General features: G+C 61.4%; 39 protein-coding genes (1 of these 39 only partly in view). 17 read left to right on the forward strand and 22 right to left on the reverse strand.

What is annotated here, in order from left to right; genetic code table 11:
* Positions 1-696, reverse strand: partial view of an IclR family transcriptional regulator gene (locus K5E37_RS18995; RefSeq protein ID WP_221534822.1) — the 5' portion only. 81 nt of this gene lie to the left of the window's left edge; the window shows 696 of its 777 coding nt (coding positions 1-696); the start codon lies at positions 694-696; its stop codon lies off the left edge, out of view.
* A 177-nt stretch (positions 697-873) separates the two neighbouring features.
* Here K5E37_RS18995 and K5E37_RS19000 point away from each other — a divergent pair, with 177 nt between their 5' ends.
* The 4 genes from K5E37_RS19000 to K5E37_RS19015 all read left to right on the forward strand — a co-directional run bounded on the left by K5E37_RS19000 (position 874) and on the right by K5E37_RS19015 (position 5459).
* Complete coding sequence (locus tag K5E37_RS19000; RefSeq protein ID WP_221534823.1) at positions 874-2610, forward strand: FAD-dependent oxidoreductase; 1737 nt, start codon at positions 874-876, stop codon at positions 2608-2610.
* Positions 2594-3427 carry an aldo/keto reductase gene (locus K5E37_RS19005; RefSeq protein ID WP_221534824.1) on the forward strand — a complete coding sequence of 278 codons (834 nt, stop codon included), beginning with the start codon at positions 2594-2596 and terminating at the stop codon, positions 3425-3427. Before K5E37_RS19000 ends, K5E37_RS19005 begins: the two co-directional genes overlap by 17 nt.
* Before the next feature lie 190 nt (positions 3428-3617).
* The gene (locus K5E37_RS19010) at positions 3618-4505 is read left to right on the forward strand and encodes a neutral zinc metallopeptidase (protein ID WP_039771788.1); all 888 of its coding nucleotides are present in this window, start codon (positions 3618-3620) and stop codon (positions 4503-4505) included.
* Positions 4506-5459: an alpha/beta fold hydrolase gene (locus K5E37_RS19015; protein ID WP_221534825.1), complete on the forward strand. Its 954-nt coding sequence runs from the start codon at positions 4506-4508 to the stop codon at positions 5457-5459.
* Positions 5460-5589: 130 nt separating this feature from the next.
* On the opposite strand, the gene K5E37_RS19020 is transcribed toward K5E37_RS19015, so the two are convergent.
* From K5E37_RS19020 to K5E37_RS19030, 3 genes are all read right to left on the reverse strand, one after another.
* Positions 5590-6183, reverse strand: coding sequence for an HAD family hydrolase (locus tag K5E37_RS19020; protein WP_221534826.1), 594 nt, complete (start codon positions 6181-6183; stop codon positions 5590-5592).
* Positions 6180-7049 (reverse strand): acyl-CoA thioesterase II, encoded by an 870-nt coding sequence (gene tesB / locus K5E37_RS19025; RefSeq protein ID WP_085608733.1) that lies wholly within the window; start codon positions 7047-7049, stop codon positions 6180-6182. Before tesB ends, K5E37_RS19020 begins: the two co-directional genes overlap by 4 nt.
* Before the next feature lie 108 nt (positions 7050-7157).
* Positions 7158-7727 carry a GNAT family N-acetyltransferase gene (locus tag K5E37_RS19030; RefSeq protein WP_085608734.1) on the reverse strand — a complete coding sequence of 190 codons (570 nt, stop codon included), beginning with the start codon at positions 7725-7727 and terminating at the stop codon, positions 7158-7160.
* Positions 7728-7809: 82 nt separating this feature from the next.
* Here K5E37_RS19030 and K5E37_RS19035 point away from each other — a divergent pair, with 82 nt between their 5' ends.
* Both K5E37_RS19035 and K5E37_RS19040 read left to right on the forward strand, forming a co-directional pair.
* A complete protein-coding gene (locus K5E37_RS19035) occupies positions 7810-8730 on the forward strand; it encodes a histone deacetylase (RefSeq protein WP_221534827.1) in 921 nt (306 codons plus the stop codon).
* 294 nt (positions 8731-9024) lie between these two features.
* Positions 9025-10260 carry a TIGR03862 family flavoprotein gene (locus K5E37_RS19040; RefSeq protein ID WP_221534828.1) on the forward strand — a complete coding sequence of 412 codons (1236 nt, stop codon included), beginning with the start codon at positions 9025-9027 and terminating at the stop codon, positions 10258-10260.
* Between the two features lie 247 nt (positions 10261-10507).
* Here the strand turns inward: K5E37_RS19040 and K5E37_RS19045 are convergent, their stop codons facing one another.
* On the reverse strand, positions 10508-11848 hold the full coding sequence (locus K5E37_RS19045; protein ID WP_007958742.1) for a DEAD/DEAH box helicase: 1341 nt from the start codon (positions 11846-11848) through the stop codon (positions 10508-10510).
* A gap of 53 nt (positions 11849-11901) precedes the next feature.
* Entirely contained in the window at positions 11902-12840 is a 939-nt protein-coding gene (gene yedA / locus K5E37_RS19050; protein WP_221534829.1) for a drug/metabolite exporter YedA, read from the reverse strand.
* 163 nt (positions 12841-13003) lie between these two features.
* Here yedA and K5E37_RS19055 point away from each other — a divergent pair, with 163 nt between their 5' ends.
* A complete protein-coding gene (locus K5E37_RS19055; protein ID WP_221534830.1) occupies positions 13004-13456 on the forward strand; it encodes an Lrp/AsnC family transcriptional regulator in 453 nt (150 codons plus the stop codon).
* Between the two features lie 104 nt (positions 13457-13560).
* Here the strand turns inward: K5E37_RS19055 and K5E37_RS19060 are convergent, their stop codons facing one another.
* Entirely contained in the window at positions 13561-14073 is a 513-nt protein-coding gene (locus K5E37_RS19060; RefSeq protein ID WP_221534831.1) for a Bro-N domain-containing protein, read from the reverse strand.
* Between the two features lie 506 nt (positions 14074-14579).
* On the opposite strand from K5E37_RS19060, the gene K5E37_RS19065 reads away from it, so the two are divergent.
* The gene (locus tag K5E37_RS19065) at positions 14580-15704 is read left to right on the forward strand and encodes a TIGR02391 family protein (protein ID WP_221534832.1); all 1125 of its coding nucleotides are present in this window, start codon (positions 14580-14582) and stop codon (positions 15702-15704) included.
* Positions 15705-15801: 97 nt separating this feature from the next.
* Here the strand turns inward: K5E37_RS19065 and K5E37_RS19070 are convergent, their stop codons facing one another.
* The 3 genes from K5E37_RS19070 to K5E37_RS19080 form a co-directional block, all read right to left on the reverse strand.
* Entirely contained in the window at positions 15802-16407 is a 606-nt protein-coding gene (locus K5E37_RS19070; RefSeq protein ID WP_085655028.1) for a PolC-type DNA polymerase III, read from the reverse strand.
* 40 nt (positions 16408-16447) lie between these two features.
* Entirely contained in the window at positions 16448-16927 is a 480-nt protein-coding gene (locus K5E37_RS19075) for an NYN domain-containing protein (protein ID WP_007958730.1), read from the reverse strand.
* Between the two features lie 137 nt (positions 16928-17064).
* On the reverse strand, positions 17065-17823 hold the full coding sequence (locus tag K5E37_RS19080; RefSeq protein ID WP_221534833.1) for a DUF2076 domain-containing protein: 759 nt from the start codon (positions 17821-17823) through the stop codon (positions 17065-17067).
* Positions 17824-18001: 178 nt separating this feature from the next.
* On the opposite strand from K5E37_RS19080, the gene K5E37_RS19085 reads away from it, so the two are divergent.
* Positions 18002-18676 carry a YciC family protein gene (locus tag K5E37_RS19085; protein ID WP_218189661.1) on the forward strand — a complete coding sequence of 225 codons (675 nt, stop codon included), beginning with the start codon at positions 18002-18004 and terminating at the stop codon, positions 18674-18676.
* A 74-nt stretch (positions 18677-18750) separates the two neighbouring features.
* Complete coding sequence (locus K5E37_RS19090; RefSeq protein ID WP_221534834.1) at positions 18751-19827, forward strand: endonuclease/exonuclease/phosphatase family protein; 1077 nt, start codon at positions 18751-18753, stop codon at positions 19825-19827.
* 2 nt (positions 19828-19829) lie between these two features.
* Here K5E37_RS19090 and K5E37_RS19095 read toward each other — a convergent pair whose 3' ends face one another.
* From K5E37_RS19095 to K5E37_RS19115, 5 genes are all read right to left on the reverse strand, one after another.
* Entirely contained in the window at positions 19830-20666 is an 837-nt protein-coding gene (locus tag K5E37_RS19095; protein WP_179693642.1) for an ABC transporter ATP-binding protein, read from the reverse strand.
* Positions 20654-21457: an ABC transporter permease gene (locus tag K5E37_RS19100; RefSeq protein WP_007958721.1), complete on the reverse strand. Its 804-nt coding sequence runs from the start codon at positions 21455-21457 to the stop codon at positions 20654-20656. The genes K5E37_RS19095 and K5E37_RS19100 overlap by 13 nt, the downstream gene beginning before the upstream one ends.
* A 10-nt stretch (positions 21458-21467) precedes the next feature.
* Positions 21468-22445 carry an ABC transporter substrate-binding protein gene (locus K5E37_RS19105; RefSeq protein ID WP_221534835.1) on the reverse strand — a complete coding sequence of 326 codons (978 nt, stop codon included), beginning with the start codon at positions 22443-22445 and terminating at the stop codon, positions 21468-21470.
* A gap of 389 nt (positions 22446-22834) precedes the next feature.
* Positions 22835-24205 (reverse strand): aspartate aminotransferase family protein, encoded by a 1371-nt coding sequence (locus tag K5E37_RS19110; RefSeq protein ID WP_221534836.1) that lies wholly within the window; start codon positions 24203-24205, stop codon positions 22835-22837.
* Positions 24206-24237: 32 nt separating this feature from the next.
* Positions 24238-25731, reverse strand: coding sequence for an aldehyde dehydrogenase (locus K5E37_RS19115; protein WP_221534837.1), 1494 nt, complete (start codon positions 25729-25731; stop codon positions 24238-24240).
* Between the two features lie 238 nt (positions 25732-25969).
* On the opposite strand from K5E37_RS19115, the gene K5E37_RS19120 reads away from it, so the two are divergent.
* Positions 25970-26884, forward strand: coding sequence for a LysR family transcriptional regulator (locus tag K5E37_RS19120; protein WP_007958716.1), 915 nt, complete (start codon positions 25970-25972; stop codon positions 26882-26884).
* Positions 26885-26975: 91 nt separating this feature from the next.
* On the opposite strand, the gene K5E37_RS19125 is transcribed toward K5E37_RS19120, so the two are convergent.
* Both K5E37_RS19125 and hrpB read right to left on the reverse strand, forming a co-directional pair.
* Positions 26976-28124, reverse strand: a complete 1149-nt coding sequence (locus tag K5E37_RS19125) for a hypothetical protein (protein ID WP_221534838.1) — start codon at positions 28122-28124, stop codon at positions 26976-26978.
* 92 nt (positions 28125-28216) lie between these two features.
* Positions 28217-30736, reverse strand: coding sequence for an ATP-dependent helicase HrpB (hrpB, locus tag K5E37_RS19130; RefSeq protein WP_221534839.1), 2520 nt, complete (start codon positions 30734-30736; stop codon positions 28217-28219).
* Positions 30737-30844: 108 nt separating this feature from the next.
* Here hrpB and K5E37_RS19135 point away from each other — a divergent pair, with 108 nt between their 5' ends.
* The gene (locus tag K5E37_RS19135) at positions 30845-31264 is read left to right on the forward strand and encodes a hypothetical protein (protein WP_007958714.1); all 420 of its coding nucleotides are present in this window, start codon (positions 30845-30847) and stop codon (positions 31262-31264) included.
* Between the two features lie 15 nt (positions 31265-31279).
* The gene (locus tag K5E37_RS19140) at positions 31280-32176 is read left to right on the forward strand and encodes a cation diffusion facilitator family transporter (RefSeq protein ID WP_085608748.1); all 897 of its coding nucleotides are present in this window, start codon (positions 31280-31282) and stop codon (positions 32174-32176) included.
* Here the strand turns inward: K5E37_RS19140 and K5E37_RS19145 are convergent.
* The gene (locus tag K5E37_RS19145; protein ID WP_221534840.1) at positions 32170-33219 is read right to left on the reverse strand and encodes a DUF6515 family protein; all 1050 of its coding nucleotides are present in this window, start codon (positions 33217-33219) and stop codon (positions 32170-32172) included. The genes K5E37_RS19140 and K5E37_RS19145 overlap by 7 nt on opposite strands.
* 454 nt (positions 33220-33673) lie before the next feature.
* On the opposite strand from K5E37_RS19145, the gene K5E37_RS19150 reads away from it, so the two are divergent.
* Positions 33674-34153 carry an Lrp/AsnC family transcriptional regulator gene (locus tag K5E37_RS19150; protein WP_007909658.1) on the forward strand — a complete coding sequence of 160 codons (480 nt, stop codon included), beginning with the start codon at positions 33674-33676 and terminating at the stop codon, positions 34151-34153.
* A gap of 106 nt (positions 34154-34259) precedes the next feature.
* Entirely contained in the window at positions 34260-34469 is a 210-nt protein-coding gene (locus K5E37_RS19155) for a DUF2788 domain-containing protein (protein WP_221534841.1), read from the forward strand.
* Here K5E37_RS19155 and K5E37_RS19160 read toward each other — a convergent pair.
* From K5E37_RS19160 to K5E37_RS19175, 4 genes are all read right to left on the reverse strand, one after another.
* Positions 34464-35099, reverse strand: a complete 636-nt coding sequence (locus K5E37_RS19160; protein ID WP_085608750.1) for a pseudouridine synthase — start codon at positions 35097-35099, stop codon at positions 34464-34466. The two genes, K5E37_RS19155 and K5E37_RS19160, sit on opposite strands and share 6 nt — an antisense overlap.
* 72 nt (positions 35100-35171) lie before the next feature.
* Positions 35172-36671 (reverse strand): AMP nucleosidase, encoded by a 1500-nt coding sequence (amn, locus tag K5E37_RS19165; RefSeq protein WP_162130486.1) that lies wholly within the window; start codon positions 36669-36671, stop codon positions 35172-35174.
* 110 nt (positions 36672-36781) lie between these two features.
* Positions 36782-38431 carry an acyl-CoA dehydrogenase family protein gene (locus K5E37_RS19170; protein ID WP_221534842.1) on the reverse strand — a complete coding sequence of 550 codons (1650 nt, stop codon included), beginning with the start codon at positions 38429-38431 and terminating at the stop codon, positions 36782-36784.
* Between the two features lie 95 nt (positions 38432-38526).
* Entirely contained in the window at positions 38527-40875 is a 2349-nt protein-coding gene (locus K5E37_RS19175; RefSeq protein ID WP_221534843.1) for a hybrid sensor histidine kinase/response regulator, read from the reverse strand.
* A 304-nt stretch (positions 40876-41179) separates the two neighbouring features.
* Between K5E37_RS19175 and K5E37_RS19180 the strand changes: the two genes are divergently transcribed.
* Together K5E37_RS19180 and thiE are read left to right on the forward strand one after the other, a co-directional pair.
* Positions 41180-41977: a hydroxymethylpyrimidine/phosphomethylpyrimidine kinase gene (locus K5E37_RS19180; RefSeq protein WP_007958699.1), complete on the forward strand. Its 798-nt coding sequence runs from the start codon at positions 41180-41182 to the stop codon at positions 41975-41977.
* A 24-nt stretch (positions 41978-42001) separates the two neighbouring features.
* The coding region (gene thiE / locus K5E37_RS19185) for a thiamine phosphate synthase (protein ID WP_221534844.1) at positions 42002-42415 on the forward strand (414 nt) is incomplete at its 3' end.

Here is a 42415-nt window from a genome sequence, read left to right on the forward strand (position 1 = left end):
TCGCGCCCCCGGCATCCGTGCGCTTGGCCCGGCGATGCTGAGCACGCCGATCACCCGGCCATCGGCGGGATGTTTCACCACCGCAGCAATCGCCGAAGTGCCGACCGCCGAGCTTTCTTCCACACAGGCATAGCCCTGTTCGCGGGCCACGCGCAGGCGTTCGAGCAGTTCAATATTGGAGCGCGGCGCGTTGGGCCCGATATCCACCGGCACCTCCGCGCCCTGGCGTTCGACCAGCGACAAAGCCTCGGCGTCGCTCATGCACGCCAGCCACGCATGCCCCGACGCGGTGTAGAACAGCGGCGCATCGCGGCCCATGTCCGGGTCGTAACGCAGACCGGTGCGGGCGCCCTGGGCCTTGGCAATCCAGGTCTGGCGCTCGCCGTCGATCACCCCCAGACGCACCAGCTCACCGGTTTCCTGGGCCAGCCGATCGAGCACTGGCTGCACGATGTCGGCACCGCTGCTCGACAGATACTGAAAGCCCATCGCAACCAGTTTGGTCGACAGGTGATAACGCAACGTCTCCGGGTTCTGCCGCACGTATCCCAGGCGGATCAGCTCGGCGAGCAGGCGGTGCGTCGCGCTCTTCGGAATGTCCAGTTGCTCGGCCAGGGTCTGCATCGGCAGCCCGCGCGGATCACTGGTGAGGCTTTCCAGCACGCTGAAAACCCGTTCGATTTGACTGCCGGCCATGGTGCGCTCTCGGTGAAATTTCGCCGATTCTAGAAGACATCCCGAGGAATGCGAAATCTGGAATCCGACGTCCGATAACCGCCCACTTTGCGCGTCAGTCGGTTGATCTGCTTCGCCCGCACTGGTTATTTTCTGGAACATGATTCTAAAAACAACTGATTGCTGGAGCCCTTGCTGATGTCTGCCCTTCCCGATATCGACTGCGACGTTCTGGTGGTCGGCTCCGGCGCCGCCGGTTTGTCGGCCGCCGTCACCGCCGCCTGGCATGGCTTGAAGGTCATCGTGGTGGAAAAGGATCCGGTGTTCGGCGGCGCCACCGCCTGGTCCGGCGGCTGGGCGTGGGTGCCGTGCAATCCGCTGGCCCGGCGCGCCGGGATCGTGGAAGACGTGGAATTGCCGCGCACCTATCTGCGCCACGAACTCGGCGAGCACTACGACCCGGCCATGATCGACGCCTTCCTTGAAGCCGGCCCGCGCATGGTGGCGTTTTTCGAGCAGCACACCGCCCTGCAATTTGCCGACGGCAACGCCATCGCCGACATCCACGGCGAAACACCGGGCGCCGGCACCGGCGGACGCTCGGTGATTGCCGCTCCCTACGACGGACGAAAGGTCGGGCGCCTGCTAAAGCGTCTTCGTACAACGATGCGCGAAACATCGTTCATGGGCATGCCGATCATGGCGGGTGCGGACCTGTCGGCGTTTCTCAATCTGACTCGCTCGTTGTCGGCGGCCTGGCACGTGACCCGGCGTTTCACTCGCCACCTGCTGGACCTGGCGCTGTACGGTCGGGCGATGCAACTGGTCAACGGTGTGGCGCTGGTGGCGAGGCTGGCGAAATCCGCCGAAGACCTCGGCGTACTGCTGTGGGAATCGGCGCCAGTGACCGAACTGCTGCGCGACGAATCACGCATCACCGGCGCTCGCGTGAACACCACAAAAGGCCCGGTTATTGTCCATGCCCGCAAAGCCGTGGTGCTCGCCGCTGGCGGATTTGCCAACGACATCGAGCGGCGCAAGGCCTTGTTCCCTCGCACGCCCACCGGTCATGAACATTGGGCGCTGCCACCCTTGGGTGTTAATGGCGACGGCCTGCGACTGGGAGAAACCGTCGGGGGCCGGGTCAACACCGATGTGGCCTCGCCTGTGGCGTGGGCGCCGGTCTCGCAAGTGCCGCATTCCGACGGCAGCATCGGCCATTTCCCACACATCATCGAACGCGGCAAACCGGGCGTCATCGGCGTGCTGCGCAACGGCCAGCGCTTCGTCAACGAAGCCAACGGCTATTACGACTATGTCAGCGCCATGGTCGCTGCAGCTCCCGAAGGCGAAGAGGTTGCGTCCTGGCTGATCTGCACCCGCGCGTTCCAGCGGCGTTATGGGCTCGGCATGTCTCGGCCGTTTCCGGTGCCGGTGTCAGGTTTTATCCGCAGCGGCTATCTGAAATCCGGCAATACCCTTGAGGAATTGGCCACCGCATGCGGCATCGATCCGAACGGCTTACGCGCCACTCTCCATGAATACAACGACCATGCCCGGCACGGCGAAGACCCGCTGTTCGGTCGCGGCTCGACCCCGTACAACCGCAAACAGGGCGATCCCGCGCAACAACCCAACCCGTGCGTGGCGCCTATCGAACAAGGCCCGTTCTACGCGGTGAAGGTGCAGCCGGGCTGTTTCGGCACCTTCGCCGGGCTCAAGGTCAATCCGCACGCGCAAGTGCTCGACGCCGAAGACCGGCCCATCACCGGGCTCTACGCCGCCGGTGGCGACATGGCCAGCATCATGGGCGGGCATTATCCGGCGGGCGGGATCAACCTCGGCCCGGCGTTGACTTTCGGTTACATCGCAGCCCGGCACATGGCGGGCGTCACGGCTTTCGAACAGGAGATCGACCATGCAGCACATCGTTAACAGACAAGGACTGAACCTGCCAAAACTCGGCCTCGGCACCTGGCCGATGCTCGGCGACGAGTGCACCCGCGCCGTGGAGCAAGCCCTGGAACTCGGTTACCGACACATCGACACGGCGGCGGCCTACAACAACGAAGACGCAGTCGGACAGGCGCTGGCGAATACGCCGACACCCCGCGAGCAGATCCACGTCACCACCAAGGTCTGGTGGGACCAGTTGCAACCGGATGCCATGCGTCACTCGCTGGAGCGCAGCCTCAAGGCGTTGCGCAGCGAGTACGTCGACCTGTTCATGATCCATTGGCCGACCACCGACTGGGATTTGCCGCGCACCCTCGAAACCCTCGCGTCGTTCAAGGAACAGGGGCTGGCTCGCAACATCGGCGTGGCGAATTTTCCGCTGCCGCTGCTGCGCAAAGTCGTCGAGGAATACGGAATTCCTCTGTCAGCGATTCAGGTCGAGTACCACGTCCTGCTCGGACAAAACGCCCTGCTCGACTACGCCCGTCAACACGATCTGGCGCTGACGGCCTACACGCCGCTGGCACGCAACAAGGTCTCGGAGGTTCCTCAGATTCAGCAGATCGCTGAAAAACACGGCGTGCTGCCGACTCAAGTGGCGCTGAAGTGGCTGCTGGATCAGGACAACGTCGCGGCGATTCCCAAGGCCAGCAGCAAGACCAATCAACTGGCCAACCTGGCCTCGCTGAATGTCAAACTGGATGACGACGACCGGGCGCTGATCGCTGCGTTGTCCAAGCGCGAACGTCAGGTCAGCCCGGACTTCGCGCCGGTATGGGATGCCTTCGACCGCTAAAATCTGACCCGGCGAAAGAAAACCGCCGGCGGATTGAATTCCCGGCGCTCGCGCTCGTCAATAACAGGCCCGACCTCGTCACCCCGAGGCCGGGCCTTTGTGCGTGTGTACGAATAGACGGACGACCGGACTGGCGCCACACTCACACACCAGCAACACTCATCACCACGATCAGACAGAGGATTCCCACATGCTATGGAAAAAAGGCCGACGCAGTGACAACGTCGTCGACGCCCGTGGCGATGACATGGGCGGTGGTGGGGGCATGCGCTTCGGCGGAGGCAAGGGCCTGAGCCTCGGGGCGATCCTGCTGATCGTCGGCATCGGCTGGATCACCGGGCAGGACCCGCTGCAGATCCTCGGCCAGCTCACCGGGCAGATGACCGAACAATCGGCTCCTACTTCGCAAACCCGTCAGGCACCGCCGGCCAACGATGAACAGGCCGAATTCGTGCGCTCGATCCTCGGCGACACCGAAGACACCTGGGGCGCAATCTTCCAGCAGGCCGGCCGGCAATATAAAGATCCGACCCTGGTACTGTTCAGCAACCGGGTCAATTCCGCCTGCGGTCTGGCGACCTCGGCCACCGGCCCGTTCTATTGCCCGGCGGACCAGAAAGTCTATCTGGACATGGCGTTCTTCCAGGAAATGGCCCAGCGCTTCAAGGCCGCCGGCGACTTCGCCCAGGCCTACGTGATCGCTCACGAAGTCGGACACCATGTGCAGACGCTTCTCGGCGTCTCGGCGAAAATTCAGACAGCCCGCCAGCAAGGCCGGCAGATGGAAGGCGACGGTGGTCTGCTGGTGCGTCAGGAACTGCAAGCCGATTGTCTGGCCGGGGTCTGGGCCTACAACGCGCAGAAACGCCTGAACTGGCTGGAACCGGGTGACATCGAAGAAGCCTTGAACGCAGCGAACGCCATCGGTGATGATCGCCTGCAACAACAGGGTCAGGGCCGTGTGGTGCCGGACTCGTTTACTCACGGTACGTCGGCGCAAAGGGTGCGCTGGTTCAAAACCGGATTCGCCCAGGGCCAGGTCGGCCAGTGCGATACCTTTGCGGCGAAAAACCTGTAAATGCATAAATGGCTGTTGGCTTTACTGTTCATCGGCGGCACCGCCCAAGCGGCCGGCGTCGACGCAATCAGTCCCGGGCGCCTGCAATTGCAGGCCGGCGAAATGGCGGTGGGCATCGGCCCGGCGCCGGCGAAAATCGAGCGCGTGCTGATCGTCATTCATGGCCGTCTGCGCAACGCCGAGACCTATCGCAAAAGCGGCGAAGTCGCGGCGGAACTGGCCGGGCAAACCGCCAACACCTTGGTGATCGCCCCGCAGTTTCTCAACGAAAGCGACGTGTCGCTCTACTCGTTACCCGCCAGCGTGCTGCGCTGGCAAGGCAACGACTGGATGGGCGGCGGGTTATCCACAGGGCCGAATCCGCTGAGTTCCTACGCCGCACTGGACGAAATCGTCGCGCGGCTGAGCGATCGCAAGCAGTTTCCGGACGTGAAGCAGATCGTGATCTTCGGCCACTCCGGCGGCGCCCAGGTGGTGCAGCGTTATGCGCTGCTGGCTCAGGAACAACCGGCGCTCAAGACCGAAGGCATTCGCTTGCGTTATGTAGTCGCCAACCCGTCGTCCTACGCGTACTTCAATGAGCAACGTCCGGTGGCCTTCGATCATGCCAAGTGCCCCGGTTTCAATCGCTGGAAGTACGGTCTGGTGGACCCGCCGATCTACTCGGGTGGGCAAACGCCCGCGCAGCTTGAAGGCCGTTACGTCAAACGCGAGGTGATTTATCTGCTGGGCCAGCAGGACACCGACCCGCAACACCCGGCGCTGGACAAGAGCTGCGCCGCCAAAGCGCAGGGGGCTTATCGACTGGAACGCGGGAAGCTGTTTTTCAGTTACTTGCTGCGTCGTCACCCTGAAGGGGTCAATCAGCGCCTGATCGAAGTGCCCGGCGTCGGGCATAACGGCGACGGCATGCTGACCTCGCCGGAAGGCCAGAAAGCACTATTCGAGCAATAAGTTGTTGGGTGGATGGTCTGGCCTCTTCGCGAGCAAGTCGAGTCGTCGCACCGCCGCTCCCACATTTGGAATGCGTTTCCCTGTGGGAGCGGGCTTGCTCGCGAAGGCATCCGTGCAGACAATGCAGGCCTCAGGCGAACAACATTCGCCGCAACTCCACACAATCCTTCGCATGCCAGTCGGTCAGCTCCGGCCACGGATTGTCCGGCAGGTTCACCAGCACCGTGTGCGTGCCCGCTGCCCGACCGCAATCAAGATCAAACCGGTAATCACCGACCATCACCATCTCGCTCACCGGCACTTGCCAGGCCTCGGCCAGTTTCAGCAGGCCACCGGGATGCGGTTTTGGCTGTGCTTCATCGCGACCCAGCACATCCTCCACCGCAAAACAGTCGGCCAGGCCGATGGCCTCCAGCGTCACATGGGCCAGCTCCCGCGCATTGCGGGTCAGGATGCCCAGGCGGTAACCCCGCGCGTGCAGATTACGCACCAGCTCTACCGCGCCGACCGCCGGGGTCGAGCCGAGCGCCAGATCGCGCTCATGCTCCAGCAGCCACGCATGTTTCGCCGCTGCTTCCTCGGCGGGCAATGCCGCGAGATGGGTGAGGATGTCGTCCTCCGGCGGGATCGACAGCGCCACGCGGATCGCCGCGAAGTCGTGCACGGCGACGGTCAGGGTGCCGTCCATGTCGAACACCCAGTGCCGCACATCCGCCAGACTCATGCCCAGTCCTTGCGATGACGGATCAGGCCTTCCTGGGTCACCGACGCCACCAGTTGCCCGGCGCGGTTGAACACGCTGCCCCGGGAGAACCCGCGCGAGTTGCCGGCCCACGGACTGTCCATGGCGTAGAGCAACCAGTCATCGGCGCGCAGGTCATTGTGGAACCACAACGCGTGGTCGAGGCTGGCGACCTGCATGTCTTTCTGCCAGACCGATTTGCCGTGCGGCAGCATCGAGGTGGTCAGCAGGCCGAAGTCCGAGGCGTAGGCCAGCAGGTATTTGTGCAGCGCCGGGATATCGGCCAAAGCGCCGTCGGCACGGAACCACACGTACTTGACCGGATCCGCCGGTTGCGGGTTGTACGGGTCTTTTTCAGTGACCGGGCGCACTTCGATCGGCTTCGGGCACAGCAGCTTTTCGCGCATATGTTCCGGGATCAGGTGCGCGCGTTGCTGGGTCAGTTCCAGCTCCGACGGCAGGTTTTCCGGGCCGACAACCTGGGGCATCTGGCTCTGGTGTTCGAAGCCTTCCTCGTCGTACTGGAACGAAGCGCTGCAAGTGAAAATCGGGTGGCCCTTCTGGATCGCGGTCACGCGGCGGGTGCTGAAACTGCCGCCGTCCCGCACGCGATCAACCGAGTAGACCACCGGCAACTTGGCATCGCCCGGACGCAGGAAATAACCGTGCATCGAATGCACATGACGCGTTTCTTCAACGGTCTGACTGGCCGCCGACAGCGACTGGCCGAGCACCTGGCCGCCGAACAACTGGCGAAACCCCAGATCCTGGCTGCGACCACGGAACAGGTTTTCCTCGATCGGTTCGAGGGTCAGCAGATCCACCAGATCTTCCAACACTTGGCTCATTCAGACTCTCCTCACACAAAGCAATGCCGCGCAGTCTTGGCTGCGGCGGGGGATTCAGGTTCTGGCCGGCGCCCCAGGGTGCCGGCCATTGTAAACGTCCGCGCCTGCTTATCCATGCAAGGTTTCCAGCCACTGCTCCCTCGTGATGCGGTACAACACATGTCGCCGTAACGGGTGACCGTCCGCGAGACGCGGGTGGTCGAAATCATCCTGCGGGGCGTGGTGCATGCCGATCGCCTGCATGACTTTCTGCGACGGCAGATTGGTCTCGCTGGTGAACGACACCACTTCATTCAGCGCCACCCGGTCAAAGCCGCAACGCAACGCGGTCCACGCCGCTTCGCTGGCATAACCAAGGCCCCAGTGTTCCTTGGCCAGCCGCCAGCCGATTTCCACCGCTGGGGTGAACGGCGCATCGAAGCCGACCACGCCGAGCCCGGTAAAACCGATGAACTCGCCGCTGTCCTTGCGCTCCAGCGCCCACAGGCCGTAACCGTGCTCGGCAAAATGCCCGCGCACCCGGCCGATCAGCGCGGCGCTTTCCAGCCGGCTCAAGGGCGCGGGGAAGTAGCGCATCACCTGCGGGTCGGCGCACATGGCCGCGAACGCCGGCAAATCCTCGTCCTGCCATTGGCGCATCAGCAGCCTTGCGCTTTCCAGCTCCAGTATCGGTTCCATCCCGCCCCTCCGCTTGATGCCGTCAGTCTACATCGCTGTTAGGCTTTGCACTCTTTCCTGCAGCCTTTATGAATAGTCCACCATGCCGTTGCCGCTGATCTACCACGCAGACTACAGCCCGGAATTTCCGGCGGATCACCGCTTTCCCATGGACAAGTTCCGCCTGCTGCGCGATCACCTGGTGGACAGCGGCCTGACCCGCGACGAAGACCTGTTGCGCCCTGAACTGTGCCCTGCCGACATTCTCGCCCTTGCCCATGACCGCGGTTATATCGAACGCTACATGAGCGGCGAGTTGTCCCGCGAAGACCAGCGGCGCCTCGGTCTGCCGTGGAATGAAGCCCTGGCTAGACGCACCGTGCGGGCGGTCGGCGGATCGATTCTGGCAGCGGAGAAAGCGCTGGAACATGGCCTGGCCTGCCACCTCGCCGGTGGCACCCATCACGCCCATTACGACTACCCCGCCGGCTTCTGCATCTTCAACGACCTGGCGATCATCAGTCACTACCTGCTGCAAAGCGGCCGGGTGAACCGGGTGCTGATCTTCGACTGCGACGTGCATCAGGGTGACGGGACTGCACGGATTCTGCACAACACCCCGGAAGCGATCACCGTTTCCCTGCACTGCGAAAAGAACTTTCCTGCACGCAAGGCCAAAAGCGACTGGGACATTCCGCTGCCCAACGGCATGGGCGACGCCGATTACCTGAAAGTTGTCGATGACGCGCTCAACTATCTGCTGCCGCTGTATCAGCCGGATCTGGTGCTCTACGACGCCGGCGTCGACGTGCACAAGGACGACGCCCTCGGTTATCTGCAACTGACCGACGAAGGCGTCGCCGCCCGCGACGAAAGCGTGATGCGCCACTGCCTGGGTCGCGACATCCCGGTGGTCGGGGTGATCGGCGGTGGTTACAGCAAGGATCGCCACGCCCTCGCCCGCCGCCACGGGATCCTGCATCACAGTGCGCAGCGCGTCTGGCAGTCATCGGGTTGTCATTGAGTTGTGCTGCGTTACCCACAATGGCTGTGGAACGGCCTGTGGATAACCTGAGCGAAAGGGACTACAGCCCACGCTGAACATGGCTTGCAGCGCGCTGGTTGTTTTTTGATCAGACCTTTCAATCATCACAAATCCCTGTGGGAGCGAGCTTGGTCCGGGCGGCGATCCGACGATGGCGTCAGTACATTCAACATTTAACTGAATGACTCACCGCTTTCGCGAGCAAGCTCGCTCCCACCCGGTTTCTGCGCTGTTAGAATGCGCGCCATATTTCGTCAGACCGCAGCGCACGCCATGACCCAGATTCACGCCACCTCTCCCGCTCACGTCGCCATCATCGGCGGTGGCCCCGCCGGCCTGATGGCCGCCGAAGTGCTGAGCCAGGCCGGAGTCCGCGTCGATCTGTACGACGGCATGCCCTCGGTGGGCCGCAAGTTCCTGCTGGCCGGGGTTGGCGGCATGAACATCACCCATTCCGAAGCCTACCCGGCGTTCCTGTCGCGCTACGCCGAACGCGCCCCGAACATCGCCCCGCTGCTGCGCGCGTTCGACGCCGATGCGCTGTGCCGGTGGATTCACGAACTGGGCATCGAAACCTTCATCGGCAGCTCCGGCCGGGTGTTCCCCACCGACATGAAAGCCGCGCCCTTGCTGCGCGCCTGGCTCAAGCGCCTGCGCGACAGCGGCGTGGTTATCCACACCCGCCACCGCTGGCTCGGCTGGGACGAAAACGGCGCGCTGCGCATCGACAGCCCGGAGGGCGAGCAAACCCTTACCCCCGACGCCACCCTGCTCGCCCTCGGCGGCGGTAGCTGGTCGCGGCTGGGTTCCGACGGCGCGTGGATGCTGCCGCTGGAGCAACGCGGCGTAGGACTGGCGCCCTTGCAGCCAAGCAATTGCGGCTTCGAGGTGCAGGCCTGGAGCGAAGTGATGGTCAGCAAATTCGCCGGCGCGCCGCTGAAAAATATCGCCATCGGTTTGAACGACGACGTTCCGCGTCTGGGTGAATGCGTGATCACTGCGACCGGCATCGAGGGCAGCCTGATCTACGCGCTGTCAGCGCCGATTCGTGAGGCGATCAATGTGCACGGTACCGCGACTGTTCACATCGACCTGCTGCCCGGCCGGCCTGTGGATAAATTGCAGGCGGCGTTGAGCAAACCACGGGGTTCGCGCTCAATGGCCAAGCATCTGCACAGTCATGTCGGGATTGATGGAGTGAAGGCGGCGTTGCTGCGCGAACTCACTGATGCAGCGACGTTTGCTGATCCGGCGTTGCTGGCCAGGGCGATCAAGGCTTTGCCGCTGACGCTGGTGAAAACCCGTCCGCTGGATGAAGCGATCAGCAGTGCCGGGGGCGTGACGTTCGAGGCGATGGATGAGCGGATGATGCTCAAGGCGTTGCCGGGGGTGTTTTGTGCGGGGGAGATGCTGGATTGGGAAGCGCCGACTGGGGGGTATTTGCTGACGGCGTGTTTTGCCAGTGGCCGGGTGGCGGGGTTGGGGATGCTGGACTGGTTACGACGCTGAGATCGGGTCGCCCCTTTCTCCTCACCCCAGCCCTCTCCCCCAGGAGAGGGAGCCGACCGAGGTGTCTGGCGTCATAAATCGACCTGAAAGACCGAGTCGATTATGGATTTATAGATCAAGTGCTTTTCATAACCTGAGTTCGACTCGACATTTCAGGTCGGCGTAACTCGCAAAATCAACCCCGTCAGTCCCCTCTCCCCCCGGGAGAGGGTTAGGGTGAGGGGGCTTTTGATCTTTAAGGCAATCTTTAAGGCTTACGCTTACGCGGCCCGGTATTGAACACCGGCACCTTACGCACAGGCTTGATCGAAGGCTCCGGCGCCTGGGTCTCCCCGCTGTCCACCCACTTGCCCAGATTGCGCTTGCCACCGCCACCACCGGAAGCTTTCGGCTTCTTTGGCTTCTTCGGCTTCTTGATCACCTGACCACTGGCATCGGTGTCCGGCACACGGTGCTCCGGCACGAAATCCGGCTCAACCTCACGCTTCAACGTGCTGCGAGTCAGCATTTCAATCGCCGACAACATGTTCACTTCATCAGCGCACACCAGCGAAATCGCCTCACCGGTCGAACCCGCGCGGCCAGTCCGGCCGATACGGTGAATGTAATCCTCAGCGACGATCGGCAGATCAAAGTTGACCACCAGCGGCAGGTCTTCGATATCCAGACCACGGGCAGCAACATCGGTGGCCACCAGAATCTGCACTTCGCTCAGCTTGAAACGATCCAGCGCGCGCTGCCGGGTCGCTTGCGGCTTGTCGCCGTGGATGCCGTCGGCGTTCACGCCCAGGCCCTGAAGTTTCTCGACCAGCGCGTCCACACCATTACGGGTCTTGGCGAATACCAGCACCTGCTTCCACTTGTTCTTGCGCATCAGGTGCACGAACAGTTCCGGCTTGCGCTTCTTGTCCACGGTCACCACCCATTGCTTGACGGTGTTGGCGGCCACGTTGCGCGGGCTGACTTCGATGCTCTGTGGATCGTTGAGCATCTGTCCGGCCAGCAGGCGGATGTCATCGGAGAAGGTCGCGGAGAACAGCAGCGTCTGACGTTTCTTCGGCAGCGCGCGGTAAATGTTCGCCAGCTCTTCGGAAAAGCCCAGGTCGAGCATACGGTCGGCTTCGTCCAGCACCAGGGTTTGCAGCTGGTTGAACTTCAGCGCGTTCTGGCGGAACAGGTCGAGCAGACGGCCCGGGGTCGCGACCAACAGATCGACGCCGCCACGCAGCTTCATCATTTGCGGGTTGATGCTGACGCCGCCGTACACCGCGTAAGTGCGCAATGGCAGGTTTTCGGCGTACTGGCGCACAGCTTCGTGGACTTGTTCGGCCAGCTCGCGGGTCGGCACCAGAATCAGCGCACGCACCGAGTTGGCGGTGACTTTCGGCCCTTCCATCGCCAGCAGTTGCAGCAGCGGCAAGGCAAAACCGGCGGTCTTGCCGGTGCCGGTCTGGGCCGCGGCCATCAGGTCGCGACCGGCCAGCACGGCCGGAATGGCTTGCGCCTGCACCGGCGTCGGGGTCTGGTAGCCGAGCTTCTCGAGGGAGCGCAGCAAGGGTTCGATCAGGCCAAGAGTGGCGAAAGTCATGGGAGTACCGTAGGAATAAATCAGAGCAAGTGTGCGATGGCGCGCAGTTTACCCTAATTCGCACGCTGCTCCGTCGCTATGGCAGCCGGCTCGCTGACCACCGGCAGCTGCCGTGGGCGCCGCCACTGTGGCAGACCGATCAGCACCACCGCACCAATGATCACCAGCATCGCCAGCGCCTCTTCGATCCCGATGGTCTCGCCGACAAACACGATCCCCAGCAACACTGCCACCGCCGGGTTCACATAGGCATAACTGGTGGCTGCCGCCGGGCGAACGTTTTTCAACAGGTACATGTAGGCGTTGAAGGCGATGATCGAGCCGAAGAAGATCAGGTACGCCAGCGCTAGCCAGCCTTCCAGTGGCGGCATGGCTTGCAGGTGTTCACCGCTGGCCGCGCTGCCGATCAACAACACCACGCCGCCGACCAGCATTTCCACGGCACTGGCCATTGCACCCTGGGGCAACGGCAAATGTTTGCTCCACACCGAACCGAACGCCCAGCTCGCCGCCGCGAAAATCAGCAACGCCGCGCCCAGCGGGCTCGATTGCAGGTTGGAGCCCATGTTGAGCATCGCGATGCCGATAATCCCCATCGCCACCCCGGCCCATTCCAGACGGGTGTTACGCGCGCCCCAGAAATAGCCGCAGAGCAAAGTGAACAACGGCACCGTCGCCACCGCCAGCGCGGCAACACCCGACGCCACGCCACTGTGCTCGGCCAAAGTCACCGCGCCGTTGCCGAAACTGAGCAACAGAATCCCGATGATCCCCGCCGCTCTCCACTGCGCCCAGGTCGGCGCCGGTGCCCCACGCCAGCGCAGGAAGGCGTACATCAGAGTGCCGGCAATCACGAAGCGCACACCGCCGAGCATCAGCGGCGGCCAGTATTCGACGCCGATGCGGATCACCAGATAGGTCGATCCCCAAATCACGTACAACGCAAAAAACGCAGCGATCAACGGCAGGGAAAAACGGCGCAAGGCAGACATGGGCAGCTCGAAAGTCAGACTCAGAGGATTGGTTATTCTAGAAAGGCCAACCGCTAAAAATAAGTTACAAAACCTGTTTATAGCGCCGGTACACTTTTGAAAACACGGAGATCGACGGCCAAAACCGCGATTTCGAAAGTCTGGCATTTTCAGGAGTCCGACCTTGGACAAATACGACCGCATGCTGCTCGGCGCCCTGCTAGAAAACGGTCGCGCGTCCTACGCCGACCTCGCCCGCAAAGTGAACCTCTCCGCCCCCGCCGTCGCCGAACGCGTGGCCAAACTCGAGGCGGCCGGAGTCATCACCGGGTATCAGGCGAACATCGACCTGTCGAAAATCGGCTTGCCGATCCAGTGCGTGATCGAATTGCGCCTCCACCAGAACGGCAGTCAAAAGGTCTACGACGAACTGGTGAAAATTCCGCAACTGACCGAGTGCTTTCGAGTGACGGGCGATCCGTGCGTGATCATGAAGGCCGCGGTGGGTTCGATGCCGGAGCTGGAGGATTTGATCAACCGGGTGGCGAAATTCGGGTTCAGCAAGACGTCGATCGTGTTGTCGAGTGCGATAGAGAAGCGGGTGCCGCTCGGCCACATCGAAGGGAACGGCAAGTAAATACGGGTGTGCCCGAATCTGCTGAGGGAGCGAGTCGGCTCGCTCCCGCAGACAACTGACCAGATCAGCAATCAATCTCTGATCGCTGAATCAGTGGAAAGCCCTCAACAGTAGCCGCGCCCTTCCTGTGTCACCAGATACGGCATATCTCGCATGCGCACCCACGGCTCGTTTCGCCAGTGGAGGAGCTTCAGCGTTTCGCCCGCAAAACTCATCAAACGTACATGAGGGCCAGAAACTGACTTCGACTCCTGATGAAGCATTGGCACTACCTGATGCGTCAGCCAACGGCGCAGGTGACGGTTTTCCGGGCAGTAGTGATAGACCAGCATTGCGTAAACCCCGGACTCGCTCACCATCAACGTCTCTTGAGCACCGTCATTTCCGGACAGATACATCATCTGCCGCTGGTCCTCATCCAGCTTGAGCACTTGTCGCGCGTTGATTTCCATCCCCATGAGACGACCTACGTCTCGGGCGCAGAACCAGGCTTCCGCATGCTGCAGAGTGGCCCTCAATTGAATGTGATGGCGAATGAACGACTGGGGATGAATTGGCGTTTCACGGGTGATTGCTGAACCGAAACCTTCAGCGTACGTGGGGACAACCTTGACCATGACAAATCTCCTTTTGAATATCGGAGCTGCCAGCATCACTTGCAGATGATGGGTGGCAGCTGTGCACGGGTCTGCAAGACCGAGTAGGAGACCTCGGCAGACCCGAAGGTCTCCCGCACACAGCTACCATTAATCGTGGTCGCTAATCGAAGCGACGCGATTATAGGTTTGCCAGTGGTCTCCTAACAAACTATCGGCGGGCTTGCAGTCCCGGTCGCTGAATTGGCAGCGACGTCTAGAGGTTAGTGGTGTAGCAAGGGAGCAGCAAGACAGATATCCCCTATAGTTCGGTAGGATTAATCGCCAGGCCGTGGCACAACGTTAAACACAAAATCAACGTAGACGCGAAAAACCTCCATCCTTCCATGGACGGTATGAAAAACAGCGGATACGTTAAATCAACGCCAAAAGACGGAGCTTGATCAACCTTTAACATTTCAGCTGGATAGCGAAGCAGGTTCAAACCTTAGTTAATGAGGCAATTGAAGCATCTCAAGGAGAACATCTTGAATCTTGAAACCAAAATTCCAACAGACCTCTGGACATTAACAAGAACCAACTATGAAAAAAGGAACTTTACTGGTGCGATTTTAGATGCATTCCATTATCTGAGTGATCTGATCCGCAAAAAATCCGGTCTAGAAGGCGACGGAGCACCACTTATCGGAAGTGCATTTGGTGGAGCGTCGCCAAAAATTAAACTCAACAAACTCCAAACAGAGTCGGAGCGAAACATCCAAAAAGGAATGGAGCAAACACTTCGAGGAATCTATCAAACCTTTAGAAACCCTCGAAGCCATGAAAAGATTTCCGACACCGACGAAGACGCGCAGATAATAATTATATTCATCGGCTACATCGTCCGCCAACTAGATCTAGCTAAATCTCAATTCTCAAGAGAAGACTATCTCAAACGCATACTTGATCCAGACTTTGTGCCACAAGTACGATACGCGGAGTTACTAGTCGACGAAATCCCCGCAAATCAACGCCTGGAAACTTTCCTCGATGTGTACAGAGCAAAAACCGCCGGAAAAATCGAGCACCTTAAATATTTCTTTAACGCGTTAATTCCAAAGCTTTCAAGCGATCAAATAAACCAAGCCTACGAAATCATTTCAGACGAATTAAAAACTGCAGACGACGAAACAACCTTAAGAATAATAATTGGCTCCCTAGGTGGTAAATGTTGGGCACACTTACAAGAGACCGCTCGCCTACGGATCGAAAACCGCCTAATCAGATCAATCAAAGATGGAAAATACGACACAAATTTAAATCGTGTTCGAGATGGCTCACTGGGAACATGGATCGTTTCAATACTCCCGCAAATATCCCTAAAAAAAGAGGCGCTTAGAGCGATTTCCGACAGCCTACACTCCGACAACGCAGAGAAAGAAGACTACATAATTAGATACATACTATCGAGCATGATTCACTTATCCGATAGCCTCCCTTTTGGCTTCGACATACTTTTTACGGAAAAAATAAAAAATGGTGACGAGAGATTTTACGATGCTACTGATGTAATGCCTTGGAAGGACTGGAGTGAAGAACTGACAGAAGCAGTGAATAACTTTGAAGCCGTAGAACCAACGTATGAGCCATTTATCGACGACATTCCTTTCTGAACAATCTCTCGACAGGGTTCACAACTAGCCGAAGCTGCGATATGTCGCAGCTTCGGTGCACTCACCAGCCTCTACAGCATTTGCGGTGATCTTGAGATCAGCGATAGCGCTGGAGGTGTTCGCCGACTTTAGCGGCCGGCACCTTCTGCAATTTGCACAGCAGGTCGTGCGATAGCTCCCGCACCCCATGCTTGTGCCGCAGCTCATCCGCCAAATGCGCCATCAGGTTCGCCGCCATCTCCGCATCCGCCATCGCCCTGTGCGCCTGGCCGGTATGCGGCAACTGGGCAAACGTGGTGAGCGTGCCGAGCTTGTGGTTCGGCGCCGCCGGCATCAAACGGCGGGCCAGCAGCAGCGAACAGGCAAAGTTCTGCAAACGGGTGCGTTTGATCCGGCCCAGTTCGAAGTCCCAGAACTTCTGGTCGAACGCGGCGTTGTGCGCCAGCAGCGGCGTGCAGCCGACGAATTCGTTGACTTCGTTCATCACCTGTTCGGCCGACGGCGCGGTGCGCAGCATGGCGTTGCTGATGCCGGTGAGTTGTTCGATGAAGGCCGGGACGCGGACGCCGGCGTTCATCAGGCTCTGGTAACGCTCGACGATGCGGCCGTTTTCCAGCATGACCACGGCGATTTCCGTGGCCCGGCAGCTGCTGCTCGGCGAGATGCCGGTGGTTTCAAAGTCGATGACTGCAATGCGTTCCAAACCGGGAGGTACTCCGTCCAAATCAATACTTGAGCAGGGCTCAATTTTTCAACAGCAGTGCGCCTTCGATCGGCACGTAACGGCTGGCGGCGCGGATCAGCGAGTTGGCGGTCAGGCCGGGAACGCCGTAGGCCACAGCTTGCACGCCGTGTTTGTTGATGATGCGTTCGAGCAGCATGTCGAAATCACCATCACCGGAGGCCAGGACGATTTCGTCGACGTGGTCGGCGGCGTCCATGATGTCGAGGGTGATGCCCACGTCCCAGTCGCCCTTGGCCGAGCCGTCGCTGCGCTGGATGTAGGGTTTGAGTTTCACGGTGAAACCGAGGTTGCGCAGGATCTGCTGGAACTGCTGCTGTTTGCTGTCGCCCCGGTCGATCGCATAGGCGTAGGCCTCGACGATCTGCCCGTGCTGGCTGACATCCGCCCACAGCGCCGCGTAGTTGAAGTGGCAACCATAGGCCTGACGCACGGTGTAGTAGAGGTTCTGCACATCGGCGAACACTGCGATTTTTTTCACCGGAGTTCCTGTGAGCGCTGACGCGCATGAGCCGGATCAGGCACCAGGCCCGAAAAAGGCGCTCAGTATGCCAGCCCGAAGGAAGGTTCCGCGAATAATCGGCCCGGGGCGATCAGGCGCCCCGGACGAATGGTGAATCAGACGAATGAATCGTCGTCATCGAAGAACGATGAGTTGTCATCGCTGTAGTCGGTGTCGGTGAAGCCGCCCTGATCATTACCGTAGGAGTCATTGTTGGCCATGCGCTGGTCATCGCCCCAGCCGTTGTTGCTCTGGTCGTTGACCTGGGCCGGCTCTTCCTTGATGACTTCGACGATTTCTTCCGGCTGCTGGTTGTGATGGAACAGGCTGCTGATGCCTTGTGCCAGCATCACGCCACCCGCCACACCGGCCGCCGTTTTCAGGGCGCCGCCGAGGAAGCTGCTGCCGGCCGCCGGGGCCGCTTGTTGCTGGCCATAACCCGGTGGTGGCGCGCCGAAGTTCTGTTGTGGCGCCGGCGCACCGAAGTTCTGCTGAGGTGCCGGTTCACGCCAGCCGCCGGTGGAGGGCGGGGCGCTCTGGGCCGGTGCCGGGCGCGGGCTGCTGCCACCGAAGATGCTCGACAGGAAGCCACCACCGCTGGAGGCCGGCGGCGCGCTCTGGGCCTTGGCCGATTGCAGTTCGGCCTGCAATTGCTTGACCTGTTGAGTCAGTTGTTTGTTCTGTTCGTCGAGGCTCTTGAGGGCAGCCTCCTGCACCAGAATCGCCTGGGTCATGAAATAACCTGCGGCCGGCTGGCGCGTCAGGTGTTCCTTGATCCGCGCTTCAGCCAGTGCGTCGCGCGGGGCTGCCTCCGTTTCGGCCTGTTGCAGCCGGGAAAACAGTCCATCGATCAGGGTTTGTTCTTCGCTGTTCATGGCGACCTCGTAGATTGCCGGGGATAACGTTGCCCTCCTCCACGTCGGAGGAGGCGCACCTCTGTAATGGAGGCAGCAACAGAATGTTTCAATGACCTTTACCGAACGTTTACGTTTGCGCAGCGAAACGGATCATCGGTTAAAGTGGGCCACTGTTTTTGACCTGCGATACCGACTGATGAATGCCTTCGATGTGCTGCGCGACTCCCTGTATTTTTTCAAACGCAATCTTGGCCGGATCGTCCAGTTGTGCCTGCCGCTGGTGATTGTCGAAGCCGTGCTGCAACAGGTGGTCGACCATGCCAGCGACCCGGACGGTTACTCGGCCATCAGCGTGATCGTCGGCCTGCTGGTGTATCCGCTGTACACCGCCGCGCTGATTCTGTTTCTCGATGCCCGCACCCGCGGCGAATCCCCGCAAACCCGCGATCTATTGGCGATGGCCGCTCGCCTGTGGCCGCGCTTTGCCCTGCTGACTGCGCTGAACACGCTGTTGATCCTGCTCGGGCTGTCGCTGTATTTCCTGCCGGGGCTGTGGCTGATGGTCACTCTGGCCTTCGGTGAATATCTGCTGGTGCTTCGCGGTTACGGTCCGTTGCAGGCAATGAAGGAAAGCCTGCGCCTGAGCCGTGGGCATTTTCTGCGGATTCTGGTGTGCATCCTGTGTGTGATGGGGCCATTGTGGCTGCTCAAGGGCCTGACCCTGCAGGTCTATCCCGATCCGCAGAATCCGTTGATTGCGGTGCTGATCGACAGCGGTCACAGCTTCCTGCAACTGTTCACTAGCGTGGTGCTGTTCCGCCTGTTCATGCTGATTAGCGAATTGCCCGACAAACGTGACGGAATAGTCTGACTGCGCCGCGCTTGGGCTGATCGATGGGTCTCGGGTATGCTCGGGACCACTTCCGTATCGCTATAAGCCGAGCCATGACCCGTCTACTGCGCTACATCCTGTTGCCCGTACTGCTCGCCCTCGCCCTGATCGGCACGCTGATCTACAGCCTGACCTGGCGCCCCGACGCCCGGGAAACCCTGCCGGTCAGTTGCACCGGGCAACCACCGACGCTGGTCCCCGGCCAGGCCCTGAAAGTCATGACCTGGAACGTGCAATACCTAGCCGGCAAGCGCTACGTGTTCTGGAATGACCTGGCGCAAGGCGACGACGAAGCCCCGACCCCGGAAGACATGGCGTTCAGCCTCGATGAAGTGGCGCGGGTGATTCGCGACGAACAGCCCGACGTGGTGCTGTTGCAGGAACTGGATGACGGCGCCAAGGCCAGCGACTATCAGAACCAGCTCAAGCTGTTGCAGGAACGCCTGACCGACCTCTACCCGTGCAGCGCCCACGCCTTTGACTGGAAGGCCGATTTCGTCCCGGATCCGCACATCTTCGGCAGCGTCGGCCGGCAACTCGCGACCCTCAGCCGCTACCGCATCGAACACGCCGAGCGCCTGCAATTGCCGGTGCAGCCGGCGAACATCATCAGCCGTCAGTTCCAGCCGAAAAACGCCCTGCTCGCCACCACCCTTCCGCTCAGCGATGGCGGGCAACTGGTGGTGCTCAACACCCATCTGGATCGCGCCACCCAGCCGGACGACACCTTGCAGGCACAGGTGACAGCGGTGGCCAAGGTCCTCGACAAACACGAAAGCCACGGCACGCCGTGGCTGATCGGTGGTGACTTCAACCTGTTGCCGCTCGGCCAGTACCGGCGCCTGCCCACCGAGCAGCGCACGCCGTACTCCGCCGACAGTGCGCTGCATGTGCTGTGGGACAAGTACCCGATGATCCCGACCAACAACGAAGCCAGTGGCATCGACCGCGCCAAGTGGCTTACCCACTACCCCAACGATCCCGGCCTCAACGGCCCGGACCGCACGGTCGATTACCTGTTCTACAGCCCGAAGATCAAACGGGTCGAAGCCACGGTGCGGCAGGACGATACGTTGCGCATTTCCGATCATCTGCCGGTGATTGCGCGGTTCCTTCTGCCGCCCAACTGACCTCAGTGAGCTTCTTCGAGATCATCGTGCAACAGCCCGAAGATCTGCCGCTTCATGTCGATGAACGAGCGCTCCATCACCATGTCCAGCGTGCGTGGGCGCTCGATCGGCACGTCGAGAATCTGCTTGATCCGTCCCGGCCTGGCGCCCATCACATACACCCGGTCGCCGAGCAGGATCGCTTCGTCGATATCGTGGGTGACGAACAGCACGGTTTTCTTGCTGTTGCCCCACACCCGTAACAACAGCTGCTGCATTTGCAGGCGGGTCTGGCTGTCGAGGGCGCCGAAGGGTTCGTCCATCAGCAGGATCTGCGGGTCGTTGGCCAATGCCCGGGCAATCGCCACCCGCTGCATCATCCCACCGGACAACTGCTTGGCGTAGTTGTCGGCAAACCCGGACAGGCCGACTTCGTGGACATAGTGATCGACGATTTCCTTGCGCCGCGCCGCCGGCATGCCCCGACGCTTGAGGCCGAATTCAACGTTTTGCCGCACGGTCAGCCACGGAAACAGCGTGTAGCTCTGGAACACCATTCCGCGATCCGCGCCGGGGCCCTGCACTTGCTGGCCACCGACGTAGATTTCGCCGGAGGTCGGCTCGGCCAAGCCGGCGGTGAGGTACAGCAGGCTCGACTTGCCGCAGCCCGACGGCCCGACCAGCACCGCGAATTGCTGATCCGGCACTTCGAACGACACTTCTTCAAGCGCAGTGAATGTTCCGCCGCCGGGTTTGCTGTAACGCAGGCTGACCTTGTCCACCTGCAACCTTGGCGCGGCGTGTGCCGGTGCGGCGACCGGCTCGATGAAACGACGGTTGGCAGCGGTTACTGAGCCCATGCGGCAATCCTCAAACGCAAGAAGCGGAACAGTTGATCGGTGACCAGGCCGAGCAGGCCGATGATCGCGATGGCGAGAAAAATCACATCCACCTGAAAGCCGCGCATGGCCTTGAGGCTCAAGTAACCGAGGCCACTGGAAGCGGCGACCAGTTCGGCGACCACCAGATACGTCCAGGCCCAGCCCATGGTCACCCGCAAGGTGTCGAGTACGCCGGGCAACGACGCCGGGGCGATCACATGCAGCACCGCGTCACGCCGGTTGGAGCCGAGGGTGTAAGAGGCGTTGATCAAGTCCTTGGAAATGCCTTTGGAAACGTCGGCGATCATCACCAGTTGCTGGAAGAACACGCCGAAAATGATCACCGAGACACGTTGCTCCAGACCGATACCGATCCACAGGATGAACAGCGGCACGAACGAGGTCACCGGCAGGTAGCGGATGAAATTCACCAGCGGTTCGAGGAACGCCTGGACGATGCGGAAGCTGCCCATCAGCAAGCCCAGCGGCACCGCCACCAGCGACGACACAATGAAACCGACCATCACCACTTCGACACTGGCCCAGACATGCTGGCCGAGGGTGCCGTCGCGGCTCAGGCGCACGGCGGCTTCGACCACCGCGCCGGGCGTGGGCAGGAACATCCCCGGCACGATGCCGCCGTAGGACAACCCGGCCCACAGGCCGACCAGCAACACCCAGGCCAGACCGCTGGCGCTCCACACTACCGGCACCGGCAATCCGGTCTTCGGCGTGATGCAGCGGCTCAGCCATGAATTGCGCTTGAACATGACCAGTCTCCTAGAGCGGGCTGACGAAACGGTTATCCACCAGATCGTCGTTGCTGACGTTGTAGGGCTTGCCCTGCAATTCGCTGGCGGTTTCGTTGGCCAGTTTGATCAGCGGTGCGCTGTCACCCGGCTTGCCCGGCGAGCCAAGGAGTTTTTCGCTCATGGCCTGATCGTAGAAGCGCACGCCTTGCGCGGCGGCGGCCAGTTCCTTCGGATCGGACAGGTAACCGCCGACGCCCTTGGCCATGATTTCGTAGGCTTGCTGTGGATGGTCCTTGGTGAACTGCACGGCTTTGTAGAGGCCGGCGACCAGCGCCTTGACGTCCTCCGGCTGCTTCTCGATCACTGTGCAGTTGAGCGCGACCACATCGACGATCACCCCCGGCGTACTGCTGCTGTCGATCAACACCTTGCCCTGCTGCTTGTCGCGCACCATCGACAGATGCGGCTCCCAGGTTACGGCAGCCGGCACGCGACCGGCGATGAACGCGGTGGCGGCATCGTCGGCGGTCATGTTCTGCACGGTGATGTCGCTCATGCTCATGCCGTTCTTTTTCAGCAGGTACGACAGCCAGAACTGCGAGGTCGACCCTTCGTTGACGGCCACGGCCTGGCCCTTGAGTTCCTGCAGGCTCTTCACGTTTTTGCCGACCAGCACGCCGTCGCCGCCATGGCTGTCATCCAGCGCGGCCACGGCCTTGAAGCAGAACTGCGGGCGGTACTTGAGCACTTCGTCGATGGTCGACGCCGAGCCGGACAATTGCCCGGACGCCTGGGCGGCCATGTACATCGACGCTTCTTCGACCACCGGCAATTCGACGGTCAGGCCGTTTTCCTTGAAGTAGCCCAGATCCTGAGCCAGATACAGGGTGCCGTAACCGACCCACGTGGTGTGGCCGATCGACAAGGTGCCGGCCTGGGCGGCGGTGACGGAAAGGGCGGAAATCGCCAGAGGACATGCAAGACGGGTAAACAAGGACTTGTTCATGGAGCACTCCCAACGCTGTTGATTTAGTTGTCATGGGCAGTACGGCCAACCGTGGTGTCGCGATTGCACGCTGCGGTCTCTGCTGGACTCTGGCGGGCAATGCCTTGGCTGGCGAAATCGATGTTGACCCAGGCTTGGCGTCAGGAAAACGAGGAAATAGTTAGACGCGAACGATGAAAAAACTGGGTAGTGCGCACCGCGAAAGGGCGCGTCGGGCGGGGGTGCACGGAGGGGGTGCAAGACAGCAAAAACAGTGGTGAATCGACTGACGCAATCGCGAGCAGGCTCGCTCCCACGGGGACGGTATCGCTCACAAATTTTGTGTACGACGCTGGTCCACTGTGGGAGCGAGCCTGCTCGCGAAGGGGCCCTTGAGCCTTACGAATATCTCAGAGCCGGCCGTACTCCTGCGCCGTACGATCCAGCGCTTTCAACGTCTTGCCCACCAGCTCGTCAATCTCTTCACGACTGGCAATCAGCGCCGGCGCCATGATCATCCGCCCCAGCGTCGAGCGAATGATCACCCCCTCTTCAAAACCGATCGTGCGGCAGCGCCAGGCGATGTCGTTTTCATTGGCAAAGCGCTTGCGCGTAGCCTTGTCCTCGGCCAGTTGCAGCGCCGCGACCATGCCCGTGCCCTGGATATCGCCCACCAGCGGATGATTGCCGAACACCTCGCGCAGGCACTGTTGCAGGTACGGGCCGATGTCATCCTTGACCCGCGTCACCACGCCTTCATCGCGCAATGCCTTGAGGTTGGCAATCGCCACCGCTGCCGCCACCGGGTGCCCGGAATAGGTCAGGCCGTGGGCGAACACACCGCCCTGCTCCACTAGCACGTCGGCCATTTTCTTCGACAGGATCAGGCCGCCCATCGGGATATAACCGGAGGTCAGGCCCTTGGCGATGGACAGGGTGTCCGGCTCGAAACCGAAGTATTCGTGGGCGAACCATTCGCCGGTACGACCGAAGCCGCCGATCACTTCATCGGCACACAACAGCACGTCGTACTTGCGGCAGATACGCTGGATTTCCGGCCAGTAGCTTTCCGGCGGGAAGATCATTCCGCCCGCGCCCTGGAACGGTTCGGCGATGAATCCGGCGACCTTGTCCGCGCCCAGTTCGAGGATCTTCGCTTCCAGTTGCTGCGCCGCCCGCAGACCGAATTCAGCCGGGTTCAGATTGCCTTCGTGGGCGAAGAAGTACGGCTCGTCGATGTGCGCGATGTCGGGAATCATCCCGCCCATTTCGTGCATGAATTTCATGCCGCCGAGGGCCGTCGCCGCCAGAGTCGAACCGTGATAACCGTTCCAGCGGCCGATCATGATTTTCTTCTCGGGCTTGCCCAGCACCTGCCAGTAACGGCGCACGGTACGGATCAGCACCTCGTTGGCCTCGGAGCCGGAGTTGGTGTAGATCGCGTGGCTGTAGTGCCCCGGCAGCAGGCTGAACAGCAGCTCGGAAAGCTCAATCACCTGCGGGTGAGTGGTGTGGAAAAACATGTTGTAGTACGGCAACTGCTCCAGTTGCCGGCTCGCGGCGGCGTTCAGATCCTTGCGCCCGTAGCCGAGGTTGGTGCACCACAGCCCGGACATGCCGTCGAGGTAGCGCCGACCGTCGTTGTCCCACAGGTGCAGGCGGTCACCGCGCACCATCACCCGTGGGCCTTCGTCGTTGAGGGCCTTCTGGTCGACGAACGCATGAATGTGGTGCGCTGCATCGGCGGCCTGGTAGTCGCGGGTTTCACGTGAGGTGGTCATCGCCGGATCTCCTTTCTTGTTGTGAGCGGCTGTCATGAGCGCAGTTGAAACCAGGTGGTTTTCAACTGGGTGTATTTGTCGAACGAGTGCAGCGACAGATCGCGGCCGAAACCGGATTGCTTGCCGCCGCCGAACGGCACGGTCACGTCCAGCGCATCGACGCTGTTGACCGACACCGTACCGGCTCGCAATTGCCGCGCCACCCGGTGCGCGCGGTGCAGATCATCGGTCCACAGCGAGGCCGCCAGACCGTAGACGCTGTCGTTGGCCAGTTGCAAGGCGTGGGCCTCGTCATCGAACGGAATCACCGCCAGCACCGGGCCGAACACTTCTTCACGAAACAGGCTCATGTGCGGCTGCACGTCGGTGAAAATCGTGGGCTGAATGAAGTTGCCCGAACCGTTGAAACTCAGTTGCCGACCCCCGCAGACGCGGGTCGCGCCTTCACGCTCGGCCTGGTTGATGAAGCGCAGAATGCTTTCGGCCTGACGGGTGTCGACAATCGCCCCGGCCGCACTCGCCGGGTCCAGCGGATCGCCCGGCTGCCAGCGTTCGGCCTGAGTCTTCAGCCGCTCGACGAACTCGTCATGAATCGAGCGCTCCACCAGCAATCGCGAGTTGGCCGAGCAGACTTCGCCCTGATTGAAGAAGATCCCGAACGCGGCTTTCTGCGCCGCCAGATCCAGATCCTGGCAGTCGGCGAACACCAGATTGGCGCTCTTGCCGCCGCACTCCAGCCACACCTGCTTGAGGTTCGACTGCGCGGAGTACTGCATGAAATATTTGCCGACCTGCGTCGAGCCGGTGAACACCAGACAATCGACATCCGGGTGCAGGCCCAAGGCTTTACCGGTTTGTTCGCCGAGCCCCGGCAGCACGTTCAGCACACCGGCCGGCAACCCGGCTTCCAGCGCCAGCTCAGCCAAACGCAACGCGGAGAACGGCGATTGTTCGGCGGGTTTGAGAATCACCGAATTGCCCGCCGCCAGCGCCGGCGCGAGTTTCCACGCGGCCATGTCCAGCGGAAAATTCCAAGGCACCACCGCAGCGACCACGCCCAGCGCTTCGCGGGTGATGGTCGCCAGGACGTTCGAGGCGCTCGGCGCGACCTGATCGTAGAGTTTGTCGAGGCTTTCGGCGTACCAGCGGAACACCCCGGCGGCGCCCGGCACGTCGATGTTGTAAGCGTCCATCACCGGTTTGCCCATGTTCAGCGAATCGAGCAGCGCCAGTTCTTCGCGATTGGCCAGGATCAGATCCGCCAGCCGCAGCAGCACTTGCTTGCGCTCGGTCGGTGAACGCCCGGCCCAGGTGCCGGCCTCGAACACCTGCCGCGCATTTTTCACCGCCGCATCGACGTCTTCTTCACCGCACGCAGCGACGTTTGCCAGCAACTGGTCGGTGGCCGGGTTGATCGCGGCAAAGGTCTGCCCCGACTGCGCCGCACGCAGTTTGCCGTCGATCACGGCCTGGTACGGATAGCTCAATTCAGCGGCCTTGCGCTGCCAGTCTGCAAGCTCGAACACGGTGGTTGCTCCTTGGACTTTTATTCTTTTGAGAACAGTGCGCAGTGATAGTCGCTCAGGCCCGTGCGGGCTAAAACCAGTAAAAATGTCTTCGCAGACAATAAAAAAGGTAACCAGCCGATGGCCCCTTCGCGCGCGTATGGGGCTATTGTTCAGGGACAAAAAAACCGCCGACAGAACGGAGGCCGGCGGCTTACAAATTGCTTGGATGTGGAATCCGTTCGCTTTGAGGTTCACCGTGGCCGCTTACAACCTGCGTCAGTTGAAATACTTCATCACCACCGTCGAATGCGGCAGCGTCGCCGAAGCGTCGCGCAAGCTGTACATCGCGCAACCGGCGATTTCCACGGCGATCAAGGGGCTGGAAGACAGCTTCGGCGTGCAACTGCTGATCCGTCATCACGCCCAGGGCGTGTCCCTGACACCCAGCGGTGCGCGGTTCTTCCGCAAAGCCCAGGAACTGCTGCGCATGGCCAAGGAGTTCGAACAGAACGCCCTCGCCGACAACGACGTGGTAGCCGGGCAGATCGATATCGGCTGTTTCGAAACGGTCGCACCGCTGTACCTGCCGCAGCTGATTGCCGGGTTCTCGGCGCTGTATCCGGGGGTGAAGATCCGCATCCGCGACGGCGAACAACAGGAACTGGTGCAAGGCCTGACCTCAGGCACCTTCGATCTTGCAATCCTGTACAAGCACGACCTCGACGCCACCATCGAAACCGAACCGCTGATGCCGGCCCAACGACCTTACGCCCTGCTGCCGGCGGATCACCGCTTCGCCCAGCTCAAGCAGGTTTCGCTTCGAGACTTGTGCCTGGAACCGATGATCCTGCTCGACGTACAACCGAGCCGCACCTACTTCGTCAGCCTGTTCGAAGAACTCGGCCTGTCGCCACGCATCGAGTTCAGCTCGCCGTCGATCGAAATGGTGCGCGGCATGGTCGGCCAGGGTTTCGGCTTCTCGATCCTGGTCACCCGCCCGCATTCGGAATGCACCTACGACGGCAAGAAAGTCGTGTGCGTGGACATCGTCGAAGACGTCACCGGCTCAGGCCTGGTGGCCGCGTGGCTCAAACGCGGGCAACTGACCAAACCGGCGCAGTTGTTTGCCGATTATTGTCGGGAGCAGCTGACCGCGAAGGCCAGTCGATGAAAATCAAAAGATCGCAGGCTGCGATCTTTTGATGCCCAGATTTATAAATCTCAGGCTTTCGCCGGAAAGCCGATGCCAATCCCCAAAAAACCTATTGATCGTTTTCCGTGCCGAGTTGAGGGTCAATTTCAACGAAGTTCCGACGCAAGTAACCTTCCATGGCTATGTCTTCAATCGCCCACTCACCATGCCCAAGGTTGCCGACCAGGTCGCGGCGTTGCAGGCGCTTCAAGGCAGTCTGAACCGTCGCCGCGCTGGGCACGTGGCCACCGGGCATCTCGCTGCCAATCCACTCGCGTCCTTCGGTAGAAAAAATGGGAAGGCCCCTCACCAGCCCGATAAGTACGGTGAAATCCAGAGGAGCCATCTCCAGAATCAGGTTCTCGAAGTTGCCTTCGTCCGTCATGGTGCTCCAGGCTCGATGGTCTGCATCTCGCACGCTGAGCCCCTCAGTCAGACACAGCAGAAATACATCGCGAATGTACTTGGGCATGTATCCCCGGGCAGCAAAACGCTCGAAAGCGGCGTTTACCTCCCACTCCCTTCCGGTGATTTCCTGAAACCGCTGACCCAGATGCTGGACAAATTCCAGGCCAAGATTAGGAAACTGGATCTCGTGGCTGAACTGATAGAACGGTGCTTTGGTACGACGAAACATTCGATGCAGGCCATCCTGGGAGGACCCTGTAAACACTGCAAAGACTTCACCGTGCGCATGCTGCAGTAGCGAACGGAGCGTAGCAGTCAAGTCTTCGAATTCCTTCCGGCTCGCCAGATGCTGGACCTCGTCGATGATCAGCAGCGCCTTGCCGTTACCGAGTATCCGGAAGCGCTCGAAGAGCTCGATCAGGTTCAGTCCGCCTTCCTTCGCCAGCTCGGCCTTCACTGTTACGCCGTCGGTACTGGCGCCGGCCTCCACCGACTGAACCAGAGAACCCGGTCGCATGAGCTTCAGCCAGTTGCGTCGCAAAAAACCTGCACCGTGGATGGCCTCATACAACGCACCCGCGATCACCCGCTCAGGATGCGCCTTGTCAAACCACAGGTCTGCTGTTGCAACAATAAAGCCGTGCTCCTTGGCAATCGGGATCAGGTCGTTGATCAGAAAGGTGGTTTTTCCCTTGCGCCGAGGCGCGAATATCGTCGCGGCGTTTTGCAGGCGTGACTCGAAAGTGACCAGGATTCCCTCAGCCAGATGGGTGCGAGGGAAGAGTAGCGAGTCCTTGGTTTCCGGAGTCATTATGAGCCTTTATGTCAAAATACATAATTTATGAATATGAAAATAATTACGCATAATTGAAAAAGATGGAAGCCTTACCTGAATGCCTTCTGTCACGTACCGCGCGGTTTGGCTCGTGCGGTAGCTTCAGCCACCAACGGATCATCCGGCCAATAATGCTTCGGATACCGCCCCTTCAGATCCTTCTTCACTTCGGCATAGGTGCTGCGCCAGAAGTTGGCCAGATCCTGCGTCACCTGCACCGGGCGCCGCGCTGGCGACAGCAGGTGCAGCTTGACCACTTGCCGGCCGCCGGCGATGCGTGGTGTGTCGGCGAGGCCGAACAGCTCCTGCAAGCGCACGGCGAGAATCGGTGGTTGCTCGCTGTAGTCGAGGCGAATCGACGAACCTGACGGCACGCTCAGGTGATGCGGTGCCTGTTCGTCGAGCTGTTGCGGCAGTGGCCATGGCAGCAGATTGCGCACGATGCTCGACAGGTCGAGGTTGGCAAAGTGGCTGAGGCGCGAGACTTTGCCCAAGTACGGCATCAGCCAGTCTTCGAGGGTTTTCAGCAGCGTGGAGTCGCTGACATCCGGCCATTGGCTGTCGCCCTTGGCGTTTAGATCGAGCTGGCGCAGTAACGCGACTCGCGCCTGCCACTGGCGCAGCTCCGGAGTCCACGGCAGTAGCTCCAGACCTTTGCGCCGCACCAGATTGACCAGCGCCTGACTGCGGGCGTTTTCGTCGAGACCGGTCAGTGGTTCGCGGCTGAGGATCAGTTCGCCGACTTTGCGTTGACGCTCGGCGCGCAGCACGCCTTCGCGTTCGTCCCAGTCCAGTTGATCGACGTTGTGCACCTGTTCGGCCAGCACTGAGTCGAACAGCGCCGGATCGAAATCTGCCGCCAGATAAATCCGCTCTTCCCGCTGGCCTTGGCGGCTGCCGAGGTCGGCGATGACGATCCACGGTTCCTTCATCAGGCTGTCGGCTTCGGCGAACAGCGCCGCACGGCCGTTGGCCAGTCGATATTCGGCACCACCGGCACGCCGCTGCTGGGCGACGCGATCCGGGTAGGCCAGCGCCAGCAGAGCGCCGAGCCAGCGCGGGTGATCCGGGTCTGCGACCGGTTCGCTCGCCTTGCCGCGCAGGTAGCCGCGATATTGCCGCGCCAGTTGCCGGGCGCGCTGCACGCCGCCCTGGGCACCGCGCGCCGCGCGTTCTTCGCCGGACAGCAGCACCAGACGGCTGTGCAGATCCGCCCCGGCGCCGCGCAAAATATCGCGCTCACCGAGCAACGCGGCGACGTCGCACGCCATGCTCGCCAGCCCCAGCGCCTGACCGCGCAACAGCAAATGAGCGATGCGCGGATGGGCCGGCAATTCGGCCATGGCTTGACCGTGGCGATTGAGGGTTTCACCGTCCAGCGCACCGAGGCGCTGCAACAGATCCTGAGCCTGTGCATAAGCGGCTACCGGCGGCACATCCAGCCAGATCAGATCACTCGGCGCCACGCCCCAGCGTCCGAGCTGCAAGGCCAACCCGGCGAGATCAGCCGAGAGAATTTCCGCACTGCCATAAGCCGCGAGTTGTTCGTGCTGATCCTGCGACCAAAGGCGATAACACACGCCCGGTTCCAGACGCCCTGCCCGGCCCGCTCGCTGGGTGGCACTGGCTTTGGAGATACGTTGAGTGTCGAGGCGAGTCATGCCGCTGCCCGGGTCGAAACGCGGCACACGCGCCAGCCCGGCGTCGATTACCACGCGCACACCGTTGATGGTCAGGCTGGTCTCGGCGATGTTGGTGGCCAGCACCACTTTGCGCTGGCCGGCCGGAGCCGGGTCGATGGCGGCGCGTTGGGCATTCAGGTCGAGTTCGCCGTGCAGCGGGCAGAGCAAGACATCGCTGCGCTCGCCGATGGCGTCCGCCAATTGCTGATGGACACGCCGGATTTCCGCCTGCCCCGGCAGAAACACCAACAGGCTGCCGGTTTCATCGTGCAGCGCTTCGAGCACCGTTTGCGTGACGCGTTGATCGATGTATTCGCCGGGCTGGAATGGCCGGCCCCAGCGCATCGTCACCGGGAACATCCGGCCCTCGCTGCGCAGGATCGGTGCGTCGTCGAGCAAGCCGGCCAGACGTTCGCCTTCAAGGGTGGCGGACATCAGCAGAATCTTCAGCGGTTGTTCAGCTCGAAACAGCTCGCGACCGTTCAGACTGAGGGCCAGCGCCAGATCGGCGTCGAGACTGCGTTCGTGAAATTCGTCGAAGATCAGCAGACCCACGCCGTCCAGCGCCGGGTCGTCCTGCAGACGCCGGGTGAGGATGCCTTCGGTGACCACTTCGATGCGGGTATTGGGACCGACCTTGCTGTCGAGGCGAATGCGATAACCGACGGTTTCACCGACCTTCTCGCCCAACTCGCTGGCAAGCCGTTCCGCTGCTGCACGCGCAGCCAGCCGACGCGGTTCAAGCATGAGAATGGTCTGCCCGTTCAGCCACGCTTCATTGAGCAGGGCCAAGGGCACGCGGGTGGTTTTACCGGCGCCGGGCGGTGCTTCGAGCACGGCTTCGTGGCGTGTCGCGAGGGCTTCACGCAGGGCGGGTAAAACGTCATCGATCGGCAAAGAAATCATGCTGGCTCCCAAACAGAGCGGCGAGTATAACGGCGAACTGCTGAGCGTTCGTCAGGGTCTTAACTTCACACGATGACGCTTCGTTAACAGATGACTCAGGAGATTCCCATGCGCTTACCTTTTCGCCTGATCGGCGGTGTACTGGTTGCCACCCTGCTCACTCAGATCACTGCGTGCGGTTCGATTTTCTATCCCGACCGGCGCGGCCAGATCGACGGCAAGATCGACCCGGCGATTGCCGTACTCGATGCCGTGGGCCTGCTGTTCTACATCGTGCCCGGCCTGATCGCGTTTGCCGTGGACTTCGCCACCGGCGCGATCTACTTCGAACCGGGCCACACGGCGCAGGTCGATCCGGCCAAACTCAAGCAAGCCATCGGCCCGGACGGCCAGGTCGATAACTTGAAGTTGCAGGCTATTCTCGAAACGGAGCTGGGCCGCAACCTGCCTCTGGATGACCCGCGCCTGATCCAGCACAAAGGCAGCACCCAGCAACTGGCGATGTTCGGCCTGCAACCTGCCGCATAAGGAATCCATGCACCCATGACCTCCAGCCCCGAACACGCCCGCCTGCTGCGGCTGGCGACCCGCGCCTCGGTGGCGGTGGCCTGTACGCTGATCATCGCCAAAGCCATCGCCTGGTGGCTGAGCGGTTCGGTGAGTATGCTCGCCGGCCTCACCGACTCGGCCCTAGATGGCGTCACTTCGTTGCTCAATCTGCTGGCGGTGCATTACGCGCTGCGCCCGGCGGATGACGATCATCGTTATGGCCACGGCAAGGCCGAATCCCTGGCGGGCATGGCGCAGGCGCTGTTCATTGGTGGCAGTGCGGTGCTGATCGCGTTTCAGGCTTATGAGCGTATGAACAATCCTGAACCGCTCGGCGCGCCTTGGCTGAGCATCGGGGTGATCGTGTTTTCCCTGTTGCTGACGGCGGCGCTGTTGATGCTGCAGCATCGGGTGATCAAGCAGACCGGCTCCAACGCGGTGCGGGCGGATTCGCTGCATTACCGTTCGGACCTGTTGTTAAACGGCAGCATTCTGATTGCGCTGGTATTGGCCGGATTGGGTTTCGATCAGCTGGATGCGTGGTTTGGTCTGGGGATCGCGGCGTACATTCTGTGGAGCGCAATCCAGATCGCCCGGGAAAGTTTTTCGGTGCTGATGGATGAAGAGCTGCCGACGGATGTCAGTCAGCACATGCTCGAACTGGCGTGCGGCGTGCCGGGCGTGTTGGGCGCGCATGATTTGCGCACGCGGATTTCCGGCAATCACTGGTTCGTGCAATTGCACCTGGAATTGCCGGGGGAGCTGACGCTGTCAGTCGCTCACGGCATCAGCGATCAGGCGGCGGATGCGATTCACAAAGCCTACCCACGGGCCGAAGTGCTGGTGCACGCCGACCCGCAGGAAGTGGTCAAAGCCGCTCGGGCTCAATAGTTGACCTGATAACCGCGACTGCTCAGGCAATTGCCCTGGGCCTGGCGGTAGGCCTGCACCACTTCGGGCGCCGGTTGATAAGTCGCGGTGCGCGGATTGAAGCCGCTTTGCTGCACCGCGTACTGATAGCACTCGTAGCCGTCGCGCTGAACCTGCTCCGGTGACTGACCGTTGGCCGGATACGCTTCCACGTCATAACCATTGCCGGTCGGCTGCGGTGGCTGCTGCGCCGGCGGCTCGACCACCACGTAATCCTGGGTCGCTTCCTGATACGCGTAGTACGAGCCAGCAGCGAGGAACAGCAACGAACCGCCGATCCACACTTCCCGAGCGTAATCCGGCAGGTACTGGATGCGGATCCCGCGCGGCGGCTGAACCACGATGTAGCGCGGGCCTTGCGGGCGATACCAATAGCCGCCGGAGTAGAAATAGTCCTGGCCGCGATATGGCACGCGGTAATCCCGATCCGGGAAACGGTCGATCACATGGCCCGGCCGGTATTGCGGGCCAGGGCCCCAGCCGTTGCCATGCCCGTCGGGGCGACCCGGCCAGCGGTTGTCGTTGGGGCGGTTGCCGGTCTGCCAGTTCTGGTGATAGCCATTCTGCGGGCGCTCGTCGCGGTAGTAACCCTGACGCGGTTCCTGGGTCTGGCGCACGGTGTCGGGGCGCGGCTGGATCGGCAAGTCATTGGCCGGCAGTTGCGGCGGCGGTGGCGGCTGGCGCACCGGGTTGGGGTTGTAGGCCGGACGCGGCTGGTTCTGGTTCTGCCACTGGCCATTGTTCTGCTGGCCGCGGTTCTGCTGCCCGTTGTGCTCGAACTGGCGGCTGTTGTCGCCACGAATGATGTCGTTGTTCTGCCGCTGCGGATTGTCTTGGCCACGCTGCTGATTGCCACCGCCATGGCCCTGATTGTTGCCCTGGTGCTCCGGCCCGCGTCCGCCGCCGTCGGGGCCGCGATTCTGCGGCTCATCCGCCAGCGCTTGCGCACCGACACTCACACACAGCAAACCAACACTGGCCAGACGCCAGATGCGCGACTTCATGAAATTCCTCACTGCGGACTAGAGCCTGAAATTAAGAGGGCGTGTAGCTAAGACCGGGGATGGGCACACCGGGTTCTGCTACAGGTTATCAGTCACGTCATTTATTTATTGAGCGAGATGGGTCAAATCGCGGGCAAGAAAAAAGGGAGACCCGTCGGCCTCCCTTCTAGAGAACTTCGTCCTGGCTCGACGCTTTTGACGTCGGCTCACCTCACGCCGTCTTCTGGACAGTGTGCAGCTCGGGGGCCGGCACAACCCCGGTGGGGGTGGCGGCCGCGGCAGGCCGGATTGGGCGGGCCGCGTGGACTGTGTTACCGAGCAGTGATTCTGGTGATAAGAATAGGCCCGGAGCCGCGACAGATGATTGCGAAGATTGCTCAAATAAACATCACTTGCGCAATTTTTAACCCTGGATAGATAATCCGCCGCAATAGTTAAGACAAAGGATCGTTTGATGAGCAAACTCGACCGTTACGACCTCAGTATTTTGGCGGAATTGCAGCGCGACGCCCGCATCTCCAACCAGGAACTGGCCGAGCGCATCGGTCTGTCGCCCTCCCCGTGCTCGCGCCGGGTCAAGCAGCTGGAGGACGATGGCTACATCTCCCGCCAGGTCGCCCTGCTCGATCGCAAGATGCTCGGCCTGAGCCTGACCGCCTACGTGCTGATCGGCATGGACCGGCACACGCCGGAGCGTTTCGAGAACTTCGAAGCGGCGATCCGTACCTTGCCGCAGGTGCTGGAGTGCAGCCTGGTGACCGGGGTTGATGCCGACTATCAGCTGAAAGTGGTGGTGCCGGACATGGATCACTATCAGAAGCTGCTGCTGGGGCATCTGACCCGGATCGAAGGCGTGACCAGCGTGCGTTCGAGCTTTGTGTTGAATCAGGTGCTCAACAGCACTGAATTGCCGCTGACTCATCTGCGCAGCTGAAATCGACGAATGACTGCGGCACACCGACGCAGGTCAATGCTGCGTCGTTCGCCGCTGGCGTATACTCCCGGCCGCCCTTTCAGCCGCGCAGCGCCGGAGATGCCCGATGGATCCAGCAGCATTTGAAGAGTGGATGATGACCGGTCTGGTCAGCATCCTGATCATTTTCATGGGTTTCATCGTCTGGGATCTGGCGAAGAAGTCCAAGGCCGGGCGCTTCGGCTCGTTCATTCTGTTCTTCGTGCTGGGCCTGGGCGTGGCCGCATTCATCATCAAGAGCGTGGTGATCGGCCTGATCGAATCCGGCGCCTTATAAGCGCGCCGGCACTTCTTTCCACTGGCCCTGATCGAGCCCTTCGATCGACCAGTCACCAATCCTGACCCGAACCAGCCGCAATGTCGGCAGCCCGACTGCCGCCGTCATCCGCCGCACCTGGCGGTTACGTCCTTCGCGAATCACCAGTTCCAGCCAGGTTGTCGGAATCGTTGCGCGAAAGCGTACCGGCGGATTGCGCGGCCACAGCTCCGGTTCATCCAGTTGCCGCGCTTCGGCGGGCAAGGTCATGCCGTCATTCAATTCGACGCCGTCACGCAGACGCTGCAACTGCTCGTCCGTCGGCACACCTTCGACCTGCACCCAATAGGTTTTCGCCAGTTTGTGCTTCGGGTCGGCGATCCGCGCCTGTAACTGACCGTCGTTGGTCAGCAGCAGCAAACCTTCGCTGTCGCGATCCAGCCGTCCGGCCGGATAAATGCCAGGAATGTCGATGTAATCCTTGAGCGTCGCCCGCCCTTCGCCGTCGCTGAACTGCGTCAGCACATCGAACGGTTTGTTGAACAGGATCAGCTTCGGCTCGGCGGGTGGTGCCTTGGCGACACGGCGCGGGGCTGAAGAAGCTGGCTTCGCGCCGGGGCGGCGGGAAGGTGGACGCGGTGGACGGGACATAAGAGAGAAGACATTTAGCGATCAGGGCAGACAATGCTAGTGCCCCGACCGCCAAATGACCACGACTAACCGTTAGCGGAACGGCGGCTCGTCGAAGCTGCGTAGTTTGCGCGAGTGCAGCGAGTTGAGTTCGGTGCGCAGCAGATCCACTGCTTCGATGCCGATCTTCAAGTGCTGGCTGACCGCACGCTCGTAGAAGGCGTTGGCCGAACCCGGCAGCTTGATTTCACTGTGCAGCGGCTTGTCCGACACACACAACAACGTGCCGTACGGCACCCGCAGGCGATAACCCTGAGCGGCGATGGTGCCGCTTTCCATGTCCACCGCCACGGCGCGGGACAGGTTGATCAGCGGTCGCTCCTGAGCCCAGCGCAGTTCCCAGTTACGGTCGTCGTAGGTCAGCACGGTGCCGGTGCGCAGGCGTTTTTTCAGCTCTTCACCTTTTTCCCCGGTGATGTTGGCCGCCGCTTGCTGCAACGCCAACTGCACTTCGGCCAGCGCCGGGATCGGAATGTTCGGCGGCACCACCCGGTCGAGAATCCCGTCGCGACGCATGTAAGCGTGAGCCAGCACGTAGTCGCCGATGGTCTGCGACTGACGCAGGCCGCCGCAGTGACCGATCATCAGCCAGCAATGCGGACGCAGCACGGCCAGGTGGTCGGTGATGTTCTTGGCGTTGGACGGGCCGACACCGATGTTCACCAGGGTCACACCGTGGCCATCACTGGCGATCAGGTGATAGGCCGGCATCTGGTAGCGGTGCCAGACCACACCGGCCGCAATCGCCGAGGCTTCGCCGTGATCCATACCTTTTTCGATGATCACGTTGCCAGGCAACACCATGCGTACGAAACGCGGGTCGCGGCGCAGTTGCTCCAGACCATGGACGATGAACTGGTCGACATAACGGTGGTAGTTGGTCAGCAGGATCCACGGCTGCACATGGCGCCAGTCGCTGCCGGTGTAATGCACCAGACGACGCAGCGAGAAATCGACGCGGGCTGCATCGAACAGCGCCAGCGGCAGCGGATCGGTGTTTTCCCAGTCGTAGAGACCGTCGGCGATGCCATCGGTGGCAGCGGACAGGTCAGTACTCGGGAACACTCGCGCCAGCACGGCGGCAGTGACGCCGGAGCCGGCCAGTTCATCGCCCTGCTCGACCACGTAGGGGTACGGAATGTTTTGCTCGCTGACCCCGACTTCGACGGTCACGGTGAAGTCATGCATCAGCGGCGTGAGCTGTTCCAGCAGGTATTTGCGAAACGCCGCCGGGTGGGTGACGGTCACGCTGTAGGTGCCCGGCAACTGCACCTTGGCGTAAGCGCGGGTGGTTTGCGGGACTTCGCCCTGGCAGTGGTAGGTCAGACGCAGTTCGGGATAACGGAACAGGGCACGTTGCTCGGCGTCGGGCTCGACGCGATCCTTGAGATAACGCTTGAGCGCCGAGTTCAGCGCCGTAGTGGCCCGCTCATGCAGCTCGGCGAGACGATCCACGGCCTGTTCGGCGGTTTGAACGACAATAAACGCTTCGGTCACGATCAGCTTCCTGTGTTCTGACTTGCAGAGCTTCATCTTGCCTGCATCGTGGCGTCACGGAAACAGTGGCGTTGTGGCTATTCATCAATCTGACAGGCATATGCGGTCCCTGTGGGAGCGGGCTTGCCCGCTCCCACAGGGATGCTTCAGAAACCTTGCGGCGTAGAGCGGGCGACGATGGCCTCAACATCCAGCCCGCGCGGCAACGCGCCGTAGGCCCGCCCGCCTCCGTTCAGACGACTGGCGATGAACGCATCACTGACCGCCGAATTCCCGGCCTCCAGCAGCAGCTTCGCTTGCAGTCCCAAGGCGATGTCTTCGGTCAGTTGCCGAGCTCGGTATTGAATGTCGCCGGTGTCCTTGAACTGCGCATGCAACTGCTGAATGTGCGCGGCCAGTCGCTTGTCGCCATGACCGTCGCCCAACTCGCTGAACAACACATCAAGCACACCCGGCTCTTTCGACAATGCCCGCAGCACGTCGAGGCATTGCACGTTGCCGGAGCCTTCCCACGTCGAGTTCACCGGCGCCTCGCGGTACAGCCGCGGCAGGATGCTCTCTTCGACATAACCAGCGCCGCCCATGCACTCGGCGGCTTCGTTGATCATCCCCGGCGCGCGTTTGCAGATCCAGTACTTGCCCACCGCCGTCACCAGTCGGGCGAACTGCGCTTCATGGCGATCGTCCAGATGATCCAGCGCCTTGCCCATGCGCAGGCTCAACGCCAGCGCGGCTTCGCTTTCCAGTGCCAGATCGGCCAGCACGTTCTGCATCAGCGGTTGTTCGCTGAGCAGTTTGCCGCCGACCTTGCGATGGGCACAGTGATGGCTGGCCTGGGTCAGCGCCTGACGCATCAGCGAGCTGGAGCCGACCATGCAGTCGAAACGGGTCATGGCCACCATCTCGATGATGGTCGGCACGCCGCGCCCTTCCTCACCGACCATCCACGCCAGCGCACCACGGAACTCCACTTCGCTGGAGGCGTTGGACTGGTTGCCGAGTTTGTTTTTCAGGCGCTGGATATAGAACTGATTGCGCGTGTCGTCCGGGCGATGGCGCGGCAGCAGAAAGCAACTCAAGCCCTTGTCGGTCTGCGCCAGCGTCAGGAACGCATCGCACATCGGCGCCGAACAGAACCACTTGTGCCCCACCAGTTCATAAGCCTGACCGGGCCCGCTGGCGCCGACCGGATAGGCCTTGGTGGTGTTGGCACGGACGTCGGTGCCGCCCTGTTTCTCGGTCATCGCCATGCCGATGGTGACGCCAGCCTTGTGGGCCATGCCGACATTGCGCGGGTCGTATTCGGTGGCCAGAATTTTCGGCAGCCACTGTTCGGCCAGATTCGGCTGCAAACGCATCGCGGGCACACTGGCGAAGGTCATGGTCAGCGGGCAACCGCTGCCGGCCTCGGCCTGGCTGTGCAGATAGCTCATGGAAGCGCGGGCAACATGGGCGCCGTCCTGTGGATGAGCCCATGGCAACGACGTCAGGCCATGTTCGATGGCCGTGCGCATCAGCTCGTGATACGCCGGATGAAACTCCACCAGATCGATGCGATGCCCGTAGCGGTCATGGCTGGCGAACACCGGTTTGTTTTGATTGGCGAGGAACCCGGCCTCCATCAGCGGCCCGCCGGCCAGCGCGCCGTAGGCGTCGATCCGCGACTCGGCCCAGCCGGCGCCAAACCGCCGCGACCACTCCTGCAACGGCAGGTCGATGCGGTACAGGTTGGTGCCGTCCAGCGACGGTGGCTGGTTGGTGACTTCGTGGGTTTCGGCGAACTGATGCAGGTTCATGACGGGGCTCCTTGATCGGCCAGAGCTTCAGTTAAGCACCGCCCCCGAACCGATCAAAGTGTCATATCGGCCTAAATGCCGGCGCTTTCACCCTATCAGCAACTCAACACCCGCCGCTGCATCGCAACCTGCAGATCCTCGAATTTCACCGGTTTGCTCAGGTAATCGATCGAACCACCCGACGCGCAGTGCTCTCGATCCGCCCCCAGCGCGATCATGAACACCGGCAGATGGGCGCATCCCGGCAGGTCACGAATCTGGCAACACAGCGATGCCCCGTCGAGCGGTGGCAGCTGGCAATCGATCAGCACGGCATCGAAGCGCTCGCGCTGCAAACAGTCGAGCGCCGCCGCGCCGTGGTCGGCGGTACGCACGCGGAAACCGAGCTTGAGCAACATGCCGCGCATCACCAATTGGTTGACGCTGTTGTCGTCCACCAGCAGCACGGTGCAATCCTGCGGCGCGCGCACGGTGTCGCGGCTGAACGCGGGCACGGCTTCAACTTCCGGCAACTCAAACTCGACATCCAGTTGAAAGCGGCTGCCACTCCCCGGTTCGGAGCGGTGTGTGAGCTTGCCACCGAGCAATTCCACCAATTGACGGCAGATCGCCAGACCGACACCCAGCCCGCCGTATTCGCGGGTCATCGAACCGTCGAGCTGGAAGAACCGTTGATACATCGTCGCCTCGCCCAGATCGGTAAAACCGATGCCGGTGTCGATCACCGCAAAGGACAGCGCCAAGCGATTGTCCGTCGACGGTTTGCCCGTCACCCGCAAGGCCAGACCGCCGACGCGGGTGAACTTGATCGCGTTGTCCAGCAGGCATTCCAGGCATTGCGCGAGTTTGGCGCTGTCGCCATGCAGGCGATCCGGCAAGGTCGGCAGTACGTCGACCTTGAAGTCCAGCGACTTGCTTGAGGCGTTGCCATCGAACTGAATCCGCAACGCCTCGACCACCCCGCGCAGGCTGAAACTGCCCGGCGTGGCCTTGAGCTTGCCGGCCTGCAATTCGGTCAGGGTCAGGATGCCGTTGACCATGCGCATCATGTCCCGGGCCGAACCGGCGGCGGTCTGCTGGTATTGCTCCAGTTCCGGATCGAGTTCGACGGTCTGCATCAACTCGAGCGAACCGATCACCCCGTTCATCGGCGTGCGCAGTTCGTGGGTCAGGGTCGCGAGGAATTCGTCCTTGAGCTTGTTGCTGTGGGCCAATTGCTGGTTCAGCACTTCAAGTTTTTGGCCGGCGTCGAACAGGGTCTGCGCCTGTTGTTCGCGCATCGCGTTGATGCGGTCGGCCAGCGCCAGAGACAGCAACGCCACTTCGATGGCTGAACCGATCTGGCTGGCGTACATGGTCAGGAACACGTTTGGCAGCAGGCCCAGCACCATCATGGTGTTGACGATGCCGCCGATCAGGAACGCCGACCAGGCAATGATGAAATAACGCGCCACCCGCAGGCCGCGCCACCAGGCCAGGATCCCGGCGGCGAAAATAACCACGGTAAAGGTCAGTGCCAGGGTCGTCGCCAGGCGCAGGGCCAGGCCATAACTGGTCATCAACGACAGGCCGATCACCACGGCGCCGAACGCGATCAGGGCCATCAGCAGGCGATCGAGCCAGCGGCTGTGGTTCTTCGTCTGCAGGAAACTACGGGCGAACTGGCTGCCGAACAGTCCCGCGCAACCAATGAAGAACGGCGTGGCGGCGTTGGCCCACCATGGGTTGTCCGGCCAGAAATACTCGACCGCCGCGCCATTGACCGACAGCTGATAAAGGCCGAACGAAGCGATATAGAAGATGTAATAGAGGTAACTGGTGTCGCGCACGCTGAGGTAGATGAACAGGTTGTAGACCAGCATCCCCAACAGCACGCCATAAATGATCCCCAGCACGTACAGGCGCACCGGCTGGTCTTCGAGGTACGCGGTGCTCGACCACAGCGTCACCGGCGCCTGGATCGAGCCTTCGCTGGACAACCGCAGGTAAACGGTTCGCTGTTGATCCGGCTTGAACGCCAGGTCGAACAGGTAATTGTTCTGGCGGATCTCGCGACTGGCGAACGGCAAGGCGTCCCCGGTCTGCCGCACCAGACGATAGTCGCCGGCGGCATCGGGCAGATACAGGTCGAGATGATCGAGCGGCGGATACGCCAGCTCCAGCAACCAGCTGCGCTGCGCCGACGGATTGGTCGGGCGGTAATGCAGGTCGATCTTCAGCCAGAACGCCGAACGCGAATAACCGGCATTGAGCGTGGCTTTGTCATGGGGTTTGAAGTTTCCGGCGGCGGCTTGCGCGCGGACGTCGGCAATGCTCGCCTGACCGCTCGGGTCTTCGAACACTTGCAGGGATCGACCCAGCGGGAGGCTCTGGGTGAACTCGTCGAACTCGACGGCGCTTGCCAGGAGGGGCAAGCAGAACAGCAACATCAACAAATAGCGCATTGAAGCCCCAGCGTGGCTTGGCCGGTTGTGTCAGGAAGCCCCCCATTCCCTTTGAGATGACGTAAAACCGGTATTACCTGTTATTGGTTTGGATCCACTCTAGCATAGCCGTTGATGGCCATTGAGCACCATGGAAATTTTTCCTACAAAGGCTCTAGAACGGGCGTTCCAGAGCAGAACGCCGGGCTAGAGCTGTTGGCTCGGTCAGATTGTGACAAGCGCTGTGGATCTCGCTACCCGTGTTATCGGCCGCGCACTGCGCCACAACACCCGAAAAACAGGTTTGGTGGTAAGCTCGCGCACCATGAATATCTACAGCTCACGCCCCGTTGTCCTCTGTCTCTCCGGCCACGACCCCAGTGGTGGCGCCGGCCTGCAGGCAGATATCGAAGCCCTGCTCGCTCAGGGTTGCCATGCGGCTCCGGCCGTCACCGCCCTGACCGTGCAAGACACGGTCAACGTCACTGACTTTCGCGTCCTCGACCGTGAGTGGGTACTGGCTCAGGCCAATGCCGTGCTCAACGACTCCGAAGTCGCGGCAGTGAAACTGGGCATGCTCGGTTCCCTGGAAATGGTCGACACCGTCGTCGAACTGCTCCAGGCGCACCCGCACCTGCCAGTGGTCTGCGACCCGGTGCTGCGCGCCGGCGGCGGTGGACGCCTGGGCAAGGACGAAGTCGGCTACGCCATGCGCGAACGCCTGCTGCCGCTGTCGATCATCGCCACCCCCAACCTTCCCGAAGCCCGGATCCTCGCCGAACTGCCAGAAGGCACCGCGGACGAGTGTGCTGAAAAACTGTTGCCGTACATCAAGAACCTGCTGATCACCGGCGGTCACGGCGACGAAACCGAAATCCACAACCGCCTGTACAGCCGCGACGGTCTGCGCGAAACCTTCAAGTGCCAGCGCCTGCCGGGCAGCTATCACGGTTCCGGCTGCACCCTGGCCAGCACCCTCGCCGGTCGCCTGGCACTGGGCGAAAACCTCGCCAGCGCGGTGCGTACCGCGCTGGATTACACCTGGCGCACCCTGCGCGATGCCGAACAGCTGGGCAAAGGCCAGTTCGTGCCGCGTCGCCTGCCGCTGGATTTCTGTTCCTGATGTTTCGAGCCTGAGGTCTGCGCGATGAAACTACGTGGCCTGTATGCCATCACCGACAGCCAGTTGCTGGCCGGCAAGTTTCTGTCCTACGTGGAGGCGGCGCTGGAAGGCGGCGTCACCCTGCTGCAATACCGCGACAAGAGCAGCGACGAAGCCCGTCGCCTGCGTGAGGCCGAAGCCCTGCGCGATCTGTGCGAACGCTACAAGACGCAACTGATCATCAACGATGACGCAGAACTGGCCGCACGACTGAACGTCGGCGTGCACCTTGGCCAGACCGACGGCCCGCTGTCGCCGACCCGCGCCCTGCTCGGTTCCAAGGCGATCATCGGCTCGACCTGCCACGCGCAGCTTGAACTGGCCGAACAGGCCGCCAAAGAAGGCGCGAGTTACGTCGCCTTCGGTCGCTTCTTCAATTCCAATACCAAACCCGGTGCA

Origin of the sequence: Pseudomonas sp. RIT778, assembly GCF_019718735.1 — a bacterium.
In the GTDB taxonomy this organism is placed as follows: Bacteria; Pseudomonadota; Gammaproteobacteria; order Pseudomonadales; family Pseudomonadaceae; genus Aquipseudomonas; species Aquipseudomonas aphyarum.

Excerpts from the sequence above, each read along its gene's own strand:
- K5E37_RS19105 (WP_221534835.1), bottom strand. The coding sequence starts at position 22,445 with ATGAACAAGTCCTTGTTTACCCGTCTTGCATGTCCTCTGGCGATTTCC.
- K5E37_RS19020 (WP_221534826.1), bottom strand. The coding sequence starts at position 6,183 with ATGAGTCTGGCGGATGTGCGGCACTGGGTGTTCGACATGGACGGCACC.
- K5E37_RS19110 (WP_221534836.1), bottom strand. The coding sequence starts at position 24,205 with ATGACCACCTCACGTGAAACCCGCGACTACCAGGCCGCCGATGCAGCG.
- K5E37_RS19135 (WP_007958714.1), top strand. The coding sequence starts at position 30,845 with ATGCGCTTACCTTTTCGCCTGATCGGCGGTGTACTGGTTGCCACCCTG.
- K5E37_RS19005 (WP_221534824.1), top strand. The coding sequence starts at position 2,594 with ATGCAGCACATCGTTAACAGACAAGGACTGAACCTGCCAAAACTCGGC.
- K5E37_RS19095 (WP_179693642.1), bottom strand. The coding sequence starts at position 20,666 with ATGGGCTCAGTAACCGCTGCCAACCGTCGTTTCATCGAGCCGGTCGCC.
- K5E37_RS19015 (WP_221534825.1), top strand. The coding sequence starts at position 4,506 with ATGCATAAATGGCTGTTGGCTTTACTGTTCATCGGCGGCACCGCCCAA.
- K5E37_RS19030 (WP_085608734.1), bottom strand. The coding sequence starts at position 7,727 with ATGGAACCGATACTGGAGCTGGAAAGCGCAAGGCTGCTGATGCGCCAA.
- K5E37_RS19035 (WP_221534827.1), top strand. The coding sequence starts at position 7,810 with ATGCCGTTGCCGCTGATCTACCACGCAGACTACAGCCCGGAATTTCCG.
- amn (WP_162130486.1), bottom strand. The coding sequence starts at position 36,671 with ATGAAGCTCTGCAAGTCAGAACACAGGAAGCTGATCGTGACCGAAGCG.
- K5E37_RS19045 (WP_007958742.1), bottom strand. The coding sequence starts at position 11,848 with ATGACTTTCGCCACTCTTGGCCTGATCGAACCCTTGCTGCGCTCCCTC.
- K5E37_RS19150 (WP_007909658.1), top strand. The coding sequence starts at position 33,674 with ATGAGCAAACTCGACCGTTACGACCTCAGTATTTTGGCGGAATTGCAG.
- hrpB (WP_221534839.1), bottom strand. The coding sequence starts at position 30,736 with ATGATTTCTTTGCCGATCGATGACGTTTTACCCGCCCTGCGTGAAGCC.
- K5E37_RS19180 (WP_007958699.1), top strand. The coding sequence starts at position 41,180 with ATGAATATCTACAGCTCACGCCCCGTTGTCCTCTGTCTCTCCGGCCAC.
- K5E37_RS19085 (WP_218189661.1), top strand. The coding sequence starts at position 18,002 with ATGAATGCCTTCGATGTGCTGCGCGACTCCCTGTATTTTTTCAAACGC.
- tesB (WP_085608733.1), bottom strand. The coding sequence starts at position 7,049 with ATGAGCCAAGTGTTGGAAGATCTGGTGGATCTGCTGACCCTCGAACCG.
- K5E37_RS19125 (WP_221534838.1), bottom strand. The coding sequence starts at position 28,124 with ATGACTCCGGAAACCAAGGACTCGCTACTCTTCCCTCGCACCCATCTG.
- K5E37_RS19140 (WP_085608748.1), top strand. The coding sequence starts at position 31,280 with ATGACCTCCAGCCCCGAACACGCCCGCCTGCTGCGGCTGGCGACCCGC.
- K5E37_RS19155 (WP_221534841.1), top strand. The coding sequence starts at position 34,260 with ATGGATCCAGCAGCATTTGAAGAGTGGATGATGACCGGTCTGGTCAGC.
- K5E37_RS19040 (WP_221534828.1), top strand. The coding sequence starts at position 9,025 with ATGACCCAGATTCACGCCACCTCTCCCGCTCACGTCGCCATCATCGGC.
- K5E37_RS19080 (WP_221534833.1), bottom strand. The coding sequence starts at position 17,823 with ATGAACAGCGAAGAACAAACCCTGATCGATGGACTGTTTTCCCGGCTG.
- K5E37_RS19170 (WP_221534842.1), bottom strand. The coding sequence starts at position 38,431 with ATGAACCTGCATCAGTTCGCCGAAACCCACGAAGTCACCAACCAGCCA.
- K5E37_RS19100 (WP_007958721.1), bottom strand. The coding sequence starts at position 21,457 with ATGTTCAAGCGCAATTCATGGCTGAGCCGCTGCATCACGCCGAAGACC.
- K5E37_RS19175 (WP_221534843.1), bottom strand. The coding sequence starts at position 40,875 with ATGCGCTATTTGTTGATGTTGCTGTTCTGCTTGCCCCTCCTGGCAAGC.
- K5E37_RS19145 (WP_221534840.1), bottom strand. The coding sequence starts at position 33,219 with ATGAAGTCGCGCATCTGGCGTCTGGCCAGTGTTGGTTTGCTGTGTGTG.
- yedA (WP_221534829.1), bottom strand. The coding sequence starts at position 12,840 with ATGTCTGCCTTGCGCCGTTTTTCCCTGCCGTTGATCGCTGCGTTTTTT.
- K5E37_RS19090 (WP_221534834.1), top strand. The coding sequence starts at position 18,751 with ATGACCCGTCTACTGCGCTACATCCTGTTGCCCGTACTGCTCGCCCTC.
- K5E37_RS19160 (WP_085608750.1), bottom strand. The coding sequence starts at position 35,099 with ATGTCCCGTCCACCGCGTCCACCTTCCCGCCGCCCCGGCGCGAAGCCA.
- K5E37_RS19060 (WP_221534831.1), bottom strand. The coding sequence starts at position 14,073 with ATGGTCAAGGTTGTCCCCACGTACGCTGAAGGTTTCGGTTCAGCAATC.
- K5E37_RS19010 (WP_039771788.1), top strand. The coding sequence starts at position 3,618 with ATGCTATGGAAAAAAGGCCGACGCAGTGACAACGTCGTCGACGCCCGT.
- K5E37_RS19000 (WP_221534823.1), top strand. The coding sequence starts at position 874 with ATGTCTGCCCTTCCCGATATCGACTGCGACGTTCTGGTGGTCGGCTCC.